This is a genomic window from Streptomyces flavovariabilis (assembly GCF_000725785.1).
In the GTDB taxonomy this organism is placed as follows: Bacteria; Actinomycetota; Actinomycetes; order Streptomycetales; family Streptomycetaceae; genus Streptomyces; species Streptomyces hawaiiensis.
Map to the genome: position 1 here is coordinate 1 of NZ_JNXD01000016.1, position 55749 is coordinate 55749.

Consider the following 55749-nt stretch of genomic DNA (forward strand, 5'->3'; position numbering starts at 1 on the left):
CCGCTCCACGAGCAGGGGCAGCGGCTCACTGCTGGTGACCAGGTCCCGCAGCGGATGCCGGGCCAGGACCTCGTCCACCTCCGGCGTCAGCGCCGCCGCGAACCTGGCCGCGGTGGGCAGCGAGTCGTCGCGCAGGGTCTCCGCCGCGGCCAGCAGCACAGTGCGGCCGGCTTCCTTCGGCACGCCGGCCGCTGCCCGCTCGTACAGATCAGCGCCCTCTTCCAGGACCAGGCCCGGATCGATGCCCGCCGGAATCTTCATGCCCGCCACGTGACGCCAGGTGGCCACCGGATCGCTCCAGGCCTCCACCCGGTACGACCAGCAGCCGACGGCGTCCGCGGTGACCTCGGCGCCCCAGCGGTCGCTGCCGGGGGCGAGCTCGCGCATCGGCGTCCACGGGCCGGGGCGGCCCTCGGGATCCTTCAGGACGACGTGGGCGGCCACCGCCTCGTGCCCCTCCCGGAACACGGTGGCGGTGACCTCGAACGTCTCACCCACGACCGCCTTCGCCGGCCGGTTGCCGCTCTCCACGGCCGGGCGGACGTCCCGTACCGGGATACGGCCGATGGCCCGGGTCCTCGTCATGGTCCTCACCTCCACCGTGCTCGAAAGCCGGGCCGCGGGGACCCGGTCAGGAACTGATGTGCGGGAAGGGCGTTACCTTCCCGCCGTGGATCTCCGCTCGGAAGCGGGGGATCTCCGCTCCGCCGCCGACGGTCTTCGCCTGACCGCCGCGCCGGGACGAGGCCGTTCGTTCGGTTCCTGCGCACAGGTGACGTGCTGCTCCTGCAGGCAGGTGATCTGCTGTTCCTGCAGATAGGTGATGTGGTTCGTGCGCAGGTACCGTTCGGCCGCGTCCGCCGCCTCCCGCGCGCAGCGCTTGCCCATCAGCACGCAGAGCGTGTAGCCGGAGTCCTCGAACGTGGTCCGCACCGTGCGGTCGTTCGGTGCCGCGAGCATCACGCGTTCCCAGGCCCGGTAACGCCGCAACTGCCGGGCGACTTCGGCTTTGGCTGGTAGCAGCATGGCGCCGATCACCTTTCGGGGCTCGAGGGGCACGGTCTCCCGACGGTCGGACGGCGGCCGTGCGCACAGCGACACGGATCCGTAACGGCGATCGAGTTCTTCACACATGGTGCATGCGCGGCGACGCAGCGTCTTGTTGGATCTTCAACCAGCGGCAGATCAGTGGCAAGCCGGCGGCGGCCCTCCTGGACCGTTCGGGCCATCCCCGCCCCCGCTCACTTGTGCACTCCACCGCCTCAACTGTGCGCTCGTGTTGCACGAACGGACTAGCACCCTCACGCTGAGGGTGACTCAGAAGCGATAGGCGCTCACGTTCCGTGTTCGGGGCTCGTCCCGCAGGACCGCGGGAGCGAGAAGGAGCTGAGCTTCGCGGTGAGGAGCCGACCGATGAAGACCGCAGTGCCCTGCTACTACCACCTCGACGTGGAAGTCAGCCCGGAACGGGTGGGACAGGTCAGCCGCATTCTGGCCGCTCACCTGAAGTTCTGGGACCTGGACAACCTGGTCCAGCCCGTCTGCGGCGGTGCCGAGATGCTGCTCAAGGCCATCGACGAACACGCCAGGGACAAGAACACGTCGATCGAGATGTGGTGGAACGGGCAGCACCTGATCACCGCCATCGGGGACAACGACCGCGCCCTGCGCCCGGACCAGGAGCTGCGAGGCTGCCTGGAGCACCTCGCGGCCGTGAGCGACGGCTGGGGCTGCTGCGCCACCGAGACCGGCAGCAAGGTCATCTGGTTCTCGCAGCGCGCCCGCGCCGGCGAACGCGTCCCGCTGGTGCCGACCGCTCCCGCCCCGCGGGAGAGCGAGGGCCTCGATGTGCCCCGCGAGGAGCGGATCGCGCAGCTGGCCGGACCGGCCGACACTCCGGGCGAGCTCCTGGAGGAGGCCCGGTGACCCGCCGGCAGACTCGGAAAGGGGTGTCCGCCTGGAGCGGGCGCCCCTACCCTCTGGGCGCCTCCTACGACGGTGAGGGCACCAACTTCGCGCTCTTCAGCGAGGTCGCCGAACGCGTCGAGCTGGTCCTCGTCGACGACGACGGCACCCACACCCGGGTGTCGCTGAACGAGGTCGACGGGTTCGTGTGGCACGGCTACCTTCCCGGCATCGGCCCCGGCCAGCGCTACGGCTACCGGGTGCACGGGCCGTGGGCCCCGTCCGCGGGGCACCGCTGCAACCCGGCGAAACTGCTGCTCGACCCGTACGCCCGTGCGGTGGAGGGGCAGATCGACAACCACCCCTCGCTCTACGAGCGCAACCCGGACGGCCCCGACCCGGCCGACAGCGCCGGGCACACCATGCTCGGCGTGGTGACCGACCCGGCCTTCGACTGGGGCGACGACGCCCGGCCCTGCCGGCCCTACGCCGACACGGTGATCTACGAGGCGCACGTCAAGGGCATGACCCGCACCCATCCCGAGGTGCCCGAGGAACTCCGGGGCACCTACGCCGGGCTGGCGCACCCCGCGGTCGTCGAGCACCTGACCTCCCTGGGCGTCACGGCCGTGGAGCTGATGCCGGTCCACCAGTTCGTCCACGACGGGGTGCTGCACGACCGCGGCCTGGCCAACTACTGGGGCTACAACACCATCGGCTTCTTCGCGCCCCACAACGGCTACGCCGCCCACGGCACGCGCGGGGGGCAGGTCGCCGAGTTCAAGCAGATGGTGAAGACCCTGCACGCCGCCGGGCTCGAAGTGATCCTCGACGTGGTCTACAACCACACCGCCGAGGGCAACGAGAGGGGGCCGACGCTGTCCTTCCGCGGCATCGACAACTGCTCGTACTACCGCCTGGTCGACGGCGACTGGCAGCACTACTACGACACCACCGGCACTGGCAACAGCCTGCTGATGCGGCACCCCTACGTCCTTCAGCTGATCATGGACTCGCTGCGGTACTGGGTGACCGACATGCACGTCGACGGCTTCCGCTTCGACCTCGCCGCGACGCTGGCCCGGCAGTTCCACGAGGTGGACAGGCTGTCGGCGTTCTTCGACCTCATCCAGCAGGACCCGGTGATCAGCCGCGTCAAGCTGATCGCCGAGCCGTGGGACGTCGGCGAGGGCGGTTACCAGGTGGGCAATTTCCCGCCGCTGTGGTCGGAGTGGAACGGCATGTACCGCGACGCGGTCCGCGACTTCTGGCGCGGCGAGGACCACACGCTCGGCGAGTTCGCCTCCCGGCTGACGGGCTCCTCCGATCTGTACCAGCACAGCAGGCGCCGACCACGCGCCAGCGTCAACTTCGTCACCGCGCACGACGGCTTCACCCTGCGCGACCTCGTCTCGTACAACGACAAGCACAACGAGGACAACGGCGAGGACAACCAGGACGGCGAGAGCACCAACCGGTCCTGGAACTGCGGCGCCGAGGGCGCTACCCGCGACCCGGCCGTGCTGGAGCTGCGCACGCGCCAGCAGCGCAACTTCCTCGCCACGCTGCTGCTCTCCCAGGGCATCCCGATGCTCTCCCACGGCGACGAACTCGGGCGCACCCAGGACGGCAACAACAACGCCTACTGCCAGGACAACGGGATCTCCTGGATCGACTGGCGGCTCACCGAGGAGCAGCGCGACCTGCTGGAGTTCACCCGGTACGTCATCCGGCTCCGTACGGGGCACCCCGTGCTGCGCCGGCGCCGCTTCTTCCTCGGCGAGACGCTGACCCGGGCCGACCAGCCGTTGCCCGACCTGGTGTGGCTGGCGCCGGACGCCCGCGAGATGACCGACGACGACTGGGAGCGCGGCGACGCGCACTCCGTCGGCGTCTTCCTCAACGGTGACGCCATCGCCGAACCCGACCCGTGCGGCCGTCCGGTCGTCGACGACTCCTTCCTCGTGCTCTTCAACAGCCACTGGGAGCAGGTCGGCTTCCGCCTGCCGAACGCCTCCTACGGCGAACGCTGGACGGCCCTCATCGACACGGCCGACCCGGAGGGCACGCCCGACGAGTCGGAGCACAAGGCGGGGACGGAGCTCACCGTGGGGGCCCGCAGCCTGGTCGTGCTGTCCCGGCCGGCCCGGGCGGCGCGCGAGAAGGGGTGACGCGGGTCAGCGGTCGCGGCGCGCGGTCACCGTGAACTGCGCGCCGTCGTGGTCCCGCAGCACCGCCTCGTCGCCGCCCTTGGACAGGACACTGCCGCCGTGGAGTTCGGCCGCTCGTGCGCAGGCCTCGACATCGTCCACGGAGAAGTGGATCTGCCAGTGCGGGCGGATCGCGGGGTCGGGGGCCGCCCCCAGGGCACCGGACTCGATCCGGGCCACGACGTCCCCGCGGCTGCGCAGCACGACCTCGCCGCCCTCGTAGTGGACCTCGCAGCAGCCGGGGCGCTGGGAGGCCCAGTCGAGGACCTCGCCGTAGAAGATCGCCGCGTCGAAGGCGTCACGGGTGTGGAGCGTGATGAAGGCCGGCTGTGCGTTGCGCCAGGTCTCCCAGTCGGTGAAGAGGTCGCCCTCCCAGATGCCGAAGGTCGCCCCGTCCCGGTCGGCCAGCAGCGCTGCCCGGCCCGGCGGCAGTGAAATGGGCCCGACCGCGACCGTGCCCATGCGCTCCTGCACCCGCGCCACCGCGTCGTCCGCACTGCGGACCGCGAAGTACGGCGTCCACGCCACCGCCATCTGCCACATGGTCGCCACCCCCGCGATCCCGGCCACCGGCGAGCCGTCCGCCAGCGCGATCCGGAACCGGTCGCCGAGCTTGGCCGGCCGCCACTGCCAGCCCAGCACGGCGCCGTAGAACTCCTCGGTCGCCTTGACGTCCCGGCTGGTCAGGCTCACCCAGCAGGGCGCGCCGACCACGGAGTGTGATGAGACGACGTCCTTCGTGCCGGAGGAGGTGGGCATGTCGTGGTTCATGGCAGTCGCGTCCTGATCTCGTCGGCCTGGCAGCCACCGGAGGATTGACACCAGTGTCCAACCGGAACCGCTGTGGGCGCCTGCCGAGTACCCCGGCGGGGGCGCCGAAACGGCGTCCGGCCTGGTCCGCCCCGGTGGCACCGGGCGGGCCCAGTGACGACCATAGAGGGGTCGGACACTGCGTCACCGTACTCAAGCACCCGGTGGGACCTTGGGCGCAGCGGCGCACCGGACCCGGAGGTGACCATGCCCGCGGACGGGGGCTCGGATCGGATCTTCGAGCTGCAGGAAGAGGTCCTGCAGCTGAAGGAGGCGGTCGTCTCCCACGCCGTCGTGGACCAGGCGATCGGGATGGTCGTGGCGCTCGGCCGGATCTCGCCCGACCAGGGCTGGGCCGTGCTGAAGGAGGTCTCCCAGCACACCAACATCAAGCTGCGCAACGTCGCGGAACTGATCCTCGTTTGGGGGCGCAGGGGCGTCATGCCCGAGGAGATCCGGGCCGCGCTGGAGGACGCCCTCGACCGCGCAGGACCGACCCAGATCCCCGGATCGCCGCCGGAGGCGTGATCCGATCCGGGGATCCGCGGGCACATCTCCCCCGGTTCACCGGGCCTCGGTCAGCAGCTCCTCACGCAGATGGGCGAAGCAGCTGCTGAGCAGCCGGGAGACGTGCATCTGCGAGATGCCGAGCTGCTCCGCGATGCGGCTCTGCGTCATGCCCTTGAAGAACCGCAGGTACAGGATGATCCGCTCGCGCTCCGGCAGCGCCTCCAGGCAGGGCCTGACGGCCACGCGGTTGACGACGATGTCGAAGGCCGGGTCGGGCCCGCCGATCGCGTCCCCGAGGGCGTAGCCGTCGGTCCCGGGCATCTCCGCCTCCAGCGACAGTGCGGAGAAGCACTCCAGGGCCTCCATGCCGGTGCGTACTTCGCCCTCGGTGAGCTGGGCGTACTCGGCGATCTCAGCGACCGTGGGGGAGCGGCCCGGGGTGGTCTGCGACAGTTCCTTGGCGGCGTGCCGCACCCGGTTGCGCAGGTCCTGGACCCGGCGGGGCACGTGCAGCGTCCACATGTGGTCGCGGAAGTGGCGCTTGATCTCACCGGTGACCGTCGGCACCGCGTACGCCTCGAAGGCGTTGCCGCGGGCCGGGTCGTAGTGGTCGACCGCCTTCACGAGGCCCAGAGCGGCCACCTGGTACAGATCCTCGAGGGCCTCGCCACGGCCCCGGAAGCGGACGGCGATCCGCTCGGCCATGGGGAGCCAGGCCTCGACCAGCTCGTCCCGCAGGGCCTTGTGCTCGGGCCCCTCGGGCAGCCGCGCGAGACGGGCGAACGCCGCGGCGGTGTCGGGGGCGTCGTCGTGGGGGTGCGGTCGGGTGCTGCCGGCGATACGCATGGTGCGCACCTCCCTGAGCAGGTGCTGAATGGACAGACACCGCGGGAGGCGCGGACACGGACCTCACGGAGAGCACCGGGGGTCCGGCCTGCCGGCTCCCACGCACGTGCCTCCTGTCCGAAGCACTTCACTGCCCATTCCCGGGCAGGGATATAGCGAAACAATTAAGACAATACGGCAATCGAGGGTCATGGGCGCTCTCAGGTGCCCCTGCCGATCGGAATCGGACCGATCGGCTCTGATGCAGAGCTGATCTCGGCCGCATGGAGCCGGAGGCCGACGCCGCTGTTCTTCGGGTCGGCTTTACGCTCTGTACCCGCCCTCGGCGTCACCGCCGCCTCGGACCTGCCGGCCGGCCGGCACGTTGATCTTCACTCGTGGAAGTGATGTGCGGCACGCCTGGGCAAGCGCTTTCTCCGGCTGTTTCCGGATAACCGCTGGGCACGGCTTGATCACCGATCAAAAAGGATGAACTGCCTGGCCACGGCGCATTCTGCTCATTTGACAGTGCGCTGAGACCACAGATAGGAAGCAGCTTCCAGAGGTCGAGAGGTGCAGCGTGTACGAGCCGAACGTGGTCGGGGACTGGCATGAGTACGACGAGTACGCCGGTCTGCGCGTCCGGGTCCACCGTCTGGAACTGGCCGAGCCGCCCCGCGGCCGTGACGACGCCGCTGACGGACTGACGTACTTCTGCCTCCGCGTGACGGTCGAGAACCGCGGCCGCCGCCACCTCGGCGTCCACCTCGAGGACGGCCAGATCGACGTCCGGCTCGGCCCGGACGGGGAGAGCGCCTTCATCGACTGGCGCAACTCGCAGTTCATCGAGGGCTTCGACGTCTATCCGCTGCGCCGGGCCACCGCTGTGCTGTACGCGGCCGGCGCCGAGGCGTCCCTGAGTCTCGTGGACGTCCAGGTGCAGTTGCGCGTCGAGGAGGAGTGGACCGGCCGCCGGTTGTGGGCCGGCGGCATCGGCGCGCACGAGGGCCCGGCCGGCGGCCCGCAGGGCGCGGTGCGGGACAGCCTGGCGCACCAGGTGAGCGTCTTCCTGCGGGATCAGGCGGAGGAAGGCACCGCCTGATCCGGCGTCAGGGCGTCGCGGAGATCAGTGCGCGATGCCGTCGATGATCTCGCGGGCGCCCTGACGCAGCAGGGCCACGGCGACCGAGGTGCCCAGCGTGGCGGGGTCGAGGCGTCCCGCCCACTCGTGGGCGTTGAGCCGCGTCTTGCCGTCCGGGGTGAACACACAGGCCCGCAGGGACAGTTCGCCGCTGCGGTCCACCTGTGCGAATCCGGCGATGGGGCTGTTGCAGTGTCCCTGCAGCACATGCAGGAACATGCGCTCGGCGGTGGTCTCCCGGTGGGTGTCCGGGTCGCCCAGACCGCTCACCGCGTCGATCAGTGCGGCGTCGTCCTCGCGGCACTGCAGCGCCAGCACGCCCGCGCCGATGGGCGGCATCATGGTCTCAGTCGAGAGGACCTCGCTGATCACGTCCTCACGGCCGATGCGCTCCAGGCCGGAGACCGCGAGCAGCAGGGCGTCCGCCTCTCCGGCGGCCAGCTTCGCCAGGCGCCGGTTGGCGTTGCCGCGGAACGGCACGCACTCCAGATGGGGGTGTGTGGCGGCCAGCTGCGCGACGCGGCGCACCGAGGAGGTGCCGATCCGGGTCCCGGCCGGCAGCTCGTCGAGGGCGAGCCCGCCCGGGTGGATCAGGGCGTCGCGGATGTCGTCCCGCTTGAGGAACGCTGCGAACACGGTGCCCGCCGGGAGCGGCCGGTCGGCGGGGACGTCCTTCACGCAGTGCACGGCGAGGTCGGCCTCGCCGGCCAGCAGCGCCGCGTCGACCTCTTTGGTGAACGCGCCCTTGCCCTCGACCTGGGACAGGTCGCCCATCCATTTGTCGCCGGTGGTCTTCACCGGCACGACCTCGGTGCGCACTCCGGGGTGGGCGGTGGCCAACTCGGCCCGGACTCGCTCCACCTGGGCGAGCGCCATGGGGGAGTCGCGGGAGACGATGCGGATCAGTTCGGGGACGGACATGCGGACACGATAGACCCTCCCGCTGGTGCGTTCGTGCCGTACCTCCCCCGACTGCCCCGCACCGAGCGTCAGTTCGGGACGAGCGGCTCGCTCAGTTCCACCGCGCGCAGGGCGGCGGCGAGGGCCCGCCCGTCGCCGACGTCGAGGGCGGTGTCGGTGAACTTGACCACGTGTTCGTCGCCGTGGGCGAGGGCGCGTTCCAGCATCTCCTCCGCCGTGCGCCGGGGCGCGGGGACGCGCGTGACGGGCTCGGCGGTGGCGTACATGGCCGTGACCGCCGCCGACGCGGTCCACGCCGCGTGCAGGCTCGGGGCCCACAGCGCGCGGGGGAGGAACCGAGGGTGCGCAGGACGGCGTTGGGCGCGGTCGCCGCGTGCACCAGCATGGTCGCCTCGCCGTGGCCGTGGGTGGCGTAGCGGTGGGTCGCGGCCCGGACCAGTTCGGCGAGGCGGGCCCGGGCCGTGTCCGGGTCGCTCACGTCGTCCGCCCACAGCGGCAAGCGTCGTACGGCCGCCAGCCGGTCGGGGAATCCGCCCCGGGGATCGGCGATCGGCGGAACGGCGTCCAGGGACCGCGCGGCACTCGGCGCCGCGGGCAGGACGGCGATACCGGAGACGGGCCGGTGCCGGGCGGCCCAGTAGCCCAGTCCGTGCGCGAGTTCGGCGAGCCGTGGCGCGTTCTCGCGGGCCTCCAGGGCCCGTACGGCATGCCCGACGCGGATGACGGGATGCGTGGATCCGCCGTACATCCCGGGCAGCAGTCGCGGCCACCACTCGGCGAGGACGTCCCGCCACGGCTGCTCGGTGAGCGCGTGGCCGAAGTACCCGATCCAGTCGGCGGCCCGGCGCGGATCGCCCAGCGCCTCACGCCAGTCGGCGCCGGTCACGGGAGCGACGGGCCCGGGCAGATCCTCCAGCTTGTGCCGGTACAGGTCCAGCCAGCGGTGCACGGCGTCCGCCCGGCCGTGCGCGGCGAGCGCCTCCACGACCATGGGGGCGTGGGGTGAGCCGGCCGAGCCGCTCCGGTCCCGAGGCGTGGAGACGTCCGAGGGCCTCTTCTAGGGCTCCTGTCGTGTCGTGCGTGTCCATGCCGGGACGGTATGCGGCCGCCCCGCGCCGGGGGATCGGGCGCGGGGCGGAGTCCGGGCCCGGCCGCAGGCCTAGGCCTCCGGCGGGGCCGGTGCCGTCAGGCGTACGGGTCGAAGGCGATGCCGGAGGGCTTGGCGGATGCCAGGTGGTTGGCGAAGTTGGCGTCCTTCAGGCCGAAGTTGGCGCTGCCGAAGTCGTACGACGTGAGCTTGTCGCGCACCCCGGCCGGGAAGCCGTTCCAGCCGACCAGCGCCGGGTACTGCCAGGTGCCCTTGTGATTCTCCGGCGGCTCGTCGTTGGAATTGGCCGCGCGGAAGCAGTGGGTCCTGATGCCGTCCTTGTGGTAGACGATCTTCGCGTGCGTGCCGTCGAAGCGGACGCCGGACGCCGCGTGCACCGTGAACCCGCCGTGAGCGGACGTCGACACGTACTTGACCTGGTTGTCCTGCACGAACACCGCGACGTGCTCGAAGTCGTGCCGGTGGCCGCCGATGCCGCTCCCGGCCACGGCCTGGTCCTTCTCGAAGTAGAGGGCGTACAGGATGGCGCACCAGCCGTTGTTGCACTTGGACCGCGCGTAGCCGTTGGTGTTGTCGAGGTCCGAGGCGTCCCGGCAGTCGCCGTTGAGGGCGCCGGTCGGGTTGAGCCCGCCGTTCACGGCGCCGTTCGAGCCGATCGCGGCCGTGGAGTAGCAGCCGTCGGTGTCGTAGTCGTAGGCGGGCTGGTACGTCTTCTCCAGCGTGTCCGCGTTGGCGGGCAGTGCCGGCGGCGGGGCGGCGAAGGCCGTGGCGGGGAAGGCGAGGACGAGTGCGGCGGCACCGGCTGCTCCGGTGAGCCATCTCCTGCGGTGGGCGAACGGGCGTGACGACACTGCGTCCTCCTCGGTCCGGGCGCAGCCCAACGGCTGTGGGGGAAAGGGAGGTTCAGCTTCCACGTTGAACGCGTCCATGCCAAGAGGGATGAAGGATCTCAGGGGTGAAGCGCAGCCCAACAGCCGGAGACCGGGCCGTCGTTTCAGACCAGGTCGTCCGGGATGTCGGCCGCCGCCTCCTCGGGCGCGAGGTCGGGCCGGAGCCGCAGCCAGGACGGCTGGCGCAGCAGCCCCTCCCGGGTGCGGGTGCTGTAACGGACCTCGCCGACCAGGCGGGGCACGACCCAGTGCGCACCCGGAGCGCGCGGGGCGGGGTCGAAGGGGCAGACGCCGGTCGCGGCGGCCCTCAGCAGCCCTGCCAGTTCCGTGCGTTCGGCTTCGCTCCAGCCGGTGCCCACGCTGCCGACGTAGCGCAGCCGCCCCGCGGCACGCTGGCCGACCAGCACCGCGCCGGGCAGGCCGGTGAGCCGTCCCTTGCCGGGCTGCCAGCCGCCGACCAGGACGTCCTCGGTGCGCATGTTGCGGATCTTGATCCAGGCCCGGGAGCGCACTCCCGGTTCGTAGACCGAGTCCAGCCGCTTGCAGACCAGGCCCTCCAGGCCGTGCTCCCGGGTGGCGCGCAGGGCGTCGGCGCCGTGGCCGACGAGTGCGCGCGGGGTCGACCACGAGGGGCCGGTGAGGCCGAGGCCCTCGAGCGTCGCGCGGCGCCGCGTGTAGGGGAGCCGCAGGAGGGAGTGGCTCTCCAGGTGCATCAGGTCGAACAGCACGAGATGGACCGGGACTTCCGCCGCCCGCCGCGCGGCCCTGGCGGGTGCGTGGGCCAGGCCCATCCGGGACTGCAGCAACTGGAAGCTGGCCCGGCCCTGGTCGTCCAGGGCCATGATCTCGCCGTCCAGTACGGCGGGTGTGGTGCCGAGGGCGGTGCCCAGCGGCCGCAGTTCGGGGTAGGCGGCGGTGATGTCGTCCCCCGAGCGGGCGCGCAGCAGTACGCTGCCGTCCCCGGGCAGATAGACCACCACGCGCTGGCCGTCCTGCTTGGTCTCGTAGGCCCAGCGCGTGTCCTGCGCGGCGGGCGGCAGGGTGCCGGACGTGGCGAGCATGGGCGGGATCAGCGGCAGGTCCACGGGTGAGGTGTCGACGAACGAGCGGGCCGTCACGCGTGTTGTGCGGCTCTTTCCCCTGAACGGCGCCGCCGGGCCGGCCCGCGGGACCGCTGTCACTCGAGGGCGACCTGCGCATCACCCGATTTACTTGAGTTACGCAACGAGATGGTAATCTGGCGCTCATGTCCACACCACCGCTCCCCGACGTCCCCACCCCGGAAGTGATCGAGATCGAGCGTGCGCTCACCCGCATCACGTACCTGAGCACACGCGCCCGCCAGCACGAGCGGCTGATGGCCCTGGCGGGCGTGCCGCTCGACCGTGCCGCCGTCGCACTGCTGCGGCAGATCTCCGACTCCGAGCCGTTGCGGCCGGGAGAGCTCGCCGTCCGCCTGGGCGTGGAGGCCTCGCACGTCACGCGCACTGTGCAGCAGTTGCAGAAGTCCGGGTACGTCACCCGCGTCCCCGACCCGGACGACCGCCGCGCCCAGCGCATCGAGCTCACCGACGCCGGCGGCGAGGCCATCGCCAAGGTGCGCGACGCCGGGGTCCGCGGTATGCAGATGGCCCTCTCGGGCTGGTCGCCCGACGAGCTGCGGCAGCTCGCGACGCTCTTCCACCGCATGGTCGACGACTTCCTGGCCCACGCCGTCGACGAGGAGGGCGAACCCCCTTCGGCCCCGGCCGGCAAGGCCTGACCCCGGGTCACCGTGGAGCCGCATCAAGCGGATCGGCCCGCTCGGCGACCGCGGCCGCCGGCGGCGCCGGCTCGCGCAGGCCGCACAGCAGCAGCCGGCCCAGCACGGGCAGTGCGATCAGCGGCAGCAGGGCCGACCGGAGGGACGTCGCGTCGGCCAGGGCTCCGAGCGCGGGGGCCGCGAGGCCGCCGACGCTCACGGCCAGGCCCAGCGTGACCCCGCTCGCGGTCCCCGCACGCCGGGGCAGAAAGTCCTGGCCCAGCGTGATGTGCAGCGAGAACGGCACATACAGAGCCGCCGACGTCAGCGCCACGAACAGGTACACCGGCGGCCCGGGCGCCAGGACCAGCCCGGCCACGGCCGGGACCGTCAGGGCGTACGACCGGCGCACCACCCTCATCCGCCCGTACCGCCCGGCCAGCCGGCCCCCGGCCAGCGTGCCGGCCGCACCGCCGGCGTAGAGCACGAACAGGGCCGCCGTACCGGCCGCCTCACCGCCGCCGGTGCGCTCCCGCACGTACAGCGAGACGAACGTGCTCAGGCCGACGAACACCACGGAGCGGCAGACCACGGCACCGGACAGCCGCACGAAGGACCCCCAGTCGTCCTCGCCGACGGCGGCGGACGCACCGGCACTCCCGGCGCCGGACCCCGCCGAGCGCACCGCCGCCGCACACAGCGCCGCCCCCGCCAGGGCCGGGACGACCAGCAGCGGCGAGGCGCGCAGCCCGCCCGTGGCCACGACGGCGAAGACCAGCAGGGGTGCCAGGGCGAAGCCGGTGGTGCCGCCGAAGGAGAACCAGCTCATCCCCGTGTGCCGGCCGCGCGCGACGGCCCGCGCCACCCGGGCGGCCTCCGGATGGTAGGCGGCCACGCCCACCCCCGAGACGGCCACCACCATCAGGGTCAGCCCGTAGGAGCCGGTGACCCCGCTCAGGGCGACGCCCGCCCCGGCCGTCAGCGCGCTCAGCGGCAGCAGCCACGGCATCGCCCACCGGTCGGTGAGTACCCCGAACAACGGCTGCACCAGCGACGACAGCAGGGAGGCTGCCAGGACGACACCTGAAGCGGCGGCATAGGAGTAGGCACGCTCGGCGACGAAGTACGGAACCAGGGCGGCCACGGCCCCCTGGTACACATCCACGCAGGCGTGCCCCAGGGACATCAGGGCGACAGGGCGGGCGGGTCTCGTAGCGGTCACCAGGCGATCGTCGTCCGTGAGGCATCTGGCCCGCTTCCGATAATCTGCCGGACTGTGCCGAACATCCGCCACACTCCCCAGGCGCCGACCCGCGCCCAGCGGCTCACCGCCGGCGACCGCATCGACGCGCACCGGCACGACGACCACCAGATCGTCTACGCGGGCGCCGGAGTCGTCGCCGTCACCACCCACGCCGGGACCTGGTTCGCGCCCGGCACCCGCGCCATCTGGGTCCCGGCAGGCACCGTGCACGCCCACCGCGCCCACGGCCGGCTCGACCTGCACCTGGTCGGCCTGCCCGCCGGCGACAACCCCCTCGGCCTGGATCACCCGGCCGTCCTCGCCGTCAGTCCGCTGCTGCGCGAGCTGATCCTCGCCTATACCCGTGACCCCGGCGACGGCAGCGCCGAGCGCCGCCGGCTGCGCGCCGTCCTGCGCGACCAGCTGCGCCTCTCGCCCCAGCAGCCGATGCGCCTGCCCACCCCCGCCGACCCGCGCCTGGCCGCCGTCTGCGCGCTCGTGCACGCCGACCCGGCCGACGTGCGCACCCTCGCCGAGCTCAGCGCCGCGACCGGGGTGGGGGAGCGGACCCTCAGCCGGCTCTTCCGCGACGAGTTCGGTATGACGTTCCCGCAGTGGCGCACCCAGTCACGGCTCTACCACGCCCTGCGGATGCTGGCCGACGGCCTGCCCGTCACGACGGTGGCCCACCGCTGCGGCTGGTCATCCGCCAGCGCGTTCATCGACGTCTTCCGCCGCTCCTTCGGCTACACGCCGGGCAGCCGTCACCGGCGCTCCCGGGACCCGGCGGAATGACCTGTCTACCGACCGGTAATAATGCGCGGCAGGCCTTCAGAGGAGGAACCGTGCCCCGGTCCGAACGCTCGCCCCTGCTGCTCGCCGGCCTCTTGGCCGCCGCGGGCGTCGCCCACTTCGCCACCCCGCGCCCGTTCGACGCGACCGTCCCGCGCGGCCTGCCCGGCACGCCGAGAGCCTGGACCTATGTGAGCGGGGCCGCCGAGCTCACGCTGGCCGCCGGCCTGGCGCTGCCGCGCACCCGCAAAACCGCCGCGCTGGCCACGGCGGCCTTCTTCGTCGGAGTGTTCCCCGCCAACGTCAAGATGGCCGCCGACTGGCGTCACCGCCCCACGCCGCAGAAGGCCGCCGCGTTCGGACGCCTGCCCCTGCAGGTGCCCCTCGTGCTCTGGGCCCGCGGTGTCGCCCGCAACGCGGAGGGCAGGTCGTGACCGCGCGCGTGGAGACCGGGGACAAGGCCGAGGACTTCGCTCTGCCCGACGAGACCGGCACCGTCCGCAGCCTGTCCGGGCTGCTCGCCGAGGGGCCGGTCGTGCTCTTCTTCTACCCGGCCGCCCTGACCCCCGGCTGCACCGCCCAGGCCTGCCACTTCCGCGACCTCGCCGCCGAGTTCGCCGCCGTCGGAGCCCGCCCCGTCGGCATCAGCGGCGACGACGTCGAGCGGCAGCGGGAGTTCGCAGGACGGCACGGCCTCGGCATGCCGCTGCTGTGCGACACCGACGGCGCGGTCCGCGAGCGGTTCGGTGTGAAGCGCGGCTTCTCCCTGGCGCCCACCAAGCGCACCACCTTCGTCATCGCGCAGGACCGCACGATCCTCGACGTCGTACGCAGTGAACTGCGCATGAACGCGCATGCCGACCGGGCGCTCACCGCGCTGCGCGCCCACCGGGCCTGACACTGTCACGAATGCCGCGCCGCGGTTGATAGAGGGCGTCAAAGGGATAATCCTGGACGATATGGAGGACGCCTCCGCTGCTGCGATCATCGACGCCCGCGGCACAGTGACGGGATGGAGCGAGGGTGCCCGGCGGCTGACCGGCTACCCGGCCCGTGAGGCCCTTGGCCGTGCTGTACGGGAACTGCTCGCCGAGGCCGTGCCGCTCGAGGCGATGTCCGCATGGTCCGGCACCGTCATGGTGCGGCACCGCGACGGCTATCTCGTCGGGCTCCGGGTCAAGGCATGCGCCGTGACGGGCCCGGACGGGGAAGCGGGCGGATATGTGATCACCGCCGCGTCGCCCGGCCGCGGGGAGACGTCCCTCGCGGGCCGCGCCTTCCAGCAGGCGTCCATGTCGATGTCCGTCTTCGACACCGGTCAGCGCTACCTGCGGCTCAACGACGCCGCCTGCCATGTCATGGGCGTGTCCGAGGAGACCCTGCTCGGCCGGCACTTCCCGGAGACCGTGGAGGAGGCGGCACACAGCCGCGGCTTCAACTGGCACCTGCGGCACGTCGTCGAGACCGGACGGCCGCTGCGGTACGAGAGCTACACCGGTGCGCCGGCCCTCAACCGGGAGCACGCCTGGGTCACGGAGATGTGGCCGGTCAGGGATGCCGCCGGCGAGCTCCTGGGGACCGCCCTGGCCGCGTTCGACAGCACCGAGCAGTACTGGGCCCGGCAGCGGCTGGCCCTGCTGAACGAGGCTGCCGCCGCGATCGGCACCACGCTGGACGTCGTCCGCACGGCCGAGGAGATGATCGGGGTCGTGGTGCCCCGGTTCGCGGACTTCGCGAGCGTGGACCTGTTCGACTGGGTGCTCGGCTCGGACGAGGCGCCGACGGTGTCGACCGAGGAGATCACGCTGCGCCGGGTCGCCCACGGCTCCGTCACCGAGGCCACTCCGGAAGCGGCCGTCCATGTGGGAGAAGTGGACGTCTACCCCTCCTTCTCGCCGATCGCCCGGGCCATGCGGGAGGGCCGGGCCATCATCAGCCAGGCGGGGGAGCCGGCGTTCATGCGCTGGGTCGCCGAGCGCAACGCACGCGCCCCGGAAGGGCGCCCCTACCGCAAGGGCGTCCACTCGATGATGGCCGTACCGCTGCGGGCCCGCGGCACCACGCTCGGTGTCGCCGTCGCCGTGCGCGTGGCGCAGCCCGACGACTACGCCGACGACGACGCGGTGTTCGCCGAGGAGCTCGCCAGCCGGGCCGCGGTCTGCGTCGACAACGCCCGCCGCTTCGCCCGCGAACGCACCACCGCCCTCGCCCTCCAGCACAGTCTGCTGCCGAGGGGCCTGCCCGGCCAGGCCGCCGTCCAGGTCGCCCACCGCTATCTGCCCTCCGGCTCGGCGGCCGGCATCGGCGGCGACTGGTTCGACGTGATCCCGCTGTCCGGCAGTCGCGTCGCACTGGTCGTCGGGGACGTCGTGGGGCACGGCATCCCCTCCACGGCGACCATGGGCCGGCTGGTCACGGCCGTCCGCACCCTCGCCGACGTGGACCTGCCGCCGGACGAGCTGCTCACCCACCTCGACGACCTGGTCACCCATCTCGCCTCGGACGACCAGGGCGACGAGGTCGCCGAACTCGGCGCGACCTGCCTCTACGCCGTCTACGACCCCGTCACACGCCGCCTGAACCTGGCCGCCGCCGGGCACCCCGCACCCGCCCTGGTGCTGCCCGACGGGTCCGCCCGGCTGGTCCCCATGAGCGCGGGGCCACCGCTGGGCGTGGGAGGGCTGCCGTTCGAGGCGACGGAGCTCCAGCTGCCCGAGGGCTCCGTCGTCGCCCTCTACACCGACGGACTCATCGAGGACCGCGACCGCGATGTCGACCACGCCACCGAGGAGCTGTGCCGGGCCCTGACCGTGCCCGCCGACTCACTGGACGCCCTGTGCGACACCGTGCTGAAGGCCGTACTGCCGGAGGAGCCCAGCGACGACGTGGCCCTGCTGCTGGCCCGTACCCGGGCGCTGGGCGCCGATCAGGTCGCCACCTGGGACGTCACGCCCGACCCCGCCGAGGTGGCCGTCACCCGGCAGGCCGCCACCGAGCAGCTCACCGCGTGGGGACTGGACGAGACGGCCTTCGTCACCGAACTCGTCGTCAGCGAACTGGTCACCAACGCCATCCGGTACGGCGCCCCGCCCATCCAGCTCCGCCTGATCCGCGACCAGACCCTCATCTGCGAGGTGTCCGACGGCAGCTCGACCTCCCCGCACCTGCGGCGGGCGCACCAGGACGACGAAGGCGGCCGTGGTCTGCTGCTGGTCGCGCAGCTCACCCAGCGCTGGGGGAGCCGGCAGACCACCCGGGGCAAGACCATCTGGTGCGAACAGTCGCTCACGCCGCTGTTCTGACCGGCCGGCTCATTTCCCTGCCGCGTCCGCCGCGACCTGGGCGAGCGTGCGGCCGGACGTGGCCGAACGCGCCCGGCGGGGGTCGGGCGCCCCCTGCGTCCGGGCCGCTTCCCCGGCCCGCTTCACGAGCAGCCAGGCCTCCTCGCCGTCGCCGCTGCCGTCGCCGCGGAACCGGGTCAGGGCGTACTCGCCGTGCAGCTTGGAACCGCTCAGCCGGAACGTGGCGTGGCCGCGCTCCAGCGATTCCGCGAAGTCGACGGGCCGGCCCCTGCGGTCGTGGCTCAGCGGCTCGTACGTGCCGTGGTCCCACACGATCACCGTGCCGCCGCCGTACTCGCCGCGGGGGATCACGCCCTCGAACTCCTCGTACTCCAGCGGATGGTCCTCCGTGGGCACGGCCAGCCGCTTGTCCTTCGGGTCCGCCGACGGCCCCTTGGGGACCGACCACGACTTCAGCACGTCGTCCACCTGCAACCGGAAGTCGAAGTGCATCGTGCTCGCGTCATGGATCTGCACCACGAACCGGGGCCCGTCCCCGGCGGACGCCCCGCGTCCCCGGGGCTCGCCGGTCCGGTCGAAGTCCCGCTTGCCGCGATAGTCCCGCAGCCGGTCCCGCTCAGCCACCCGCTACTCCTTCTCGCCTCGCGGGCCCCGGGTACCCGTCAGAACTCCTCGTGCACCTCGGGGTCCCCGCCGACCCGCCGCTGCGCACGGTCCGCGACGGACCGCATCTCGTCCTCGCTCAGCTCGAAGCCGAAGACGTCGAGATTGGCGCGCTGCCGCTCGGGGTTCGCCGACTTCGGGATGGGCACCGCACCCAGCTGCGTGTGCCAGCGCAGCACCACCTGCCCGGCCGACACCCCGTGCGCCTCGGCGATCCGCGCCACGGCGGGGTCCTGGAGCAGGGGCGTGCCCCGGCCCAGCGGGCTCCAGCTCTCGGTGACGATGTTCTTGCCCGCGTGGAAGGCACGCAGGTCCTCCTGCGGAAGCAGAGGGTGCAGCTCGATCTGGTTGACCGAGGGCAGGACCCCGGTCTCCTTCTCCAGCCGCTCGATGTGCCCGGCCGTGAAGTTCGAGACGCCGATCGACCGGACGAGCCCCTCCTCCCGCAGCTTGATCATGGCCTTCCAGGAGTCGACGTACCGGTCCACCCGCGGCAGCGGCCAGTGGATCAGGTACAGGTCGACGTACTCCAGGCCGAGGCGGGCCCGGGACTCCTCGAAGGAGGCGAGGGTCTCCTCGTAGCCGTGGTGCCGGCCCGGGAGCTTCGTCGTCACGACGATCTCCTCGCGCGGCACAACGCCGGAGGCCACACCGCGGCCGACCCCTGTCTCGTTGCGGTAGTTCGTCGCCGTGTCGATCAGGCGGTAGCCCGCCTCCAGGGCCGAGAGCACCGCCTGCTGCGCCTCGTCGTCGCCCAGCGGCCAGGTGCCCAGGCCCAGGGCGGGGAGCGTCGTACCGTCGTTGAGCGTGTGGGTCGGGATGCTGATCACCGTCGGACCTTCCCGTTGACTGTGTCGTCCCTCCAGCGTCACGGATAGGGTGAGCAGCGATCAACCGGACGGGTGGGGAATGAGGACGGCGGACGGCATGGGCAGCGCCGAGGAACGGCCGGCGACGGGATCGGGGCGTCCCACCTCGCGGGACGTCGCCCGGATCGCCGGCGTGTCGCACACCGCGGTGTCCTTCGTGTTCAACGGCCGTGCCGACGGCAACCTCTCGCCCGCCACCCAGGAACGCATCCGGCAGGCCGCAGCCCAGCTCGGCTACCGGCCCGACCCTGTCGCCCGCGGCCTGCGCCGCAGCCGTACGGCCGTGATCGGCCTGATCACCGACGAGATCGCGTCCTCGCCGTTCGCGGGACGGCTGCTGCGCGGCGCCATGGACACCGCGTGGGCGGACGAGCACCTGGTCCTCACCGTCGACTCCGGCGGCGACCCGGCCAAGGAGGACGCGGCGGTCGCCGAACTTCTGGACCGGCGCGTCGACGGCATCATCTACGCGGCCATGTCGCTGCGCAGCGTCCGCGTCCCCGAGGGCCTGCACCGCACCCACTCCGTCCTGGCCAACTGCCTGCCCGAGGACGACTCGCTGCCCGCCGTCATCCCTGCCGAGCGCGCCGGCGGCCGTACGGCGGCCCGGCTGCTGCTGGAGCAGGGGCACCGGCGGGTCGCGCTCGTCGGCGGGCACGACGACATCGCCTCGGCGGAGCGGCTGCGCGGCTTCCGCGATGCGCTGCGCGCCGAGGGCATCACCGTGCCGAGAAACTGGGTCGTACGGACCGGAGCGGAGATTTCCAGCGGCTACGAGGGCGCCGCGCGCCTGCTCGACGGCACACCGCCCGAAGTCCGGCCCACCGGGATCTTCGCCTACAACGACCGGGTCGCGGCGGGCGTCCTGCACGCCGCGACCCGGCTCGGCATCGCCGTACCCGGCGACCTGTCGGTGGTGGGCTACGACGACCAGGAGCACATGGCCGCCCACCTCGCGCCGCCCCTCACCACCGTCGCCCTGCCCCACCGGGCGATGGGGGAGGCCGCCGCGCGGCTCCTCCTCGACTCCATCGCCACCGGCCGGACACCGCCCGCCACGGTGCGGCGCCTGGCCTGCCCGGTGATCAGCCGCGCGTCGGTGGGACCAGCGCCCATCCGGTGACGGACGCGCCGGACGTCACGCTCAACTGCCGTGTGTCGTCCGTGCGTTGGTAGATGCGCTCGGTGACCGTGGCCCGGTCGCCGACGAACAGTTCGTACAGCGAGCCGTCGACGAGGACCCGCAGCGTGAGCTCCTCCTGCGGCGCCACACGGACGACGAGGGGTTCCGCCGCTTCCTTGCGGGGCCAGTCGCCCCGGTCCAGGGTCACGGTGCCTTCGCCCGGATCCAGACGGACCGTCAGCTCGGCACCCGAAGCCGACCTCAGCAGGCTCACCGCGGTGTGGGCGCGGGCGCTGACCGTCAGGTCGTAGGCCGCCGGCAGCGTGGCCCGGCCCGGGGCGGTCACGAACGGCTCGGCAGCCCGCAGCCGGTGCAGCTCCGGGGCCGGGGACACGCGCAGCGCCCCGTCCGGATGGACGTCGACGACACGCGGCGCCGTGAGGACACCGGCCCAGTCGGCCTCGCCCTGCTCGCGGGCCTCCCACGACCAGCCCCACATCAGGGCGCGGTCCGGCTCCTGGAGCACGGCGGGGGCGTAGAAGTCGCGGCCGTGGTCGAGCAGGCCGCCCGTGCGGACCGTGAAGCGCAGGTCCGAGTCCAGACGGCCCGTGAGGTAGCCCGTGGTCCAGGGGTGGCCGTCCCACAGTGACACCACCAGCACCCACTCGCCGCCCCGCGCGGCGTACAGCTGCGGGCACTCCCAGCCGGTCGCCCGGCCACCGAAGGCGGCCCGGGAAGCCGGGTCATGGCCGTCCAGGAGCACCCCCGCGAACCGCCAGTCGGTCAGGTCGTCGCAGTCGTACAGCAGGACCGACGGGGTGCCGTCGGCGTGGCCCGCGCCGACCAGCGCCCAGCGGCGACCGTCGTGCCGGAAGACGAACGGGTCGCGGAACATCACCACGTCCAGGTCCGCGGGCGGGCCCGTGACCACCGGGGTGGGCAAGGGGGTCCAGTCGGTCAGCTCCGGGTCGTCCGGGTCCGCGGCCCGGGCCAGGCAGATCGTGCCGAGGCCGGTGTGGTCGCGGTCGACCCCGGTGTAGACGGCCGTCGGCACGCCTCCGTCGTCGACCACGCACCCCGACCAGCAGCCCGCCTCGTCCGGGCCGCCCGGGGTCGGGGTGAGCGCGATCGGATGGTGCTCCCACCGGACGAGGTCGGGGCTGGAGGCGTGGCCCCAGTGGACGTTGGCGTGCACCGGGGCGTCCGGGTTGTGCTGGTAGAAGAGGTGATGGCGGCCGCGCCAGAGGAAGGGACCGTTGGGGTCGTTCATCCAGTTGGCGGGCGGGCGGACCCGGAAGCGCGGGGCGTGCGGGTCCTGCGGGGGAGCGGCGAGGCTCAACGGTTGACTCCTGCGGACGTGATGCCCTCACGCAGAGGGCGCTGGCCGACGACGAACACGGCGACGGCGGGAATCATGGAGAGGACGACACCGGCGAGGACCACGGAGATGGAGCCGGTGCCGAGGTTGCCCTGGAGGGAGACCAGACCCAGCGGCAACGTGTAGTTCTGGCCCGACGTTTCGAGGATCAGCGGCCGGAAGAACTCGTTCCAGTGGTAGTTGAAGGCCAGGACGCCGACGATCGCGAGGCCGGGCGCGGCCAGCGGGGCGTACACGGACCGGAAGGTCCGCCAGGGCCCGGCCCCGTCCAGCATGGCCGCCTCGCCGAGGTCCTTGGGCATGCCGAGGAAGTACTGGCGCATCAGGAACGTGCCGAACGCGGTGGGGAACGCCGGGATGATCAGCCCGAGCAGGGTGTCGGTCAGGCTCATCGACTTCAGCACCAGGAACACCGGCACGATGGTGACCTGCAACGGCACCATCATCGTCGCCAGGACCAGACCGAACAGCGGCTTCTTGAAGCGGAACTCCAGCCGGGCGAAGGCGTATCCGGCCAGGCCCGCCGTGATCATCTGGCCGACCGCGATCAGCCCCGTGACCAGCGTGGAGTTCAACGCGAGCAGCCACACGTCGATCTGGTCGAACACCCCCCGGTACGCCTCGGTGGAGGGGTTCGCCGGGATGAGCTGCGGCGGCAGGTTGAACGCCTCGGCGGGAGTGCGCAGCGAGGTGGAGACCGTCCACACCACCGGGCCGAGCGTGAGCAGCGCGCACACGGTCAGCCCGGCGATCCGCGCCCAGGGTGCGAGCCCGTGCCGCACACGGCTGGAGGTCAGGGTTGCTTGGCTCATGGGAGGACTCACCCGGCTCACTGGTAGTGGACGAAACGCCGGCTGAGCCGGAACTGGAGGGCCGTGACCGCCATGATCAGCACGAACAGCAGCACACCCACTGCGGACGCCTCACCGAAGCGCAACTGCTCGAACGCCGTCTCGTAGATGACCATCACGACCGTGCGGGTGGAATCGCCGGGGCCGCCGCTGGTGAGGACGTAGGGCTGCTCGAAGACCTGGAGGGCGTTGATGATGCCGACCACCGAGGCGACCAGCAGCGTCGGCGACAGCAGGGGCAGGGTGACGGCCAGGTGCTTGCGCAGCCCCGTCGCACCGTCCAGCGCGGCGGCCTCGTGGATCTCTTTCGGGATGTTGTTCAGCCCGCCGACGAACAGCAGGAACGAGAAGCCGAACTGCTGCCACACATAGACCAGGACCACGGTCGTCATCGCCGCGTTCTCGGACGTCAGCCACGGCACCGGCGCGATCCCGACGAAGCCGAGCAGCCAGTTGATCACCCCGAAGTCCTGGTTGAACAGGTACTTCATCACCACCGAGATGGACGCGGCGGACAGGACGAGGGGGAAGAAGAACGCCGAGCGGAACACCGACCGCAGCCAGCCCGGCATCCGTCCGTTCAGCGTGAGCGCGAGGGCCAGCGCCACGAGCAGTTGCAGCGCCACCGCGAAGATCATGAACACCAGCGTGTTGCGGAACGAGACCAGCACGGTCTCGTCGCCGAACACCTCCCCGTAGTTGGAGAGCCCGGCGTAGCGCGGCGAGTCGATGACGTTCCACTGGAAGAGGCTGAGGAACACCGAGCCGACGATGGGCACGACCGTGAAGACGACGATGCCGACGATCGTGGGGGCCAGGAACAGTGTGGCCAGCAGCCGGGTGCCGCGGTCACGGGCCGAGGGGCCCTTCGGCGCCGGAGCCGGCGGGGCTGCGGGGCGTTCGGCACGCGCGGGCGGGATCTGGGTGTTCGTCATATGTCCCGCTCCATGGCCTTCTCCAGATCGCCCTGCATCCGGCGCAGCGCGGGACGCACCGAGCGTGAGGACGCCAGGGCCGTGCCGGTGTGCTTCAGCAGCACCTGCTCGACCTCGGCGACCTGCGGCGGCGCCGGGATCGGCCCCGTGTCGGGGAACCGGTCGAGGGTGTCGTAGAAGACCGGCCAGTGGGCCGGGCCGGTCTTCTCGTAGCGGTCGGCGGTCAGCAGGGAGCGGCGGGCCGGGGTGGTCTGGTTCGTGGCGAACAGCCGCGTCAGGGTGTCCTTGCGGGCGGCGTACTTGATGAACTCCCACGCCTCGTCCTGCATCTTCGACGTGCGCAGCAGTGCGTAACCCGCCGCCCCGTACTGCATGCGCTGGGTGCGCCAGCGCGGGAAGTACTGCACGTCGAACCCGTCCCGTTCCATCCCGGCCAGGTGCAGACCGCCCGCCCAGAAGCCGCCCGCCGGAGTGACACCGACCCGGCCGGTGGAGAACACGCCGATGAGGTTCTGGCCGTTGCCGCCCTCGGGGCGGGTGCACAGGCCGTCCTGGATGAGGGAGGCGAGATAGTCGTAGACCTCCTCCACCCGGTCGTGGGTGGCCTGCGGTGTCGTCCAGCGAAAGCCTCCGCCGCGGCCCTTGCGCTGCCCGGCGGGGTAGAAGCCGTCCCACAGCCAGTCGCCGCCGGGCGCCTTGGACTCGGCGAGCAGGTTGGTGTCGTTGGCGAACAGCCAGGGCACCACACCGCCCCAGAGCCGGTTGGTCCAGAAGTACGGCGTGAAGCGGGAGCCGCTCGACCTCTTCATGTCCCGCAGCAGCGCCGTGAAGTCGTCGCGGGTCCAGCCGGCCGGCGGGAACCGCGCTCCCGCCCGCCTCAGCACCTGCCGGTTGAAGTACATGTCGGCCGCGTTGAACTCGACCGGCAGCTGGTGGAGGCTGCCCTCGTACATCATCGACTCCACCAGCGAGGGGTGGACGTCGGCGAAGTACTCCTTCAGCTCGGCCGCGTCCCGCTTGACCCATTTGTCCAGGGCCACCCCGAGGCGCTGCGCGAAGAGCTGCACGCCCTCGGTGGCGACGTAGACGAGGTCGGGGGCAGTGCCCGCGGCGACCTGCGTGAGGATCTTCGCGAAGAAGTCCGACCAGTCGACGGCCTGGACCGCGTTGATCCGGAGCCTGATGTCGGGGTGCAGCTCGGCGAAGCCCTCGCGGAGCGTGCGGATGGCCTCCGGCCCGTAGGCGGGGCCCAGCGTGGCGACGACGAGGGAGCCGTCGTCCCGGCCGGGGATGTCGGCTCCGGTGAGCCGGTCCCAGCTCGCGGCGGTGCCGGCCAGGGCGGCGGCCCCCGCGCCATAGGCGCCGTACCGCAGCAGGGTGCGGCGGGTGAGGTGCGAGTCGGTCATCGTGTGTGGGGCCTAACTCGTGTTAGCCGTGGGTTGATGCCCCAGATGATGTGAGCACGGAACGGGCCTGTCAAGGCGTGCGGGTGCTTGACCTTTAACGAGTTAGGTCCGAAAGTCCTGATCCCATGAGCCACCGTCTCCGACGAGAGGAACGAGGTGCGTGATGGGCGGAATCACCAGGAGAGCACTGTTCGCCGGGTCGGCCGTGGGCGCGGCCGGCGCCCTGCTGCCGACAGCGGGCCCGGCCGGGGCCGGACCCCGGACGGCCCGTGCGAGCTACCGGGCCGCGTACCACTTCACCGTGCCCGAGCAGTGGAAGAACGACCCGCAGCGGCCGGTCTGGATCGACGGCAGCTATCACTACTACTACCTCCACAACGCCGACTACCTCGCCGGTGAGATCGGCACCGCCTGGCGTCTGGCCACCAGCACCGACCTGGTCTCCTTCACGGACCGGGGGATCGCCGTGCCCAAGGACACCACTCCCAACGGCGACGTCTGGTCGGGCTCGGCGGTGATCGACACGGATGGCACGGCCGGCTTCGGGGCGGGGGCGGTCGTCGTCCTGGCCACCATGTCACCGCACGACGGCCCGGCCGACCAGGCGCAGTACCTGTACTACTCCACCGACGGCGGCCGCACCTTCACCCCGCACGGCACCGACCCGGTGCTGCCCAACCCCGGCGTGCGCGACTTCCGCGACCCGAAGGTGTTCCGCGACGAGGAACGCGGCCGGTGGGTGATGACCCTCGCCGAGAACGACAAGGTGGGCTTCTACTACTCCGCCGATCTCAAGTCCTGGACGTATGCGAGCGGGTTCGTCAAGGCCGGCATCGGAGTGCTGGAGTGCCCCGACCTGTTCCGGATCCGCGCCGCGGACGGCACACCGAAGTGGGTGCTCGGGGTGAGCGCCAACGGCAAGGGGGCCGGACTGCCCAACACCTACGCCTACTGGACGGGCTCCTTCGACGGCGGCGCTTTCACCGCCGACGCGTCCGAGCCGCAGTGGCTCGACCACGGCTGGGACTGGTACGGCGCCGTCACCTTCGACAAGCGCGGCACCGACGGCACCCTCGACGAGGACGCCCGCTACGCGATCGGCTGGCTGAACAACTGGGACTACGCCCACATCACGCCCACGATCGACAGCGACGGCTTCAACGGCACCGACTCCATCGTCCGCGAGATCACGCTGCAGCGCGGAGGCGACGGCAGGTACTTCCTGGCATCCCGGCCGGTCGCCGCGCTCGACCGGTACGTCTCCCGGACGGCGCGGCTCGGCGATCTGGAGGTCGAGGGCACCCGGGTCCTCGACTACGAGGGCACCGCCTACGAGCTGACCTGCGACATCACCTGGGACCAGCTCACGGGCGCCGGTGTGCAACTGCGGCGCTCCCCGGACGGCGTCCGGCACATCGACGCCGGTGTCCATCGCGACTACGCCTACCTCAACCGCCGCCCCACCGTGTCCCCCGACATGACGGGCAGATGGCAGGAGAGCCGGAGCCTGTTCGACCCGGCCCGGCGTGCGGTGCGGTTGCGCATCCTGGTGGACCGCACCTCCGTGGAGATGTTCGTGGACGACGGCCGGTACGTGCATTCGTCGGCGGCCTTCCCGTACCTGGTCGACACGGGGCTCGCGCTCTTCACGGTCGACGGGAGGGCGGTGTTCCGCAACACCGTGATCCGCGAGTTCAGGGTGTAGGGCGGGCGTGGGCGTTGCCGCGCGGCCGTGCTCCGGTCTCCTCGAAACCACTGTCCCGGACGACGGGCAGGTCCCCTTCCCGAAGGTGCGCGCGGCGTCGATCAGCTCCTCGACGAGCAGCAGTCCGCCCTCGCCAGGGTCCGCCCTGGCTGGTCGAGTGTCGCTGTTCCCCGTCGCGGCATGGTCGCCCTCGGCGGAGATCACTGTCACGATCTTCGGGAAGACAGGCACGCCCACGACCAGCGGAGCGCTCATGACGACGGACGACCGGACGACGGACGAGACGGCGCGGAAGGCCGGGGTGGAGGTGCGGCCGGTCGCCGGGTACATCGGGGCCGAGATCAGCGGGGTGGATCTGGCGGCTGACCTCGATGACGCCGTGGTCGCCGCGATCAGGGCGGCGGTGCTGCGGTGGAAGGTGGTGTTCTTCCGGGGGCAGCGGCTGGACCACGCCGGACATGTGCGGTTCGCTCGCCGGTTCGGCGAGCTCGTGGTGCTGCCCCGGCGGGGCAAGGCCTCGCCCCCGGACTTCCCCGAGATCGAGACGACCGCCGACCGGCTGGAGCTGGGCGGGCGGTTCGGGATGGAGCACGACGAGTGGCTGCGGCGACGCCGCCACACGCTGCTGCGCGGCTGGCACTGCGACCACGGCGCCCGCGTCGACCCGCCCGCCGCGACGATCCTGCGCGCCGAGACCGTACCGCCCTACGGCGGCGACACCACCTGGTCGAACCTGGCGGCGGCGTACGCCGGACTCTCCGCGCCGCTGCGGCAGTTCGCCGACGGGCTGCGGGCCGAGCACCGGCTCGGCGTCGGCTACCAGCCCCGCCCCGGCGACGACGCGTACCTCCGGCACCTGCTGGACCGGCAGGTCGCCTCGCTGCACCCCCTGGTGCGCGTCCACCCCGAGACGGGGGAGCGGATCCTCTACGTCAACGGCTACTACGTCGAGCAGATCGCCGGCCTCTCCCGGCCCGAGAGCGGCGCGATCCTTCAGATGCTGCTGGAGCAGGCGGTCCGGCCCGAGTACACGGTCCGGTTCCGCTGGGAGCCGGGCAGCGTGGCGTTCTGGGACAACCGCGCCACCATGCACCTGGCGCCGGGCGACGCCTCCCACCTCGACCATCCGCGGATCATGCACCGCGTGATGCTCGCGGGGGACGTGCCCGTCGGGGTGGACGGCAGTCCGTCGGAGCCGATCACCGGGACCGCGCCCGGCCGTTGGTGACCGGCACCGGTCCGGCGGGCGGGACCGCGGTCGTGCCATCGCCGGGCACCGCGGGCCGGGGCCCCCGTGGTGGCAGCCCGCGGCCCCGGCTGTGAACGGCCGGCCAGGGGCCGGCAGCAGACGTGCCGCCCTGCGAGCCCGTCGGCCCGGCCGAGGACCGGGCCCGCCGTGCGCGCCGGGGCCTGTCGTTCCCGTCCCGCCCGGTCAGCGCAGCGGGATCGTCACCTCGTCCTCGACGGGCGGGTCGATCTCCTGGGCACGGTTGCCGGTGGCCGCGTAGCAGCGCAGGCGGACCGATTCCGGGGAGACGTCCAGGCGCAGGAAGCACTTGAAGAACGGCGGGCTGTACGTCGCCGAGCTCGGCGAGAACAACGATGTGTAGATCTTCCGCACGGGCAGCCGGAACCGCTTGGCCTTGTCCGGGCGGCGGCCGGTGCCGAGCAGCCCGGCGACCAGGCGGACGCGCCGGGTCACACGGGTCGAGGCGCCCGGGGTGCGCGTGGGCTTGATGCCGAGCCGCTCGGTGATCACGGCCGAGGCCTCGGCCTCGGTGAGAGTGAAGAAGCGGCGCATCCGCAAGCGGCTGCCGTAGAGCCGGCTGTAGAAGGCGAGGGAGTCGCCGCGCAGCGGATAGCAGCGGAAGTCCTGCTCGGTGACGCCCGCCACGTCGACGCGGGGGATCGTGTGGGTGGCGTGCATGAACGCGCCGCCCCCGCCCGCGACGACGTACTGGAGCGTGCGGCCGTCGTCCAGCCGGACCGGGTAGCGCTGGTAGTTGTGGATGTCGCCGCCGATCGCCGCCACGTAGTGGTGGGCCGGGTCGCGGACGATGTCGTCGACGGTGCCGCCCCCTTCGACGGCGCACGGCTCGCGCCGGCCGTCCACATACAGGGGGGAGCCGGTGACCAGGATCTTCGGGCGGGGGCCCCGGGAGACCTCGCGCAGCCAGGCGCCCTGCTCGACGTCGAGGGTGCCGAGCAGGCCCGTGTCGATGCCGATGATCCGTACCGGACCGGCGTCGATCGCCCAGTACGAGCCCGGCTGGACGGCCTGTTGGGCGGCGGTGGAGCGCAACTCGCGTGCTTCGGCGAGGTGTTGTCCGTCGTCCGGACGCGGCCGGTGCCACAGCAGCGTGCGCAGCCAGGCCCGGGTGAGGGGGCGCGGACGGGGCTCGGGCGGCAGCGGCGGGGCGTCGTCGCAGAAGACGCGCATGAAGCCGTCGAGGTCCTCGTACCAGTCGTGGTTGCCGGGTATCGCGTAGATCGGCGCCCGGTAGTCCTGGTAGGGGCGGAAGAACTTGGTGCCGTAGTCGTCCGCGCTGCCCACCGGGTAGATCACGTCACTGGCCAGCACGGCGAAGCGGGTGTCCTGACCGGTCTTCAGCAGACCCGGTACGACGGCGTACTGGGGATCGTCGCCCTCGCCGGTGTCGCCGATGACGAGGAACGAGAACCGGTCCGGGTCGTCGCGCCGGATCACCTTGTCGGCCGGTGCGCCGGAGGCCGCCCGCTGCGCCACCCACCGGCCGCGTGTCCTGCCGGTCGGGTCCCCGAACCAGGAGGCGAGCACGCCGTTGCGGGCGACCCACAGCATCCTGGGGTTCAGCCACGAGATCTTCTCGACCTTCGGCGGCATCAACTGCCGGTACGCGCCCCGTTCGGTGGTACCCCAGCCGGCGCCTTCGGCGGTATCGCGTGAGGAGTCAGACACCGATGCACCGTAACAATCGAGCCAGGCCCCGCCCGCAGGCGGGTTTCCTCATCGCTCGCTCGTGGGTGCGGCCGGCTCGCGCCACGCAGGGCGCGGCGTGGCGACGGAGTCGGCCGCCGGGCCGGGCCGACGTGGCGACGGCCGCTCGCCCAGCACCAGCAGCGGATCGAACATCACCACGACCCCGGCCAGCAGCAGGAGGACCACCGGCCCCAGCAGCATCGGCAGCAGCAGGGACGTGGGCGAGTCGCCCGCCCATGTCCCGCCGGTCGTGTCGTGCACGTGGACGCTGACGGCGGCCATGCCCGTGTAGTGCATGCCGGACACCGCCACGCCCATCACCAGGCTCGCCCCGAGGCTGGTCAGAAAGCCCCGGATGGTTACTGCCGCCCACAGTGCGGCAGTCGCGGCGCCGATGGCGATCAGCACGGACAGCGCGACACCGACCGGGTCGTAGCCGACCTCGCCGTTCAGCCGCATCGCCGCCATGCCGAGGTAGTGCATGCCCGCCACGCCCAGTCCGGTGACCGAGCCCGCCACCGCCAGCGTGGCGCCGCTGGTGCCGCGGTGGCCGACGATGAACACGCCGACGCCCACCACGGCGACGGCCACGACGAGACTGAGCACCGTCGTGGCCGCGTCGTACCGGACCCGTGTCTCCTCCACATGGAAGCCGATCATGGCGATGAAGTGCATCGTCCAGATGCCGCATCCGATGGAGACGGCGCCTAACGCGAGCCAGCCCGTCTTCCAGGACCGCGCGTCGAGCAGCGAGCGCACGATGCACCGCAGCCCCAGCGCCCCTCCCAGACAGGCCATCAGATACGCCGCGACCGGGGTCACCGCACCGTAGCGGAACCCGTCGACCGTGCCGTCCATAAGCCAACTCCCCCCGAGTCATGGCTGGTGTTCAGCAAGGTCTACGCGCAGGGATCGCGCGATAGCAAGCCCTTACCGTCGGTAGGCCGGCAACTCGCGTTCGGCAGGAGCCGATTGGGGTCAGAATGTGCGCTTCAGCAGGTCGAGCAGCGCCGACCAGTGCCGCTCGTCGCCCTCCGGGTGGTATGAGGCGGTGTCGGCCTGCGTGAAACCGTGGGGCGCGCCCGGGTACACCTCGCAGCGGTGGCGCACGCCCGCCGCCGTCAGTGCCTCCTCCAGGCGCTCGATCTGCTCCGCGGGCAGGGAGGGGTCCTGGTCGGCGTGGCCGAAGTACAGCTCGGCGGTGACCTTGCCGGCCACCAGGTGGGGGCTGTCCGGGGTGTCCGTGGCGAGTCGCCCGCCGTGGAATCCGGCGGCGGCCGCGACCCGCTCGGGGTAGGTGCCGGCGGTGAGCAGTGAGAGGCGGGCGCCCATGCAGTAGCCGGTCAGCGCGACCGGACCGTCGGCCACGGCCGGGGACCCGTCCAGCCAGCCCAGATACGCACCGGCGTCCCGCATCGCCAGGTCGGGTGTCAGGGCCTGCATGACCGGCACGATGCGCTCGAAGATCTCCGGACGTGCCCCCGGGTCGATGAACCCGGGCAGATCGAACAGCGGGGCACGACCGTGCCGGTAGAACACGTTCGGCACCAGCACCGTGTAGCCCTCGGCGGCCAGCCGGTCGGCCATGGAGCGCAGCTGCGGTCGCAGACCGAAGGCGTCCATGAACACCAGGACCGCCGGGTGGGCGGCCCCGTCGGCGGGGTGGGCCAGATACGCGTCGGCGGTGCCGTCCTCGGTGGGGATGTCGACGTCGGTTCCCTGTACGGCGGTCATGGCTGGGCTGCCTCTCTGCGGGGGGTGGGGGCCAGGAACCCGTCCGCGTGACCGGGCGGATCACGGGCATCGTGGCACGCCCGTTCCCGGGGCGTTTCGCCCACCCCGGGCACGTGGTTGAACCGTGAACCGCTGTTGGTCCCCGCTTTACGTCTACTCGAACCGTGAGGGGTCGCCCGCGCCGTACCGCACGATCTCGGCCTCCCCGCCGGAGAAGTCGATGACCGTCGTCGGCTCGGTACCGCAGTCGCCGGAGTCGACCACCCCGTCCAGCACGTGGTCGAGCAGGTCCTTGATCTCCCAGCCCTGCGTCATCGGCTCCTCCTCGCCGGGCAGCAGCAGGGTGCTGGACAGCAGCGGCTCACCGAGCTCGGCGAGCAGGGCCTGCGTGACGACGTGATCGGGGATGCGCACGCCGACCGTCTTCTTCTTGGGGTGCTGCAGCATGCGCGGCACCTCCTTCGTCGCGGGCAGGATGAACGTGTAGCTGCCGGGCGTCGACGCCTTGATCGCTCGGAACACGTCGTTGTCGATCTGCACGAACTGGCCGAGCTGCGCGAAGTCCTGGCACACGAGGGTGAAGTGGTGCCGGTCGTCGAGCTTGCGGATCGTACGGATCCGGTCGATGCCGTCACGGCTGCCGAGTCGGCAGCCCAGTGCGTAGCAGGAGTCCGTGGGGTAGGCGACAAGAGCGTCGGCGCGGATGCTGTCGGCGATCTGGCCGATGGTGCGGGGCTGGGGGTTGTCGGGGTGCACGTCGTAGTACTTCGCCATCCGCCGAGCTTATGCCGTCGGCGCGGGTCGACGACGCAGGGAGGGGTACCGGGCGGGGGACGAGGCTCCCGCCGTGCGGCGTTCGGGCCGCAAGGAGAGCCCTCCGACGTGAGGTAACGTCCCCGACCGGTGTGCCGGAGGCGGCGCTTGGAGCGAGGGGAAGACCGAGGTGGCTGGCCGAGAGGACGGGAACCGGCAGCGGGAGACGCATGCCGGCACGGGTCCGGCGTGGGCGGAGGAACTGCTCGAGCACCTGCGCCCGTCCGGGCGCGATGTCCGCAGAGTCGTCGCCTGGCTTTCGGGCACCGTGGGCGCGACCGTGGCCCTGCAGGACGCCGCCGGGAATCTCGTCGCGGGAAACCGGCTCGCCCTGGACGAGGCCCTGGTCGCGGACATCACCGCCGGCCGGATCGCCTCCGCGGCCTGGGAGAGCCGGGAGCGCCACCTGCGTCTGGTAAGGGTGGAGCATCCGTCCCGCGCGTGCGTGCTGGCCGTCTCCCGGCAGGCCCCCTTCGACCGGCGGGCCGCCGACGTCGTCACGCACACCGCCCAGGTGCTCGAGCTGCTGCTGACGGCGGGCGAATCGACCGCGGCCGGGCACCGGCTGCGCCGGGCCACCGCCGACCTGCGCCTGGCGATCCTGCAACTGCTCATGGTCGAGGACACCGTCGCCGCCCGCCGCGTCGCCGCCGGACTCTGGCCCGGACTGCTCGACGCCGAGACGGCGTGCGTGTACGTCGTCGAGTCCGCCCCCGCCGTACGCGACCGCGTCGCCGAGGAGTGCCTGGACAGGACCCAGGAGGACGCCCTGGTCGTGCGCTGCCCGGCCATGGACGGGCACGTGATCGTCGTCGGCCCCCGTGACACCACGGGCGACGCCCTGCGGTCCCTGGTCGGACGGCACCCGGACCTCTTCCTCGGCGGCAGCGTCCGGCAGAGCCTCGCCCGGACCGCCACCGCCTACGGGCAGGCCGTCAGCGCCCTCGCCGTCGCGCACTTCCGTCCCGACAAGACGGCCGTCTACGCCGAGCGCACCCACCCCGAACGCCTCATGGACCCGGTGGCGCTGCGCGGCTGGACGTCCCGGGTGCTGCGCCCGCTCGACACCCTGCCGCACCACACCCGCGCCGAACTCCTCGCCACCAGCCGGCTCGGCCTGGAGTTCACCGCCGTCAACGCCGCCAAGGTCCTCGGCGTCAGCCGCAACACCGTCCGGGCCCGCATGGAACGCGTCGAGACCCTGCTCGGCACCGACTTCGCCGACCTCACCGTCCGGGCGGTCGTCCACCTGGCGCTCAACACCCAGATCGGCCTGCCCGACGCCCGGGTCGCCGACGGCACCGGGGACCCCGGGCTGCGCCTCGCCGACCTGCTGTCCGGTCCCGCCGTACGCACCTGGGCCCAGGACCTGTTGGGCCGGCTGGACGCCGACGCGCGGAACCCGCGCCGCACGCTGCGCACCTGGATCGCCGCCGGCGGCAACGCCGAACGGGCCGCGCAGGCCCTGGGCGTGCACGCCCAGACCGTGCGCGAACACGTCCGCAGCGCCGAACCCGTCCTGGAACGCCAGCTCCTCGCCGCGGGCACCGACCTGTACGAGGTCGTGCTGGCGCACCTGGCTGTGGGCGACCTCGATCTGCCCGATCTCCAGCGCCCGGCGTGAGCCGGTTTGCCTCCGGGGCAAACGGTTGGCCTGGTCCGGGCGGGACGAAACCGGGCCATCCGGACTCGGCTGTGCACGGGTGAGCCCTGCTGAGGGTGCAGCGGGCATCGACACGGTTCACAAGGCCTCGGCCATGGACGTAAGTTCAACTAACCGCGGGGGCACGACCGGAACGGGGGACCGGTCGCGCTCCCGCGCGCTGCCCCGCACGGCGGCGTGCCTCCGGTGGCGTCAGCCCCGCAGCCGCACCGGGATCTCCTGCCAGCCGAACGCGATGAACGACGGCACCTGCCGCAGACCCCCGTCGCCTTCGGCCAGACGCAGGCCGGGGAACCGGTCGAACAGCGCCGGCAGCGCGGTCAGGGCCTCCAGCCGGGCCAGCGGCGCCCCGATGCAGCGGTGGACGCCGATCCCGAACGCCAGATGGTCGTCGGCGCCGCGCGCGGCATCGAACCGGTCGGCGTCCGGCCCGTAGTGCTCGGGATCGAGGCCCGCGGCGGCGTACGTCGTGAGGATGGCGTCGCCGGCCGGGATGGTCACCTCGCCGACGGTGAGGTCGGTGACGGCGAACCGCAGCGGCAGCGACGCGATCGACGGGTGCGCGCGCAGCGTCTCGTCGACGACCGCGTCCCAGCCGATCGCTCCGGACCGCACGGCCGCCAGCTGCTCGGGACGGCGGAGCAGGGCGACCACCGCGTTGCCTATCAGATTCACGGTGGTCTCGAAACCGGCGCCGATGACCAGCAGCAGCGTGTACAGCAGCTCCTCGTCGCTCAGCCGGTCACCGTCCTCGTCTCGGACCCGGATCAGCTCGGTCGTCATGTCGTCCCCGGGGTGCGCGGCCCGGTGGGCGATCAGTGCGGGCAGCACCGTCCCGATCTGCCGCTGTACGGACGCCGCGTGCTCCGGGCTCGGATCGGAGGTGTCCATGATGGCCGCGATGAGCCGGCCGGTGTCCTGCGTCAGTGCGTCCGGCACACCCATCAGTTCGCAGATCATCCGCATCGGCAGCGGATGGGCGAGCCCCTCCTTGACGTCCACGACCTCGCCGTCGGCGGCCTCCAGCGCGGCCAGCAGCTCCGCCGTGATCGCCTCCACCCGGGGCCGCATCGCCTCGGTGCGCCGGTGCGTGAAGCTGGGCGCGACCAGCTTGCGCAGCCGGGTGTGGTCCGGGCCGTAGGTGGAGAGCATGTTGACCACGCCGACCCAGCCCAGGATCCAGGCCCAGGACGGGTGTTCGCCGATCTCGGGCCACAGCCGCCAGTGCAGCCGCGGATCCTTGCTGACCCGGGGGTCGAGGACGAGTTCCTTCAGCGTGTCGTACCGTGTGGGCGCCCAGGCGGGGAGGCCGCCGGGCAGTTCCACGGGCACGATCGGGCCGAGGGCGCGCAGCCGGGCGCTCTCGGCGGCGATGTCGGCGCCGAACGGGTCGAGAGCGATGCGGTCGGTCACGGTCACGGTCGTCCTCCTGGCTGGTCGGGGGAGCGGGGGCTGAAACGGACGGGCAGCGCCGTCAGCGAGCGGTGGAACGGGCCGGGGCGCCAGGTGAGGCGCTCGCGGGGCAGCACCGGTTCGAGGTCGGGCAGCCACTGGGTGAGCCGTTCGATCGCCTCCGTGGCGATGAGCAGGGTGTGCTGCTTGACCGGACAGGCATGCGGGCCCGCCGACCAGGACAGGTGTGAGGCGTCCGACGGGTGGCGGTCCGCGCCGCGGTCCCGCTCGGCGGCCTGGGCGAGCGCCCCGTAGGAGATCACCACCGGCACCGCGGCCCTGATCCACGCACCGTGGAAGGTGACCGGCGTACGGGCGTAGTGGATGCCGTAGTTGGCGAGCGGCGTCTCGTGGTGCAGAACCTCCAGCACCGCGTCCGTCACGGGGCGGGCGCCGTTGGTCAGCGTCGAGTAGTAGGCCGGGTTCCCGAGGATCCGGGACAGCGCGTTGGACACCAGGTTGGCCGTCGGCTCGTGCCCCGCGCCGAGCGTGAGGAACACCTGCCAGGTGACCTCCTCGGGGGTCAGTTCCGCCGGGTGGTCCAGCAGCCAGCTCGGCAGGTCGTCGCCGCGCCGCTCGGCCTTGGCGGCGATCAGCTCCAGCACGTATCCGCCGAACTCGGCCTCGCCCTCGGCCGCCTGGGCGCCGCCCTCGATCAGCTTGCCCAGCGCCGCGTCCAGCCGGTCGCTCGCGCTGTCCGGCAGCCCGAACAGGCTGTTGAACACCAGCGCCATCAGCGGCCGCGTGAACTCGCCCACCAGGTCCGCCTCACCGCGTGGCCCGAACCGGCTCACCAGCACATGCACCGCCCGGTGCACCCGGGCCCGCAGATCGTGCGGCTCCACCAGGTCGAAGGCGTCGATCAGTGCCGTGCGGTAGCGCAGATGGGCGCCGCCGTCGGCGAACAGGGTGTTGGGCCGCCAGCGCATCATGCCCAGCACCGGCGAGTCGTCGGGGACGGTCGCCTCCCACGGCCGGGGATCGTGCGAGAACGTCTGCGTGTCGTGCAGCAGATCCAGCGCCGCCCGCCGGTCGGTGACGACGTACGCCGGGACGCCGGGGGCGAGTTCGGCCCAGCCGACTGGGCCGTGGGCACGCAGGGCGGCGTAGTAGGGGTGGGGGTCGCGGGCGAAGCCGTCCTCCCACAGGCGGACGGGCGCCGCGAGGGAGAAGGCCTGCTCGGCGGGGGACGGGTGGGTCACCGGGGCTCCGGGGGGTGGTGGTCGATCAGGTGCTGCACCAGCGCGAGCAGGGCGTCGATGGAGGAGTTCGCCTCCCGCGCGTCGCAGGTCACCATCGGGGTCGCGGGCTCCAGGTCCAGGGCGGTGCGCAACTGCTCGGGTGTGTGGTGGCGGGGCGTGCCGGGGAAGGTGTTGAAGGCGACCGCGTACGGCAGTCCCGACTCCTCCACCAGTTCCAGCACGTCGAACGAGGCGTCGATCCGGCGGGCGTCGACCAGGACGAGCGCACCGAGCGCCCCGTAGGCGATGTCGTCCCACAGTGCCCGGAAACGTTCCTGGCCGGGCGTGCCGAACAGGTACAGCACGATGCCGCCCGGCAGGCTGATCCGGCCGAAGTCGATGGCGACCGTGGTGGTCGACTTGTCCCGGACACCGGCGAGATCGTCGACCTGGGCGGACGCCTCGGACAGCTGCTCCTCCGTGTGCAGCGGGCGGATCTCGGACACCGAGCGGATCATGGTGGTCTTGCCCACCCCGAACGGCCCGGTGATCAGGATCTTCACCAAGTCCTGGGCTGCGTCGGGGAGATGGACGTCCGTGCCCCCCGGCTCGGCGTCAACGGTGCTTGAGGTCGCGGAGGCCATCGGCCACTCTCTTCAGCAGGTCGGGGTCGAAGCGCCGGGCGGGCGGGATCGGCGCACGGGCCAGTACCAGGTCGCGGTCCAGGAGGTCGGCGGCCAGCACGAGCACCGCGGAGACGGGCAGTCGCAGCAGGGCCGCGGCCTCCATCACCGTCAGCGACCCGTGCTCCAGCTCCTCCAGCAGGGCCGCCTGCGCGGCGGGCAGGTCGGCGGGGGCCGGCTCACCGCAGCCGGTGAGGACCGACAGCCGCTCCAGATGCGCACGGCTGGGCCGCGCCACCCCGCCGGTCGACAGGTACGCGGGAACCAGGGGACGGCCGCCTCGGCGGCCGGTCATGCCGGCGTGTCGCCGTCGGCACCTCGGGGCCCGGCGGCCATCGCCTTCTCGCCCAGCCGCGCGACCTGCGAGTGCACCCGGTGGGCGAGCAGATCCAGTCGCACCTCGGGATCGCCGTACGCGGCGACGCAGGTGCCGTGGTCCGTCGGCACGATGAGTACGTAACCGTGGTCCGACTCGATGACGACCTGCCGGATGCCGGCCCGGTCGGTGTCGGCGAACGCCGCCGCCGCGGTACGGCAGGCGCCCTGCACGGTGCTGGTGATGGCCGCGACCCGCTCGGCCGACGGCCGCGACAGCGCGTCGGTGTAGCCGGTGACGAGTCCGTCCCGGGTGAGCAGGACGGCGGCCACGACGTGCGGCACCTCCAGGACCGGTTCGAGCACCCATGCCGTGTCCCCCGCTGCGCGGCTGGTCATCGAGCCGTTCCCCCTTCGTGGTCGTTGCTGTCGGCGTCCTCGGTTGCCGCGTCGGCCGTGGTCGTGGCCGGGGCACCCTCAGGTACGGCTGGAACGGCGCCGGTGTTCGATGCGGCGGCCTCGCGTGCCGCCGCGGTGCCGGACTGGAGGGCGCCGAGGGCCGCCGCGGACTCCTCGGGGCGGCGCGGGCGGCGTGGCGGCGCGGGTTCGGCCGCGGCGGGGCCGGTCGAGGTGGTGGCGCGGCCGCGGCGACGCCGCTGAGGGAGACCGCCGCTCTCCCGCGGGCCATGGTGGCCAGGGGCGGGGGCGTCGGCGTCCTGCTCCTTGCCATAGCCGTGATCGTGGCCCGGGGTGGCGGGAAGCGGCTCGGGCCTCCAGGGCCCGACGGCGGCGGGCCCGGAGCCGTCGGACGCGCCGGCCGGGACGGATTCGGGCTCGTGCGGCGGGGCGGCCGGAACGGTTCGGGGCGTGGGGAGCGGGCCGGACGGGCCGGTGCCCGAACCGTGGGACGCGCCGGAACCGCCGACCGCGTCCCGCGCCGCCGTCCTGCGGGTCGAACGCGGGGCGCCGGCCGCCGGAGGCAGTTCCTCGGGGTCGATCCGCGTCAGCAGATGACTGTCGACCCGCAGCACCGCCCGCACCCCGCCGTACGGCGACGGGGAGGACAGGTCCACGCTCAGGTCGAACTGTCTGGTCAGCTGGCCGACGGCCGCGAGCCCCATGCGCGGCGGGTCGCCGAGCTCGGTCAGCAGGATCGGATCCGAACCGGCGACCATCCGCTGGGCCCGGGCTCGCTCGTCCTGCGTCATGCCCAGGCCGGCGTCGTCCACGGTGACGCAGACACCGTGGTGGACCGCCTCGAGGTTGACCACGACGTCCGTGTCGGGCGCGGAGTGCCGCAGGGCGTTGTCGAGGAGCTCGGCGACGATGATGGCGACCGGCTCGACGGCGTGGGACACCAGGGCCGTGCCGGCCTCCAGGTGGTTGCTGACCCGGACGCGCCGGTAGCCCGCGAGCCGGGCCTGACCGCCCGTCACCGCGTCCACGAGATGGGACTCCTCCCGGGCGAGCCCCACCCAGGCCCCGCACACCACCGCGGCGATCTGCGCGCGCCGCAGCGACTGCTCGTTCTCGTGGTCCAGCTCGAACAGGGTCTGCGCCAGCTCGGGGTCGTCGTAACGCTGTTGCAGTCCGCGCAGGGCGTCCTGCAGCCGGTACAGCGCCGCCTGGATCTCCCGGGTGGCCCCGCGCATCCCGGCTTGCGCGGCCGCGTCGATCCGGGTTCGCTGTGCGGCCAGCTCGGCGTGCAGCCCCTTGAGTACCTGGTCCAGGGCGGCACCCAGCGGCGAACCGGCCAGTTGCGGATTGAGCGGGCCGGGCACGGTGACGTGGGAATGTGCGGCCTGCCGGGCCGCGGCGGGCACCCGCCGCGCCGCCAGATGCTCGACCTCGGAAGTGAACGCCCGGGAGGTGCCGTCCAGTTGCGCCCGCAGTGCGGCGGTCTTCGCGCGCTGCGCGGCCAGTTGCCGTCGTGAGCGCAGCAGCCCGCCGCCGAGGGCGAACGCGGACAGTGTGCCGAGGGCGAGGGCGCCTACGGCCAGGTCCGGTACTTCGATCATCGCGTCGATTCCAGGAGGGAGTCGGGAGGGGCTGGGTCCGAGGTGCTCTGGCGAGCCACTCGCAGCACAGTACACACCGTCATCGACCGGTCTCGCACGGTGGAGCGCCACTTCGTTCCGAAAGTGATCGGTGTCTGTTGGCTTCCGTGGCAACTGTCTGGATTGCCGTACAGACGGCGGGAGTTGGTGGTGCGTACGGGTCTGACCGGGCGGTGTCCGCGACGGTCACACATCGGTCACTCGACGTGACCGACAGGGTCTGTGTGCCCGTGCGGAGGGCGGGTACCCGTCCGGCGCCTGAAGAGGTCCGCTCCGCGAGAAGGAGGCCCGCATGAGCAGTGGATCGGAGACCGGCGGTGTGACCGGTACACAGGACAAGGACTACAACCTCATCTGGTATGTCGAGGCGTGCCTGAACAATGCTCTGCGCCTGGAGAGCTACATCCAGGACGCGGAGCGCGCCAAGGACACCGAGGTCGCGGACCTGTTCCGCAAGGCCCAGGCGGACAGCCGCAAGGGCGCCGAACTGGGCAAGGGGCTGCTGCGCGCACGCCTCGACGGAGGCTGAGGCGCACCGGCCCCCGAAGGCCCGGACCCCGCCGGGGGGCCGGGCCCTTCTTCGTGTCAGAGCCGGAAGACCTCGCCGATCCGCTCGGTGAGTTCGTCCTCCGTCATCGTGCCGTCCACGGTGACGGCGGGCAGCCCCAGGCGCGTGGTCTCCTCGTGCAGCCGATCCGTGAACAGGGCGTCCCGTACGGCGATGTTGTGGTCCGCCCGCCTCGGATCAGCGGTCCGCCGAGTGAAACTTCCCCCAGGTGTGGCACGGCTGCTGAACGCCACCTGGCGGAACTCCGGCGTGGGGAGCAACCAGACCGCGTGGCCGGGCTCGGTGAGCAGCGGCTTCACCAGGTGCGGCAGCAGCCGGAATCCCTCGACGACGACAGGCGTCTTCCTCGGCATGCGCGCGAGATCCTCGACGATCAGGCCGAAGGCCTCGCCCCGGAACCAGTGGAACGTCTCGAGCATCGTCTCGGGGGTCCGGTCCACCCACCGCTCGTCCATGTCCATGGCCATGAACGCGTGCAGGAAGGGCGCCTCCTCGGCGGTGGTCCGGCGCGCGTGCTCGGCCATCACGTCGTCGCTCGCGTAGCGACGCCAGCCATGCCGGTCGGCGAGCCGACGGGCGACCGTGGACTTGCCCGCGCCGCTCCCGCCGCCGATCCAGTAGACGTGCCGCATGGCTCTCCTCTCCCCGTGGCCGCCGCTGACTGTCAGTGCCGGATGCCACGATGCGCACAGCTCACCCTTCCATCCCACACGAGGAGGCTGATCGTGCGCAGGCCGGTCGAGGGAGAGGTTCATGTGCACTACGGGCAGCTTTACGTCGAGAGCGATCCGGACAGCTTCGGGCCCGGTCTGGCCGAGGCGTTCGCCGGGCAGAGCGCGGGACTGTGCGGGGCGGCGGCCCCCGGCGCCCTGTGGCTGAGCACCGGCCTGCACACCGGCGACGTCGGCTTCACGGTCGAGGTGCACGAGCAGGCCCCGCCGCTGGACCCGGTCTGGGAGGACGTGGTGGAGGTGTCCTTCCGCCCGGCCTCGGCGGACAGCGCGCTCGTGCAGTGGGCGGGGGAGGCGTCCTGGGACCTGGGCCTCGAGGAGACCGACTACCGGGTGCGCTACTGCGCCCAGGGCATGGACCGGGCGGGCGAGAAGGACACCCGGCTCGACGACGAGCCGCAACTGGACCGCTATCTGCTGCAGTTCTGGCCGGCGCCGCCCGAGCGTGACCGTGTGCTGAGGCAGACCTCGCAGAGCGCCGCGTACTGGCACGGCTATGCCCGGAAGCTGCCGCCCCCGCCCACCCCGGCTGAACGCGCCGAGTCCGAACGACGGGCCCGACTCGCCCGCGAGACTGCGGAGCGGGAACGCCTCCTCGCCTTCGAACGCCACCGGTGGGGCGGTCGGTTGCCGAGCGCGACCCTGCGCGAGGTCCGAGGCAATGTCAGCGGCCTGCGCGACTTCGACCCGGACCTCCTGCACGCCCTCGACGCCGCGGGCCCCGCCGCTCAGCGCGCGGTGGCCCTGTTCGCGGCCCACCGGGCCTGTGAGGCCGCGGGCCTCACCGCCCTCGACTGGGTCACCGGCGCCCTCACGGCCCTGGCCGAGGGCCGCCCGCTGCCGCCCCCCTTCGACGACGACACCCTCATGTGGCAGACCCTCGCCACCGACCCGCGCCTCCCGGACCGGACCGTCGGCCGGGCGGTCCCGCCCGAACGGCCGCCCTTCCGGCCCTCGCCCTCTGACACCGTCGCCCTGTCACCCCAGGAGGCGGCAACGATGGTGGTGGGTCCCGCGAGGGCCGTCGCACGACAGCCGAGCCGGCAGCCGGCCCCCGACCCCGCTGCCGCGGGTCCGCCGAGTCCGCCGCGGGCCTCGGAACCCGGCGAGTACGGCCTGTTCGTCAGCTTCGGCCCGCCGGATCCGTCCGTGTCCGTCTCGCAGCCACACGCGGCCCTCCCCGCCGTGACCGGCGCCGCCGACCCCGTCCCCCTCCAAGCGGCCGTGGACGCGGTGTACGCGGCCGTCGTCGCCTACGGCGAGGACTGGCCCGCCCTCCTCGCAGAGGTCCGGTCCCTCTGCGCGAGGCCGCCCGCCTGGCCGACCCCGGGTTCTTGTGCCGGCCATCCGTCCCCAAGCCCGGGCAACGCCCCGGGAACGCGCGGGCACCGGCCCCACATGTGACGGAGCGTAGCGGCGGTGCCGTCACCACCGGGTGACGGCACCGCACCCGGTGAGGCGCCCGGCACGTGAGTGACCCCGCCTCTGCGGGTACCCGGCCCGTCCCGCCAGGACCGGCCGGGCGGCCGCTCGCGGTGCCGACCCCGGCCGGCCGCCGGCCACGAGCCGAAGGAGCCCACGCACATGACGGACGTATCCGGTACCGGCCCCGCTCCGGGCGACGACCGCAAGGTACTCACCAACCGCCAGGGCCATCCGGTCTACGACAACCAGAACCAGCGCACGGTCGGCGCCCGCGGCCCCGCCACGCTGGAGAACTACCAGCTCCTGGAGAAGATCAGCCACTTCGACCGGGAGCGCATCCCCGAGCGCGTCGTGCACGCCCGCGGCGTCACCGCCTACGGCCACTTCGAGGCCTACGGCACCTGGGGCGACGAGCCCATCAGCCGCTACACCCGGGCCAAGCTGTTCCAGGAGCGCGGCAAACGCACGGATGTCGCCGTCCGCTTCTCCACCGTCATCGGCGGCCGCGACTCCTCCGAGGCCGCCCGTGACCCGCGTGGTTTCGCCGTCAAGTTCTACACCGAGGACGGCAACTGGGACCTGGTCGGCAACAACCTGGGCGTCTTCTTCATCCGCGACGCCATCAAGTTCCCGGACGTCATCCACGCCCTCAAGCCGGACCCGGTGACCTTCGAACAGCAGCCGGGCCGCATCTTCGACTTCATGTCGCAGACGCCCGAGGCCATGCACATGCTGGTCAACCTCTTCAGCCCGCGCGGCATCCCCGCCGACTACCGCCACATGCAGGGCTTCGGCGTCAACACCTACAAGTGGGTGAACCCCGACGGCGACACCAAGCTCGTCAAGTACCACTGGATGCCCAAGCAGGGCGTGCGCAGCATGACCGAGGAGGACGCGGCCAACGTCCAGGCCGACACCCTCGGCCACGCCACCAAGGACCTGTACGAGGCCGTCGCCCGCGGCGATTACCCGGAATGGGAGCTGCTCGTCCAGATGATGGACGACCACGACCACCCGGAGCTCGACTTCGACCCCCTGGACGACACCAAGACCTGGCCCGAGCAGGACTTCCCGCCGAAGCCGGTGGGCCGGATGGTGCTCGACAGGATGCCGCAGGACTTCTTCGCCGAGAACGAGCAGATCTCCTTCGGCACCGGCGTCCTCGTCGACGGCCTGGACTTCTCCGACGACAAGATGCTCATCGGCCGGACCTTCTCCTACAGCGACACCCAGCGCTACCGGGTCGGCCCCAACTACCTGCAGCTCCCCGTCAACCAGGCCAAGAACGCGGACGTGCGCACCAACCAGCGCGACGGCCAGATGACCTACCACGTGGACGGCGGGGGCGAGAACCCGCACGTCAACTACGAGCCGTCGATCACCGGCGGTCTGCGCGAGGCCCGGTACCCGACCCACGACGAGCAGGGCCCCGAGATCACCGGCCGGCTCACCCGCAAGCGCATCCCCCGCACCAACGACTACCTCCAGGCCGGGCAGCGCTACCTGCTGCTGGAGGACTGGGAACGCGACGACCTGGTGAAGAACTTCATCGGTCAACTGTCCCAGTGCGACCGGGCGATCCAGGAGCGCATGGTCTGGCACTTCCTGCTCGTCGAGAACGACCTCGGTCTGCGGGTCGGCGAAGGACTGGGCATCGGCCCGGAGGACGTGGCCGGACTGGAGCCGCTGGCGAGCCAGGACCTCACGGACGAGGACCGCGAACGCCTCGCCAACCTCGGCAAGAACGAGCCGCGCGACGTGGAGGGCCTCACGATGACCCACTGCGTCCCCGACGAACGGCATGTCGTGACCCGCTGACGGGTCACCCCGCCAGGGTTGAACGGGCCATCTCCAGGGCCTGTTCCGCGTAGCCCCGGCCGAACAGCACGGCGTGCACCAGCAGCGGAAACAGCTGGTGCACGCCGACGCGTCCCGCCCAGCCGGCCGCGAGCGGCGCCACCTCCTGGTAGCCGTCGAGCACCCGCTCCAGGTGGGGACAGCCGAACAGGTGCAGCATCGCCAGGTCCGTCTCCCGGTGCCCGCCGTGCGCGGCCGGGTCGATCAGCCGCACATGCCCGTCATCCGCCCACAGGACGTTGCCGCTCCACAGATCGCCGTGCAGCCGCGCGGGCGACTCGGCCGGGCCCGCCAGCACCGGCAGACGCTCGCACAGACGCTCCACGACGGCCGCCTCACCGGCCCGGACGGTGCCCTCATCGACCGCCCGCCGCAGATAGGGCAGCACGCGCTGCTCCGCGTACCAGCGCGGCCAGTCGGTGCCCCGCTCGTTGCGCATCGGCGCCGTCCCGATGTACGCGTCCACGGGCCCCTCCGGGGGCGGCGCCCCGAACGCGGGTGCCCCGGCGGCGTGCAGCGCGGCAAGGTCCCGGCCGAACCGCACGGCCGCCTCCCGGCCCGGCCGTCCCTGCGGAACCCGGTCGATGACCAGCCAGCCCTCCTCGTGCCCGTGCACCGCCGGCACCCGCACGCTCCCGGCAGCGGCCAGCCACCGCAACCCCGCCGCCTCGGCCGACGCCGCCCCCGGCTCCCCGGACCGCTTGACGACGACGACCCGCCCGTCGTCGAGAGTGACCTCGGCAAGAGCTCTCGACAGCGGCCTCTCACCGCTGACCGCCCGCCCGGTGAGCCGGGCCACGACATCCGAACGGACGGTCATACGACTCCCTCTCGACGCCGCTCTCGATCGCCCCTCAGCGTACGTACGCGACGCACCGGGCCCGGGCTGCCGTCCGGCTGGCGTCGTGCTTCGACCGGCGGCCGTCCCGGTCCCGGACATGCGCCACGCGCCGTCACGCGGGACGGTGAAATCGGGGCTCCGGCCGACAGAACCGGCCACCCACGGGGGAGCAGTCGGGTCATGACGAGTTCACCGTTCCAGCGCACCATCGCCCTGCCCGCCCCCGTGTGCGAACAGGCCGCACAGCACCTGGAGCAGGCCGCGCACCGGGCCATCGACGGAGTCGCGATCCCCCTGAAGGCGTTCCGCACCGCCGCCGACAACGACTTCACCCTTCCTGTCTCGGTCGTCGAGCAGGCGGCGGGCTGCCTGCTGGTCCTCGCCACCGAGATCGCCCAGACCGTACGCCCGTCCGCCCTGCGAGCCACCATCAGTGTCGCGCTGCGGCTGCGCGACGCCGTGCAACTGGCCCACCAGCCCGCCCTCAGCAGCAGGTTCTGGTGAGCCGGGCCCGGTCTCTCAGGCTTGCCGGAAGGCGACCCCGACCTGCTTGTGGCGCAGCGCCTCCAGCGTGGCGTGCTGCCGCCGGGCCCGTTCGATGAGCTCGTCGAGCTGCCGTCGGTCGAGACGTCCGTCCGTGGCGGCCAGATCGCGGAGCGTCTCCCACCCCGCCAGCTTGCCCTCCACCCCGAGCGCCAGCGCCTCCAGCTCCCACAGCGTGCTCAGCGGCGACCGCCGTACCAGACTGCCGTTGCTCTTCAGTCGCCCCACCTGCTCCGCCGCCCGGCCCGCGTAGACCTTGTAACGGCGTACCGGCACGTCCAGGCGCCGCATGAGGTGAAGCAGGCTCGTCCGGTCGTCGGCGATCTCGGTGGCGACCGGGGCCAGCGCGTCGGCGAGCGGCGAACCACCGCACGAGCGCAGCAGGTAGCGCACGCGCGCGGTCCCGGCGGTGGCACCGGCGAGATGGTCGTTGAGGTAGATGCCCAGCAGGGACATGTCGGTGGCCGGGGCACGCCGGGCGTCCGGCGAATCCGCTCGCTGTTCCGTCATGACGCGGCTCCTGTCGTACTCCGGTCCTGCTCCACGGACACCGTCGTGGTGACCCGTACGAGGCAGGGGTGACGGGGTGTCGAGCCGGCCCCGAAGCGCACCGGGGGCTCGACCGGGGCGAGAGCGCCGAGGCTGTCGCCCTCACAGGTGACGGTGGCCGAGGTGACCGGGTGCAGATCCCGGGCGCCGTACCACTGGTGCCGTCCGGACCGGGCGCTGCCGTGGGTGCGTGCTCCCAGCAGCAGACGGGCCGGCCGGTCCCACAGCGCGACCCAGCCCGGCCGCGTGGCGAGCCGGCCCGGGACCGCCCGCAGCGCGAGGCCCGGCAGATTCCGGTGGCCGGTGCTGAAACGCAGGTGGAGCGGCGGGGCCGAGACGATCCAGTGCCGGCGGTCGGCGATCCGCACCCCGACCGGTACGACCCGCACCTCGTCGAAGACGTAGGTGCCCGCGACGAAGTCCGCCGTCTCGCCCGTGGGCGCCAGCAGCAGCCGGTGTCCGTCGGCCCCCTCTACCATCACGTCACTGAACGGCCCCCACGGCGAGCGCGGCCAGTGTCCGAGCACCACCCGGACGCCGGAGGCCGTACCCATCCCCGCGATCCAGCCGTCGAAGCGCAGCGAGCGCACCGGCGACCGGGCACCTGCACACCGGGCCGGACCAGCGGATTCGGGTCCGTGGGGGAACACGCGGGCCGGGTGCCCGGCCCCTCCCCGGCGAAACGAGCCGCCGCCGGTCCCGGGGCTGCTCGACGGGGCGCACGGACGGTGCGTCGGCGGCCGGTGTGGCCGAGGCCACGTCCTGGAGGAGGCCCCGGTCACGTCCCGGTGCGGGAAGCGGCGGTTACCGTCTACGACCAGATCCCCGCCCCCTTCCCCCGGACGGCCCTGCAGTGCACGCAGATCTCTCCCCCGTCATCGCGGCGACCGCCCAGTGGCTGACCCGCGCCTTCCCCGCCGCCGGCGGCGCGCTGGCCTCCGCCCTGTGCGAGGTCCAGGCCCGGCAGGCCGTGACGGTCGCGGCCTGGCTGAGGTACCCGACGGCGATGGACGCGGCCCTGCTCGGCATGGCCGGCCCCGGCGGCTCCGGGCGGCTGGACTGGGTCACCGGCGCAGACGCTGCCCTCGGCGACGACACGGACGCCCACGCCTGGCGCACCTGGGTGGACGAGGTGGTGGCGAGCTGGGCGGCCTGCCTTCTCACGGACCCGGAGCTGGCCGCCCGGGCCGTCACGGCGCTCGCCGACGGGAGCCACAGCACCGGATCACATGCCGAGTTCCGCCGGTTGACCGCCCCCGACGACAGTGACCGGAAGGCCGCCGCCCTGCTGCGCCACCCCGACCTGCTCGCCCCCGTCGCCGGCCTGCACCAGGACCAGCTGCTCGACCGACTGAACCCGGGCCGCACGCTGATCGCCTGACGCACCCGCGGTCGCCGCGCCGACCCGCGCGGACAGCCCGTCCCTCGCTCTCCTCACTCTCCGTGACTCACCGGTTTGCCGTACGCGACCGTGCCGTGCCCGCACCGGCGGCGGAGGCTGAACGTGGGCTCGACGGCCCTCCGGCCCGGCCACGCCGGACCGAGGCGCAGCCGTCGTGCCGCGCGCCGCCGACGGAGGAGAGACCGACATGACCACCGCCCTCTCACGGAACTGGGAACACGCCGTCGTCACCGGCGGTGCCGGGTTCGTCGGCTCCCACCTGTGCGCCGCCCTGCTGGGCACGGGCGCGGCCGTCACCTGCGTGGACGACTTCAGCACCGGCCGGGCCGAGAACATCTCGCCGCTGCTGGAACAGCCCGGCTTCACGCTCGTCCAGGCCAACGTCACCGAGGGCCTGCGGATCAAGCGGCCGCCGGACCTCGTCCTGCACTTCGCCTCGCCGGCCTCCCCGGCGGACTACCTGCGCCTCCCGCTGCACACCATGGAGACCGGCAGCCTCGGCACCCGCAACGCCCTGGAACTCGCGCACTCCTCCGGCGCCCGCTTCGTCCTCGCCTCGACCTCCGAGGTCTACGGCGACCCGCTGCAGAACCCCCAGGACGAGCGCTACTGGGGCAACGTCAACCCCGTCGGCCCGCGCAGCGTCTACGACGAGGCCAAACGCTTCGGCGAGGCGCTGACCACCGCCCACGCCGACGCCCAGGGCACCGACACCTGCATCGTGCGCCTGTTCAACACCTATGGCCCCCGGATGCGCGGCCACGACGGACGCGCGGTGCCGACCTTCGTACGGCAGGCCCTGGCCGGCGAGCCCCTCACCGTGACCGGCGACGGCCGTCAGACCCGGTCGCTGTGCTACGTCGACGACACCGTGCGCGGCATCCTCGCCGCCGCCGCCCACGGCATGCGCGGCCCCGTCAACATCGGCAACCCGACCGAGATCACCATGCTCGACCTGGCGCGCCTGGTCGTCGAACTCGCCGAGTCCTCCTCGGACATCCGCTACATCGAACGCCCGGTGGACGACCCGGCCGTGCGCTGCCCGGACATCACGCTGGCCCGCGACAAGCTCGGCTGGGACCCGCAGGTGCGCGCCGAGGAGGGGCTGCGGCGCACGATCGCCTGGTTCCGCGAGGCCAGTGAGGCCCGCACCGAGGACTGACCCCGCCCGGGGCACCCCGCACCGCCGCGTCCGGATCTCCCGACCGCCGAAAGGCCCGCCTCCCCATGCGCATCCTCGGAATCAACGCCCTCTTCCACGACCCCGCCGCCGCCCTGGTGATCGACGGACGGACCGTCGCCGCCGCGGAGGAGGAGCGCTTCTCCCGGCGCAAGCACGGCAAGAGGCCCCTGCCGTTCTCCGCCTGGGAACTGCCCGAGCAGGCCGCGTCCTGGTGCCTGAAGCGGGCCGGACTGCGCCCCCAGGACCTCGACGCGGTCACCTACTCCTTCGACCCGGCTCTCGCCCGCCCGGCCGAGGACATGGGCCTCGACGACCCGTGGGACCACCTGCGGCTGACCTACGCCCGCGAGGCACCCGGCTTCCTGAAGAGCGCCCTGCCCGGCCTCGACCCCGGCCTCGTCCGCTTCGTCCCGCACCACATGGCGCACGCCGCCTCCAGCGCCTTCGCCGCTCCGGACGCCGGGAACTCCTCCGTCCTCGTCCTCGACGGCCGCGGCGAACGCGCCTCCCACCTGGCCGCACGCCGCGTGGGCGACCGCCTGGAGGCGCTGCACGCCCAGGACCTGCCGCACTCGCTCGGCCTGGTCTACGAGGAACTCACCGAACACCTCGGCTTCCTGCGCTCCTCCGACGAGTTCAAGGTCATGGCCCTCGCCTCCCACGGCCGGCCGCGCATGCGCGCCGAACTGCGCCGCCACGTGTACCCCACCGGCGACGGCGGCTTCCACGCCACCGGCGTGCCCTGGCACGAACTGTGCGCGCCCCGCGGGCCCGACGAACCGTGGACGCAGGACCACGCCGACGTCGCCGCCAGTGCCCAGGCCGTGCTGGAGGAGACCCTGCTCGACCTGGTGCGCTGGCTGCACGGCCGCACCCACGACCGCGTGCTCACCCTGGCCGGCGGCGTGGCCCTCAACTGCGTCGCCAACTCCCGTATCGCCCGCGAGGGCCCCTTCGCCCGGGTGTGGGTGCAACCCGCGGCGGGAGACGCCGGGACCGCCCTGGGCGGCGCCCTGCTCCTGTCCGCCGTGGAGGGCGACGAACCGCAGTCCATGGCCGGTGCCGACCTCGGCCGGGAGTGGTCCGACGCCGAGCTCGGAGCCTGGCTGAAGACAGCAGCCGTACCCTTCGAGCGGCCCCCCGACATCGCCGTGACCGTCGCCCGCGCCCTGGCGGACAACGGGATCGTCGCCTGGTTCCAGGGCCGCTCCGAGTACGGCCCCCGGGCCCTCGGCCACCGCTCCCTGCTGGCCCACCCCGGTCACGCGGGCAATCTGGAACGGCTCAACGACGTCAAGGGCCGCGAACAGTTCCGGCCCGTCGCCCCGATGGTCCTCGCCGACCGTGCCGCCGACCTCTTCGACGGCCCGCTGCCCAGCCCGTACATGCTGTTCGTGCACGACGTGGCCCCCGCCTGGCGGGACCGCATCCCCGCCGTCGTCCACGTCGACGGCACCGCCCGCATCCAGACCGTCGACCCGGACCACGAGCCCCTGGTCGCCCGCATGCTCGGCGAGTTCGAGCGGCTCACCGGGCTGCCCGTGGTCGTCAACACCAGCCTCAACACCGCCGGCCGGCCCATGGTCGACGACCCGCGCGACGCCCTGGAGTGCTTCGGCTCCTCGCCCGTCGACCTGCTGGCCATCGGCCCGTACGCGATCCGGCGCGGCGACCTCTTCCGTACCGACTTCCGCAGCGACGACGCCGGAGGCACCCGATGACCGCACCCGACGCCCTGGCACGCGACGCCGAGTACGCCGTCGTGATCCCGACCCTCGGCCGGCCCAGCCTGGGCGCCTGCCTGCACGCCCTCGCCGAGGCGACCGGGCCGGGCCCGGTCCGGGTGGTCCTCGTCGACGACCGGCCCGACGCGCCCCGGACCGCCCTCACCGCCGACGTCCCGCCGTCCCTGCGCGCGCGCACCGTCGTCGTGCCCGGCGGGGCGCGCGGACCCGCCGCCGCACGCAACCTCGGCTGGCGGGCCGCCGGTGACGTGCCCTGGATCGTCTTCCTCGACGACGACGTCGTGCCCGGGCCCACCTGGGGCGACGACCTGACCCTGGACCTGGCCGCGGCGACCGATCGCACCGCCGGGATCACCGCCCGCATCGAGGTGCCGCTGCCCGCCGACCGGCGCCCCACGGACTGGGAACGCAGCACGGCCGGACTCGCCGGCGCCCGCTGGATCACCGCCGACATGGCGTACCGCAGGGCCGCGCTGGTGGCCGTGGGCGGATTCGACGAACGCTTCCGGCGAGCCTTCCGGGAGGACGCCGACCTCGCCCTGCGCATGCTCGACGCCGGCTGGACGCTCACCGGCGGCCGGCGCACCACCACCCACCCCGTACGGCCCGCCGGGCGCTGGGTCTCCGTCCGGCTCCAGGCCGGCAACGCCGACGACGTGCTGATGACCCGGCTGCACGGCCGTCACTGGTGGCGCCGGGCGGAGGCACCCCGCGGACGCCTGCCCCTGCATCTGGCGGTGACCGGAGCGGGAGTGACGGCGCTCGGCTGCGCCCTGCTCGGCCGGCAACGGGCCGCCGCGGCCTTCGCCGCCACGTGGCTGGCCGGCACCGCCGAATTCGCCCTCGCCCGGATCCTGCCCGGACCGGGCACCCGCGACGAGGTCCTCACCATGACGGTGAGCAGCGCTCTCGTACCCCCCGCCGCGACCTGGCACTGGCTGCGCGGGCGGCTCGTGCACCGCAAGGCCCGGCAGCACACCGCGCTCGGCAGCGGTGAGCCGACGACAGCGCCCCGCCCGGCGGTCCGGGAACGGCTGCGGTCATGACGCCGCCCCCCGGCCCCTGGCTGCTCCCCGGGGACGTGCGGCAGCGCCCGCACGACCCGGGCAGTTCGCTCCCCGCGGCCGTCCTCTTCGACCGTGACGGCACCCTCGTCGCCGACGTGCCCTACAACGGCGACCCCTCGCGCGTCGCGCTCATGCCGGGCGCCCGGGAGGCCGTGGACGCCGTGCGCGCCGCCGGAGTGCCCCTCGGGGTCGTGACCAACCAGTCGGGCGTGGCCCGCGGCCTGCTGACCCGCCGCGCGGTGGAGGACGTACGGCTGCGGGTGGAGGAACTGCTCGGGCCGTTCGCCGTCTGGGCCGTGTGCCCGCACGGGCCCGGGGAGGGCTGCGACTGCCGCAAACCGGCACCCGGACTGATCCTGGCCGCGTGCCGCCGGCTTGCCGTGCCGCCCGACCGCACCGTGGTCATCGGCGACATCGGAGCGGACATGGCCGCCGCGCGTGCGGCGGGGGCCCGCGGGGTGCTGGTTCCCACGGCCGTCACCCGGGCCGAAGAGACCGGGAACGCCGAGGCCACGGCACCGGACCTGCCGTCGGCCGTGCGTCTCGCCCTCGGCCCGGCCGTGCCGGCACGGGAGCCGCGATGACCCCCACCCGCCTTCCCCGCACCCTCGTGGTCCGCCTCGACAGCTCCGGAGACGTGCTCCTCGCGGGACCCGCCGTACGGGCCGTCGCCGCCGGATCCTCCTACACCGCCCTGCTCTGCGGACCCCAGGGCGCAGCGGCCGGGCGGATGCTGCCCGGAGTCGACGACGTGCTGGCCTACGACGCCCCCTGGGTGGGTCTCGAGCCGCCGCCGGTCACACGGCCGGCCACCCGGCAGCTGATGGAGACGCTCACGGCGGGCCGCTTCGACCGGGCTCTCGTGCTGGTGTCGTACCACCAGAGTCCGCTGCCGGTCGCCCTGCTGCTGAAGCTGGCCGGGATCGAACGGACCGCCGCCGACTGTGCGGACTACCCGGGCGCGCTCCTCGACCTGCGGCACCGCAGACGGCCGCACCGTCACGAGGCCCTGGCCGCCCTCGACCTGGCCCACGCCGCGGGTTTCCCGCTCCCGCCCGGCGACGACGGCCGGCTGCGCGTCCTGCCGCCGCCGCACACCACTCACCTCACCGGCCCCGAACCGTACGTCGTCCTCCACCCCGGCGCGGCCGTGCCCGCACGGGCCTGGAGCCCGGGCCGGGCGGCCCGGGCCGCCGCCGCGCTGTCCGCGGCGGGGCACCGCGTCGTCGTCACGGGCGGGCGCGCCGAGCGCGAGCTGACCGCACGGGTCGCCGGGCGGCACGCCCTGGACCTCGGCGGTGCCACCGACCTGCCGCAGCTGGCCGGAGTCCTGGCCGCGGCCCGCGCCGTGGTGGCCGGCAACACCGGTCCGGCGCATCTCGCCGCCGCCGTGCGCACGCCCGTCGTCAGCCTCTTCGCGCCGGTCGTCCCGGCCGAACGGTGGGCCCCCTACCGCGTACCGCACGTCCTGCTCGGCGACCCGCACGCCGCGTGCGCGGACACCCGGGCACGGCACTGCCCGGTGCCGGGACACCCCTGCCTCGACGGCATCGGCGACGCCGAGGTGCTCGACGCCGTGGCGGCCCTCACGGACCGCCCGGCGGACCGGGGAGAACAGACCGAACGAGGAGCGGCCGTATGAACATCCTGCTGTGGCACGTGCACGGCTCCTGGACGACCGCGTTCGTCCAGGGCCCGCACACCTACCTCGTCCCCGTCACCCCCGACCGCGGCCCGGACGGCCGCGGTCGGGCCCGCACCTTTACCTGGCCCGTCTCCGTACGCGAGGTCACCCCCGAGGAACTGCGCGACACGCCCGTCGACCTGGTTCTTCTCCAGCGGCCGCACGAGCCGGCCCTGGCCGAACGCCGGCTCGGCGGACGCCGCCCCGGCCGGGACGTGCCCGCGGTGTACCTGGAGCACAACGCGCCCGACGGGGCCGTGCCCGACACCCGGCACCCGTGCGCCGACCGCGATGACCTGACGCTCGTGCACGTCACGCACTTCAACCGGCTGTTCTGGGACTGCGGAACCACCCGCACCGAGGTGATCGAGCACGGCATCGTCGACCCGGGCCACCGCTACAGCGGCCGGCTCGCCCGCGCCGCCGTCGTCGTCAACGAACCCGTCCGGCGCGCCCGCTACACCGGCACGGACCTGCTGCCCGCCCTCGCCCAGGCCGTGCCGCTCGACGTCTTCGGCATGGGCACCGAGGGCCTGGCCGGGCACCTCGGCCTGCCGGCCGACCGCTGCCGCACCGCCGATCTCCCCCAGAGCGAGCTGCACACGGCCCTCGCTGAACGCCGCATGTACCTCCACCCGGTGCGCTGGACCTCGCTCGGCCTGTCCCTGCTGGAGGCCATGCACCTGGGCATGCCCGTCCTGGCGCTCGCCACCACCGAGGCGGTGGAGGCCGTCCCGCCCGGCGCGGGTGCCCTCTCCACCCGCCCCGACGTCCTGGCCCGCGCCGCCCGCCGCTATCTCCACGAACCCGAGGCCGCGGCCGCGGACGGGGCCCGCGCCCGCCAGGCGGCCCTCGAACGCTACGGGCTCAAGCGCTTCCTGGCCGACTGGGAGCGCCTGATCACGGAGGTGTGCTCATGACCCCGATCGTCAGCCCCTTGCCCACCGGACCGCTCGGCGGCGACCCGCTCGACCCGGGCGTCCTCGCGATCGCGCTCGTCTCCGAGCACGCCAGCCCCCTCGCCACCCTCGGCGGAGTCGACGCCGGCGGGCAGAACGTCCACGTCGCCTGCCTCGCCGGCGCACTCGCCGACCGCGGCCACCGCGTCACCGTCCACACCCGGCGCGACTCGCCCGACCTGCCGTGCCGAGTGGAGCTGCGCGACGGCGTCGAGGTGCACCACGTGCCCGCCGGGCCGGCCGAGCCCCTCCCCAAGGACGCGCTGCTGCCGCACATGGACGAGTTCGGCCGCCACCTCACCCGCGGCTGGCGCACCCGGGCCCCCGACGTCGTGCACTCCCACTACTGGATGTCGGGCCTGGCCGCACTGCGCGCGGCCCGCGAGCACGGCCTGCCCCTGCTGCACACGTACCACGCCCTCGGCACGGTGAAGCGGCGGTACCAGCGGCTCGCCGACACCAGCCCGCCGGAGCGGATCCCCGGCGAGATCGAGATCGGTCTCGGCTGCGACCGCGTCATCGCCACCTGCCGGGACGAGGCCCACGAACTGGCCCGCATGGGCATCCCCCCGCACCAGGTCGGCATCGTGCCGTGCGGCGTCGACACCGAACGGTTCACTCCGAAGGGCCCGGCCGCGCCGCGCGGGCCGTACCGGCACCGGCTGCTCCAGCTGGGCCGGCTCGTGCCGCGCAAGGGTGCCGCGGTGACCATCGCCGCGCTGGCCCGGCTGCCCGAGACCGAGCTGGTCGTGGTCGGCGGGCCGCCCGCCGACCGGCTCGACGACGACCCGGAGGTGCGGCGGCTGCGCGGCATCGCCCGGGACGCCGGCGTCGCCGACCGGGTCCGCTTCGCGGGCGCCGTGCCCAGCGAGAAGGTGCCGGCGCTGCTGCGCTCCGCCGACGTGGTGGTGTGCCCCGCCGACTACGAGCCGTTCGGCATCGTCCCGCTGGAGGCCATGGCCTGCGGCGTGCCCGTCGTGGCCAGCGCCGTCGGCGGGCAGCTGGACACCGTCGCCGACCCGGGCACCGGACGGCTGGTGCCACCCCGCGACCCCGAGGCCCTCGCCCGTGCCGTCGCCGGACTGCTCGCCGACCCGGCGGCCCGCGCCGCCTGCGGCGCCGCCGGCCGCCGGCGCGTCCTGAGCCGGTACGGCTGGGGCCAGGTCGCCGCGGCCACCGAGGCCGCCTACTGCGAGGTCCTCGACACGGAGGCCGCCGCGACCGGCGCCGGCTGACCCGGCCCGCAGGTCACGTCCGCAGCCGCCCGAAATCCCGAAGGAGGTGTGGGTCCGCCGCCGTCCCCACGGCGGCACGCCCGATCCGTATGAGCGAACCCGCTGCACACCCCGCCCTTGATGCCGCGCGACTGCACTGCCGGTCACTGGAGGAAGCCCTCGGACGGTTCCGCGAGCACGGCCTGGACCGGGTCGCGGACTGGGGCGGCCGCCTCGCCGACGTCCTCACCGGCGGCGGCCGGCTGCTCGCCGCGGGCAACGGCGGCAGCGCCGCCCAGACCCAGCACCTCACCGCCGAGCTGGTCGGCCGCTACCGCCAGGAACGCCGCGCGTACTCCGCGCTCGCCCTGCACGCCGAGACGTCCAGCATGACCGCCATCGGCAACGACTACGGCTTCGACCACGTCTACGCCCGCCAGGTCACCGCCCACGGCCGTCCCGGCGACATCCTTATGCTGCTCTCCACGTCGGGCCGCAGCCCCAACCTCATCGCCGCCGCCGTGACCGCGCGGCAGGCCGGACTGCGCGTATGGGCCCTGACCGGCCGCGGACCCAACCCCCTCGCGGAGGCCGCGCACGAAGCCCTGTGTATCGACGCCGCCAGCACCGCGAACGTCCAGGAGATCCACCTAGTCGCCGTCCACCTGCTCTGCGAGTGCTTCGACATGGCCGTGTCCACGCCGCTGGAGCGTGCGGTCCTCACCCACGGGAGCACGTCTTGACCGGCCCCCACCCCCTCGTCGTCGTGGGGGACGTCCTCCTCGACGAGGACATC

The 55749-nt window shown here is 73.0% G+C and carries 55 protein-coding genes and 1 pseudogene (1 of these 56 only partly in view); 27 read left to right on the top strand and 29 right to left on the bottom strand.

The genetic code is table 11. The features are described 5' to 3' along the window. Both IO24_RS0126085 and IO24_RS0126090 read right to left on the bottom strand, forming a co-directional pair. Positions 1-585: maltotransferase domain-containing protein (locus IO24_RS0126085; RefSeq protein WP_031139501.1), on the bottom strand; the 585-nt coding region annotated here is incomplete at its 3' end. A gap of 72 nt (positions 586-657) precedes the next feature. Next, on the bottom strand, positions 658-1026 hold the full coding sequence (locus tag IO24_RS0126090; RefSeq protein ID WP_031139503.1) for a DUF5133 domain-containing protein: 369 nt from the start codon (positions 1024-1026) through the stop codon (positions 658-660). Between the two features lie 387 nt (positions 1027-1413). Between IO24_RS0126090 and IO24_RS0126095 the strand changes: the two genes are divergently transcribed. Together IO24_RS0126095 and glgX are read left to right on the top strand one after the other, a co-directional pair. Further along, the gene (locus IO24_RS0126095; RefSeq protein WP_031139505.1) at positions 1414-1926 is read left to right on the top strand and encodes a hypothetical protein; all 513 of its coding nucleotides are present in this window, start codon (positions 1414-1416) and stop codon (positions 1924-1926) included. Next, positions 1923-4076: a glycogen debranching protein GlgX gene (gene glgX, locus IO24_RS0126100; protein ID WP_031139507.1), complete on the top strand. Its 2154-nt coding sequence runs from the start codon at positions 1923-1925 to the stop codon at positions 4074-4076. The genes IO24_RS0126095 and glgX overlap by 4 nt, the downstream gene beginning before the upstream one ends. 6 nt (positions 4077-4082) lie before the next feature. Here glgX and IO24_RS0126105 read toward each other — a convergent pair whose 3' ends face one another. Beyond that, a complete protein-coding gene (locus tag IO24_RS0126105; protein ID WP_031139509.1) occupies positions 4083-4886 on the bottom strand; it encodes a VOC family protein in 804 nt (267 codons plus the stop codon). Between the two features lie 246 nt (positions 4887-5132). On the opposite strand from IO24_RS0126105, the gene IO24_RS0126110 reads away from it, so the two are divergent. Next, a complete protein-coding gene (locus tag IO24_RS0126110; RefSeq protein WP_031139511.1) occupies positions 5133-5453 on the top strand; it encodes an ANTAR domain-containing protein in 321 nt (106 codons plus the stop codon). A 36-nt stretch (positions 5454-5489) separates the two neighbouring features. On the opposite strand, the gene IO24_RS0126115 is transcribed toward IO24_RS0126110, so the two are convergent. Then, positions 5490-6281 carry an RNA polymerase sigma factor SigF gene (locus tag IO24_RS0126115; RefSeq protein ID WP_031139513.1) on the bottom strand — a complete coding sequence of 264 codons (792 nt, stop codon included), beginning with the start codon at positions 6279-6281 and terminating at the stop codon, positions 5490-5492. A 559-nt stretch (positions 6282-6840) separates the two neighbouring features. Between IO24_RS0126115 and IO24_RS0126120 the strand changes: the two genes are divergently transcribed. Further along, complete coding sequence (locus IO24_RS0126120; protein ID WP_031139515.1) at positions 6841-7362, top strand: hypothetical protein; 522 nt, start codon at positions 6841-6843, stop codon at positions 7360-7362. Positions 7363-7386: 24 nt separating this feature from the next. Here the strand turns inward: IO24_RS0126120 and hemC are convergent, their stop codons facing one another. From hemC to ligD, 4 genes and pseudogenes are all read right to left on the bottom strand, one after another. After that, on the bottom strand, positions 7387-8322 hold the full coding sequence (gene hemC, locus IO24_RS0126125) for a hydroxymethylbilane synthase (RefSeq protein ID WP_031139518.1): 936 nt from the start codon (positions 8320-8322) through the stop codon (positions 7387-7389). A 68-nt stretch (positions 8323-8390) separates the two neighbouring features. Continuing rightward, a pseudogene (locus IO24_RS41015) lies at positions 8391-9410 on the bottom strand (questin oxidase family protein). A 97-nt stretch (positions 9411-9507) separates the two neighbouring features. Further along, positions 9508-10281: an NPP1 family protein gene (locus tag IO24_RS0126135; RefSeq protein WP_031139520.1), complete on the bottom strand. Its 774-nt coding sequence runs from the start codon at positions 10279-10281 to the stop codon at positions 9508-9510. Positions 10282-10424: 143 nt separating this feature from the next. Beyond that, complete coding sequence (ligD, locus tag IO24_RS0126140) at positions 10425-11405, bottom strand: non-homologous end-joining DNA ligase (RefSeq protein WP_031139522.1); 981 nt, start codon at positions 11403-11405, stop codon at positions 10425-10427. A 161-nt stretch (positions 11406-11566) separates the two neighbouring features. On the opposite strand from ligD, the gene IO24_RS0126145 reads away from it, so the two are divergent. Next, the gene (locus IO24_RS0126145) at positions 11567-12082 is read left to right on the top strand and encodes a MarR family winged helix-turn-helix transcriptional regulator (RefSeq protein WP_031139524.1); all 516 of its coding nucleotides are present in this window, start codon (positions 11567-11569) and stop codon (positions 12080-12082) included. Positions 12083-12089: 7 nt separating this feature from the next. Here IO24_RS0126145 and IO24_RS0126150 read toward each other — a convergent pair whose 3' ends face one another. Further along, the gene (locus tag IO24_RS0126150; RefSeq protein WP_045296546.1) at positions 12090-13247 is read right to left on the bottom strand and encodes an MFS transporter; all 1158 of its coding nucleotides are present in this window, start codon (positions 13245-13247) and stop codon (positions 12090-12092) included. Positions 13248-13337: 90 nt separating this feature from the next. Here IO24_RS0126150 and IO24_RS0126155 point away from each other — a divergent pair, with 90 nt between their 5' ends. From IO24_RS0126155 to IO24_RS0126170, 4 genes are all read left to right on the top strand, one after another. Continuing rightward, a complete protein-coding gene (locus IO24_RS0126155; protein ID WP_031139528.1) occupies positions 13338-14099 on the top strand; it encodes an AraC family transcriptional regulator in 762 nt (253 codons plus the stop codon). A 50-nt stretch (positions 14100-14149) separates the two neighbouring features. Beyond that, entirely contained in the window at positions 14150-14530 is a 381-nt protein-coding gene (locus IO24_RS0126160) for a DoxX family protein (RefSeq protein ID WP_031139530.1), read from the top strand. Next, positions 14527-14994: a peroxiredoxin gene (locus IO24_RS0126165; protein ID WP_031139532.1), complete on the top strand. Its 468-nt coding sequence runs from the start codon at positions 14527-14529 to the stop codon at positions 14992-14994. The genes IO24_RS0126160 and IO24_RS0126165 overlap by 4 nt, the downstream gene beginning before the upstream one ends. 61 nt (positions 14995-15055) lie before the next feature. Continuing rightward, complete coding sequence (locus IO24_RS0126170; RefSeq protein WP_031139534.1) at positions 15056-17398, top strand: ATP-binding SpoIIE family protein phosphatase; 2343 nt, start codon at positions 15056-15058, stop codon at positions 17396-17398. A gap of 9 nt (positions 17399-17407) precedes the next feature. Here IO24_RS0126170 and IO24_RS0126175 read toward each other — a convergent pair whose 3' ends face one another. Together IO24_RS0126175 and IO24_RS0126180 are read right to left on the bottom strand one after the other, a co-directional pair. Beyond that, positions 17408-18022 carry a DNA polymerase ligase N-terminal domain-containing protein gene (locus IO24_RS0126175; protein ID WP_031139536.1) on the bottom strand — a complete coding sequence of 205 codons (615 nt, stop codon included), beginning with the start codon at positions 18020-18022 and terminating at the stop codon, positions 17408-17410. A 38-nt stretch (positions 18023-18060) separates the two neighbouring features. Beyond that, positions 18061-18891, bottom strand: coding sequence for an aldo/keto reductase (locus IO24_RS0126180; protein WP_031139538.1), 831 nt, complete (start codon positions 18889-18891; stop codon positions 18061-18063). Between the two features lie 97 nt (positions 18892-18988). On the opposite strand from IO24_RS0126180, the gene IO24_RS0126185 reads away from it, so the two are divergent. Next, on the top strand, positions 18989-20053 hold the full coding sequence (locus IO24_RS0126185) for a LacI family DNA-binding transcriptional regulator (protein ID WP_031139540.1): 1065 nt from the start codon (positions 18989-18991) through the stop codon (positions 20051-20053). On the opposite strand, the gene IO24_RS0126190 is transcribed toward IO24_RS0126185, so the two are convergent. Genes IO24_RS0126190 through IO24_RS0126205 form a run of 4 tightly spaced genes read right to left on the bottom strand, consistent with a single transcriptional unit; the run spans position 20016 to position 24623 of the window. Further along, on the bottom strand, positions 20016-21392 hold the full coding sequence (locus IO24_RS0126190) for a glycoside hydrolase family 32 protein (protein WP_031139542.1): 1377 nt from the start codon (positions 21390-21392) through the stop codon (positions 20016-20018). The genes IO24_RS0126185 and IO24_RS0126190 overlap by 38 nt on opposite strands. Beyond that, positions 21389-22243: a carbohydrate ABC transporter permease gene (locus IO24_RS0126195; protein ID WP_031139544.1), complete on the bottom strand. Its 855-nt coding sequence runs from the start codon at positions 22241-22243 to the stop codon at positions 21389-21391. The genes IO24_RS0126190 and IO24_RS0126195 overlap by 4 nt, the downstream gene beginning before the upstream one ends. A 17-nt stretch (positions 22244-22260) precedes the next feature. After that, positions 22261-23217 carry a carbohydrate ABC transporter permease gene (locus IO24_RS0126200; protein ID WP_031139546.1) on the bottom strand — a complete coding sequence of 319 codons (957 nt, stop codon included), beginning with the start codon at positions 23215-23217 and terminating at the stop codon, positions 22261-22263. Continuing rightward, a complete protein-coding gene (locus tag IO24_RS0126205) occupies positions 23214-24623 on the bottom strand; it encodes an extracellular solute-binding protein (RefSeq protein WP_031139548.1) in 1410 nt (469 codons plus the stop codon). Before IO24_RS0126205 ends, IO24_RS0126200 begins: the two co-directional genes overlap by 4 nt. Before the next feature lie 163 nt (positions 24624-24786). Between IO24_RS0126205 and IO24_RS0126210 the strand changes: the two genes are divergently transcribed. Together IO24_RS0126210 and IO24_RS0126215 are read left to right on the top strand one after the other, a co-directional pair. Next, positions 24787-26328 (top strand): glycoside hydrolase family 32 protein, encoded by a 1542-nt coding sequence (locus IO24_RS0126210; protein WP_031139551.1) that lies wholly within the window; start codon positions 24787-24789, stop codon positions 26326-26328. Between the two features lie 253 nt (positions 26329-26581). Continuing rightward, positions 26582-27556, top strand: a complete 975-nt coding sequence (locus IO24_RS0126215) for a TauD/TfdA dioxygenase family protein (protein ID WP_031139552.1) — start codon at positions 26582-26584, stop codon at positions 27554-27556. Positions 27557-27760: 204 nt separating this feature from the next. Here the strand turns inward: IO24_RS0126215 and IO24_RS0126220 are convergent, their stop codons facing one another. From IO24_RS0126220 to IO24_RS0126235, 4 genes are all read right to left on the bottom strand, one after another. Continuing rightward, positions 27761-29266 (bottom strand): metallophosphoesterase family protein, encoded by a 1506-nt coding sequence (locus IO24_RS0126220; protein WP_031139555.1) that lies wholly within the window; start codon positions 29264-29266, stop codon positions 27761-27763. A 48-nt stretch (positions 29267-29314) separates the two neighbouring features. Then, the gene (locus IO24_RS0126225) at positions 29315-30145 is read right to left on the bottom strand and encodes an MHYT domain-containing protein (RefSeq protein ID WP_031139557.1); all 831 of its coding nucleotides are present in this window, start codon (positions 30143-30145) and stop codon (positions 29315-29317) included. A 120-nt stretch (positions 30146-30265) separates the two neighbouring features. After that, positions 30266-31021, bottom strand: a complete 756-nt coding sequence (locus tag IO24_RS0126230) for a dienelactone hydrolase family protein (protein WP_031139559.1) — start codon at positions 31019-31021, stop codon at positions 30266-30268. A 153-nt stretch (positions 31022-31174) separates the two neighbouring features. Beyond that, a complete protein-coding gene (locus IO24_RS0126235) occupies positions 31175-31795 on the bottom strand; it encodes an L-threonylcarbamoyladenylate synthase (RefSeq protein ID WP_031139561.1) in 621 nt (206 codons plus the stop codon). Between the two features lie 169 nt (positions 31796-31964). Here IO24_RS0126235 and IO24_RS0126240 point away from each other — a divergent pair, with 169 nt between their 5' ends. Continuing rightward, a complete protein-coding gene (locus IO24_RS0126240; RefSeq protein ID WP_031139562.1) occupies positions 31965-33458 on the top strand; it encodes a helix-turn-helix domain-containing protein in 1494 nt (497 codons plus the stop codon). A 231-nt stretch (positions 33459-33689) separates the two neighbouring features. Here the strand turns inward: IO24_RS0126240 and IO24_RS0126245 are convergent, their stop codons facing one another. The 6 genes from IO24_RS0126245 to IO24_RS0126270 are packed head-to-tail and all read right to left on the bottom strand — an operon-like array spanning position 33690 to position 39146. Next, the gene (locus IO24_RS0126245; protein WP_031139564.1) at positions 33690-34916 is read right to left on the bottom strand and encodes a cytochrome P450 family protein; all 1227 of its coding nucleotides are present in this window, start codon (positions 34914-34916) and stop codon (positions 33690-33692) included. Beyond that, on the bottom strand, positions 34913-36151 hold the full coding sequence (locus IO24_RS0126250) for a cytochrome P450 family protein (protein ID WP_031139566.1): 1239 nt from the start codon (positions 36149-36151) through the stop codon (positions 34913-34915). Before IO24_RS0126250 ends, IO24_RS0126245 begins: the two co-directional genes overlap by 4 nt. After that, positions 36148-36774, bottom strand: a complete 627-nt coding sequence (locus tag IO24_RS0126255) for a GTP-binding protein (protein ID WP_031139568.1) — start codon at positions 36772-36774, stop codon at positions 36148-36150. The genes IO24_RS0126250 and IO24_RS0126255 overlap by 4 nt, the downstream gene beginning before the upstream one ends. Beyond that, the gene (locus IO24_RS0126260) at positions 36746-37108 is read right to left on the bottom strand and encodes a DUF742 domain-containing protein (RefSeq protein WP_031139570.1); all 363 of its coding nucleotides are present in this window, start codon (positions 37106-37108) and stop codon (positions 36746-36748) included. The genes IO24_RS0126255 and IO24_RS0126260 overlap by 29 nt, the downstream gene beginning before the upstream one ends. After that, entirely contained in the window at positions 37105-37527 is a 423-nt protein-coding gene (locus IO24_RS0126265) for a roadblock/LC7 domain-containing protein (RefSeq protein WP_031139572.1), read from the bottom strand. Before IO24_RS0126265 ends, IO24_RS0126260 begins: the two co-directional genes overlap by 4 nt. Continuing rightward, positions 37524-39146 carry an ATP-binding protein gene (locus tag IO24_RS0126270; RefSeq protein ID WP_031139574.1) on the bottom strand — a complete coding sequence of 541 codons (1623 nt, stop codon included), beginning with the start codon at positions 39144-39146 and terminating at the stop codon, positions 37524-37526. The genes IO24_RS0126265 and IO24_RS0126270 overlap by 4 nt, the downstream gene beginning before the upstream one ends. Before the next feature lie 331 nt (positions 39147-39477). Here IO24_RS0126270 and IO24_RS0126275 point away from each other — a divergent pair, with 331 nt between their 5' ends. Beyond that, on the top strand, positions 39478-39714 hold the full coding sequence (locus tag IO24_RS0126275) for a hypothetical protein (protein ID WP_031139576.1): 237 nt from the start codon (positions 39478-39480) through the stop codon (positions 39712-39714). A 56-nt stretch (positions 39715-39770) separates the two neighbouring features. Here IO24_RS0126275 and IO24_RS0126280 read toward each other — a convergent pair whose 3' ends face one another. Beyond that, complete coding sequence (locus IO24_RS0126280; protein WP_031139579.1) at positions 39771-40385, bottom strand: hypothetical protein; 615 nt, start codon at positions 40383-40385, stop codon at positions 39771-39773. A gap of 93 nt (positions 40386-40478) precedes the next feature. Between IO24_RS0126280 and IO24_RS46045 the strand changes: the two genes are divergently transcribed. Continuing rightward, the gene (locus IO24_RS46045) at positions 40479-41888 is read left to right on the top strand and encodes a hypothetical protein (protein ID WP_234335281.1); all 1410 of its coding nucleotides are present in this window, start codon (positions 40479-40481) and stop codon (positions 41886-41888) included. A gap of 180 nt (positions 41889-42068) precedes the next feature. Continuing rightward, complete coding sequence (locus IO24_RS0126290; RefSeq protein WP_031139583.1) at positions 42069-43727, top strand: catalase; 1659 nt, start codon at positions 42069-42071, stop codon at positions 43725-43727. A gap of 4 nt (positions 43728-43731) precedes the next feature. Here the strand turns inward: IO24_RS0126290 and IO24_RS0126295 are convergent, their stop codons facing one another. Beyond that, positions 43732-44586, bottom strand: a complete 855-nt coding sequence (locus IO24_RS0126295) for a fructosamine kinase family protein (protein WP_031139585.1) — start codon at positions 44584-44586, stop codon at positions 43732-43734. A 201-nt stretch (positions 44587-44787) separates the two neighbouring features. Here IO24_RS0126295 and IO24_RS0126300 point away from each other — a divergent pair, with 201 nt between their 5' ends. After that, positions 44788-45111, top strand: a complete 324-nt coding sequence (locus IO24_RS0126300) for a hypothetical protein (protein WP_031139587.1) — start codon at positions 44788-44790, stop codon at positions 45109-45111. 15 nt (positions 45112-45126) lie between these two features. Here the strand turns inward: IO24_RS0126300 and IO24_RS0126305 are convergent, their stop codons facing one another. Together IO24_RS0126305 and IO24_RS0126310 are read right to left on the bottom strand one after the other, a co-directional pair. Next, positions 45127-45660 (bottom strand): hypothetical protein, encoded by a 534-nt coding sequence (locus IO24_RS0126305; protein ID WP_031139589.1) that lies wholly within the window; start codon positions 45658-45660, stop codon positions 45127-45129. Further along, complete coding sequence (locus tag IO24_RS0126310; protein WP_031139591.1) at positions 45657-46289, bottom strand: hypothetical protein; 633 nt, start codon at positions 46287-46289, stop codon at positions 45657-45659. Before IO24_RS0126310 ends, IO24_RS0126305 begins: the two co-directional genes overlap by 4 nt. A gap of 263 nt (positions 46290-46552) precedes the next feature. On the opposite strand from IO24_RS0126310, the gene IO24_RS0126315 reads away from it, so the two are divergent. From IO24_RS0126315 to rfaE2, 10 genes are all read left to right on the top strand, one after another. Then, on the top strand, positions 46553-47080 hold the full coding sequence (locus IO24_RS0126315) for a hypothetical protein (protein ID WP_031139593.1): 528 nt from the start codon (positions 46553-46555) through the stop codon (positions 47078-47080). A gap of 208 nt (positions 47081-47288) precedes the next feature. Beyond that, positions 47289-48263: an NAD-dependent epimerase/dehydratase family protein gene (locus IO24_RS0126320; RefSeq protein WP_031139595.1), complete on the top strand. Its 975-nt coding sequence runs from the start codon at positions 47289-47291 to the stop codon at positions 48261-48263. Positions 48264-48328: 65 nt separating this feature from the next. Then, on the top strand, positions 48329-50005 hold the full coding sequence (locus IO24_RS0126325; protein WP_031139597.1) for a carbamoyltransferase family protein: 1677 nt from the start codon (positions 48329-48331) through the stop codon (positions 50003-50005). Continuing rightward, positions 50002-51075 (top strand): glycosyltransferase family 2 protein, encoded by a 1074-nt coding sequence (locus tag IO24_RS0126330; protein ID WP_031139599.1) that lies wholly within the window; start codon positions 50002-50004, stop codon positions 51073-51075. The genes IO24_RS0126325 and IO24_RS0126330 overlap by 4 nt, the downstream gene beginning before the upstream one ends. Further along, complete coding sequence (locus IO24_RS0126335) at positions 51072-51680, top strand: D-glycero-alpha-D-manno-heptose-1,7-bisphosphate 7-phosphatase (protein ID WP_051905977.1); 609 nt, start codon at positions 51072-51074, stop codon at positions 51678-51680. Before IO24_RS0126330 ends, IO24_RS0126335 begins: the two co-directional genes overlap by 4 nt. After that, positions 51677-52738 carry a glycosyltransferase family 9 protein gene (locus IO24_RS0126340; protein WP_037668469.1) on the top strand — a complete coding sequence of 354 codons (1062 nt, stop codon included), beginning with the start codon at positions 51677-51679 and terminating at the stop codon, positions 52736-52738. Before IO24_RS0126335 ends, IO24_RS0126340 begins: the two co-directional genes overlap by 4 nt. Then, positions 52735-53700 (top strand): glycosyltransferase, encoded by a 966-nt coding sequence (locus IO24_RS0126345; protein WP_031139605.1) that lies wholly within the window; start codon positions 52735-52737, stop codon positions 53698-53700. Before IO24_RS0126340 ends, IO24_RS0126345 begins: the two co-directional genes overlap by 4 nt. Continuing rightward, positions 53697-54974, top strand: coding sequence for a glycosyltransferase (locus IO24_RS0126350; protein ID WP_199808861.1), 1278 nt, complete (start codon positions 53697-53699; stop codon positions 54972-54974). Before IO24_RS0126345 ends, IO24_RS0126350 begins: the two co-directional genes overlap by 4 nt. Positions 54975-55063: 89 nt before the next feature. After that, positions 55064-55696 (top strand): D-sedoheptulose-7-phosphate isomerase, encoded by a 633-nt coding sequence (locus IO24_RS0126355; RefSeq protein WP_031139609.1) that lies wholly within the window; start codon positions 55064-55066, stop codon positions 55694-55696. After that, positions 55693-55749 carry the start of a D-glycero-beta-D-manno-heptose 1-phosphate adenylyltransferase gene (gene rfaE2, locus IO24_RS0126360; RefSeq protein WP_031139611.1) on the top strand. The gene runs 1341 nt beyond the window's last position, so the window shows 57 of its 1398 coding nt (coding positions 1-57); the start codon lies at positions 55693-55695; its stop codon lies off the right edge, out of view. Before IO24_RS0126355 ends, rfaE2 begins: the two co-directional genes overlap by 4 nt.

Excerpts from the sequence above, each read along its gene's own strand:
- IO24_RS0126345 (WP_031139605.1), top strand. The coding sequence starts at position 52,735 with ATGAACATCCTGCTGTGGCACGTGCACGGCTCCTGGACGACCGCGTTC.
- IO24_RS0126185 (WP_031139540.1), top strand. The coding sequence starts at position 18,989 with ATGGGCAGCGCCGAGGAACGGCCGGCGACGGGATCGGGGCGTCCCACC.
- IO24_RS0126090 (WP_031139503.1), bottom strand. The coding sequence starts at position 1,026 with ATGCTGCTACCAGCCAAAGCCGAAGTCGCCCGGCAGTTGCGGCGTTAC.
- IO24_RS0126295 (WP_031139585.1), bottom strand. The coding sequence starts at position 44,586 with ATGACCGTCCGTTCGGATGTCGTGGCCCGGCTCACCGGGCGGGCGGTC.
- IO24_RS0126320 (WP_031139595.1), top strand. The coding sequence starts at position 47,289 with ATGACCACCGCCCTCTCACGGAACTGGGAACACGCCGTCGTCACCGGC.
- IO24_RS0126260 (WP_031139570.1), bottom strand. The coding sequence starts at position 37,108 with ATGACCGGCCGCCGAGGCGGCCGTCCCCTGGTTCCCGCGTACCTGTCG.
- IO24_RS0126235 (WP_031139561.1), bottom strand. The coding sequence starts at position 31,795 with ATGGCGAAGTACTACGACGTGCACCCCGACAACCCCCAGCCCCGCACC.
- IO24_RS0126265 (WP_031139572.1), bottom strand. The coding sequence starts at position 37,527 with ATGACCAGCCGCGCAGCGGGGGACACGGCATGGGTGCTCGAACCGGTC.
- IO24_RS0126110 (WP_031139511.1), top strand. The coding sequence starts at position 5,133 with ATGCCCGCGGACGGGGGCTCGGATCGGATCTTCGAGCTGCAGGAAGAG.
- IO24_RS0126275 (WP_031139576.1), top strand. The coding sequence starts at position 39,478 with ATGAGCAGTGGATCGGAGACCGGCGGTGTGACCGGTACACAGGACAAG.
- IO24_RS0126150 (WP_045296546.1), bottom strand. The coding sequence starts at position 13,247 with ATGTCCCTGGGGCACGCCTGCGTGGATGTGTACCAGGGGGCCGTGGCC.
- IO24_RS0126300 (WP_031139587.1), top strand. The coding sequence starts at position 44,788 with ATGACGAGTTCACCGTTCCAGCGCACCATCGCCCTGCCCGCCCCCGTG.
- IO24_RS0126355 (WP_031139609.1), top strand. The coding sequence starts at position 55,064 with ATGAGCGAACCCGCTGCACACCCCGCCCTTGATGCCGCGCGACTGCAC.
- IO24_RS0126350 (WP_199808861.1), top strand. The coding sequence starts at position 53,697 with ATGACCCCGATCGTCAGCCCCTTGCCCACCGGACCGCTCGGCGGCGAC.
- IO24_RS0126270 (WP_031139574.1), bottom strand. The coding sequence starts at position 39,146 with ATGATCGAAGTACCGGACCTGGCCGTAGGCGCCCTCGCCCTCGGCACA.
- IO24_RS0126290 (WP_031139583.1), top strand. The coding sequence starts at position 42,069 with ATGACGGACGTATCCGGTACCGGCCCCGCTCCGGGCGACGACCGCAAG.
- IO24_RS0126095 (WP_031139505.1), top strand. The coding sequence starts at position 1,414 with ATGAAGACCGCAGTGCCCTGCTACTACCACCTCGACGTGGAAGTCAGC.
- hemC (WP_031139518.1), bottom strand. The coding sequence starts at position 8,322 with ATGTCCGTCCCCGAACTGATCCGCATCGTCTCCCGCGACTCCCCCATG.
- IO24_RS0126230 (WP_031139559.1), bottom strand. The coding sequence starts at position 31,021 with ATGACCGCCGTACAGGGAACCGACGTCGACATCCCCACCGAGGACGGC.
- IO24_RS0126200 (WP_031139546.1), bottom strand. The coding sequence starts at position 23,217 with ATGACGAACACCCAGATCCCGCCCGCGCGTGCCGAACGCCCCGCAGCC.
- IO24_RS0126225 (WP_031139557.1), bottom strand. The coding sequence starts at position 30,145 with ATGGACGGCACGGTCGACGGGTTCCGCTACGGTGCGGTGACCCCGGTC.
- IO24_RS0126115 (WP_031139513.1), bottom strand. The coding sequence starts at position 6,281 with ATGCGTATCGCCGGCAGCACCCGACCGCACCCCCACGACGACGCCCCC.
- IO24_RS0126195 (WP_031139544.1), bottom strand. The coding sequence starts at position 22,243 with ATGAGCCAAGCAACCCTGACCTCCAGCCGTGTGCGGCACGGGCTCGCA.
- IO24_RS0126340 (WP_037668469.1), top strand. The coding sequence starts at position 51,677 with ATGACCCCCACCCGCCTTCCCCGCACCCTCGTGGTCCGCCTCGACAGC.
- IO24_RS0126170 (WP_031139534.1), top strand. The coding sequence starts at position 15,056 with ATGGAGGACGCCTCCGCTGCTGCGATCATCGACGCCCGCGGCACAGTG.
- IO24_RS0126255 (WP_031139568.1), bottom strand. The coding sequence starts at position 36,774 with ATGGCCTCCGCGACCTCAAGCACCGTTGACGCCGAGCCGGGGGGCACG.
- IO24_RS0126325 (WP_031139597.1), top strand. The coding sequence starts at position 48,329 with ATGCGCATCCTCGGAATCAACGCCCTCTTCCACGACCCCGCCGCCGCC.
- IO24_RS0126145 (WP_031139524.1), top strand. The coding sequence starts at position 11,567 with ATGTCCACACCACCGCTCCCCGACGTCCCCACCCCGGAAGTGATCGAG.
- IO24_RS0126335 (WP_051905977.1), top strand. The coding sequence starts at position 51,072 with ATGACGCCGCCCCCCGGCCCCTGGCTGCTCCCCGGGGACGTGCGGCAG.
- IO24_RS0126305 (WP_031139589.1), bottom strand. The coding sequence starts at position 45,660 with ATGACGGAACAGCGAGCGGATTCGCCGGACGCCCGGCGTGCCCCGGCC.
- IO24_RS0126205 (WP_031139548.1), bottom strand. The coding sequence starts at position 24,623 with ATGACCGACTCGCACCTCACCCGCCGCACCCTGCTGCGGTACGGCGCC.
- IO24_RS0126210 (WP_031139551.1), top strand. The coding sequence starts at position 24,787 with ATGGGCGGAATCACCAGGAGAGCACTGTTCGCCGGGTCGGCCGTGGGC.
- IO24_RS0126330 (WP_031139599.1), top strand. The coding sequence starts at position 50,002 with ATGACCGCACCCGACGCCCTGGCACGCGACGCCGAGTACGCCGTCGTG.
- IO24_RS0126215 (WP_031139552.1), top strand. The coding sequence starts at position 26,582 with ATGACGACGGACGACCGGACGACGGACGAGACGGCGCGGAAGGCCGGG.
- IO24_RS0126105 (WP_031139509.1), bottom strand. The coding sequence starts at position 4,886 with ATGAACCACGACATGCCCACCTCCTCCGGCACGAAGGACGTCGTCTCA.
- IO24_RS0126280 (WP_031139579.1), bottom strand. The coding sequence starts at position 40,385 with ATGCGGCACGTCTACTGGATCGGCGGCGGGAGCGGCGCGGGCAAGTCC.